This is a genomic window from Mycobacteriales bacterium, from assembly GCA_030697205.1.
GTDB lineage: Bacteria > Actinomycetota > Actinomycetes > Mycobacteriales > SCTD01 > JAUYQP01.
Genome location: JAUYQP010000049.1, coordinates 1 through 57,671, shown reverse-complemented (window position 1 = coordinate 57,671; position 57,671 = coordinate 1). Strand labels below are relative to the sequence as shown.

Sequence of the window (57,671 nt, the reverse complement as noted above, 5' to 3'; positions counted from 1 at the left end):
CCTCAACCGCCGGCTCGCCAAGGACAGCGTCCCCGGCCGGACGGTCTACGGCGGATGACCGATCTGCACCCGGAAGCCCCCGACCCCTACGCGCTCAAGCGCCGGGTCCTGCTCACCGCCGTCGTCACCCTCGCGCTGTTCGTCACCCTCGGCGCGGTCGCCGACGCGACCGGTGGCGGACCGCTCATGGTGATCGGCGGCTTCGTGCTCATCTACGCCTTCGTCATGCGCCCGATGATGAAGCCGGTCCGCGAGGCCCTCGCGCTGCGCCGCGCCCTGGCCTTCCGGGCCTGGCAGGAGCAGCAGGAGCACGAGCTGGGGCGGCCGTGAGCGAGCAGCCGCAGGCGTTCTCCAAGGAGCACCGCCAGGCCGAGCGGGCCCGCATCGCGCGGCTCAACCGGCTACCCGGCCCCTTCCAGACCTACGCCGACCGCGGCCGCCGCGAGGTCGTCGCCGTCAACCTGCTGCAGGCCCTGCTCGTCGTCGTGGTCACCCTCGTCGCCTGCCGCGTCGTGACCGGGGAGTGGTTCCCCCGATACGTCGCGATCGTCGCTCTCGGCGTCTCCGTCACCGTCACCGCCCTGAACCGCCGGGCCAACGCGCGGGCGCTCGCCCATGAGTGACGGCCCGTCGCTGGTCGACCCCGGCACCGGGCTGTCGCGGGTCCTGCGCGAGTGGGCCGGCACCTCGCTGCTGCGCAAGGCCCTCACGCTGCTGCTTCAGTTCGGCCCGGTCCTGCTCGGCGCCGGCTTCCTGCCCGCCGCGCTCGACGGCTCGCTGCTCGCCCGCGTCGTGGTGGGTCTCGCTGTCACCGCCGTGCTCGCCTACAAGACCGTCGACGTGCGGATCACCCGGCGCGACGACCCGTCGAAGGCCGCGCGATGAGCCAGCCCGCCTACCGCTACGGGGAGTGGCACGGCGGGCGCGACCCGCTGGAGCCGCCGTACGACGTCGCGGCTGCTCTCGACGAGATCGGCGACCGGGTGCTCGAGGGCTCCTCGCCGCGGCAGGCGCTGCGCGACCTGCTGCGCCGCGGCACCGACGGCCTGCGTGGCCTCGACGACCTGCGCCGCCAGGTGTCGAAGCGGCAGCGGGAGGCCCGCCAGCGGGGCCGGCTCGACGGCACGCTCGAGCAGGTCCGCGAGCTGCTCGACAAGGCCGTCGAGCTCGAGAAGCAGGCGCTGTTCCCCGACCCGTCCGACGCGGCGCGCCTGGCCGAGATGGAGCTCGACGCGCTGCCGTCCGACACCGCCCGCGCGGTCCAGCAGCTGCAGGACCACCCGTGGCGGTCGGCTGAGGCCAAGGCCGCCTACGACGAGATCCAGGACCTGCTGCGCCGCGAGGTGCTCGACAGCCAGTTCCGCGGGATGAAGCAGGCGCTGGAGGGCGCGACGCCCGAGGCGATGCAGGCCGTCAAGGACATGCTCGCCGACCTCAACGCGATGCTCGCCGCCGACGCCCGCGGCGAGCACACCCAGGAGCAGTTCGACGACTTCATGGCCAAGCACGGCCAGCACTTCCCGTCGGAGCCGAAGGACCTCGAGGAGCTCGTCGACGACCTGGCCCGCCGCGCCGCCGCCCAGCAGCGGCTGATGGACTCACTGACCCCGCAGCAGCGCGAGGAGCTGCAGGGCCTGATGTCCGGCGCGATGGACCCCGACCTCGCCTCGCAGATGGCGCAGCTCGGTGACTCTCTGCGCGCGCTGCGCCCCGACCTGCCGTGGGGCGGGCGCGAGCGGATGCGCGGCGAGGACGGCCTTGGGATGGGCGACGCGACCTCCGCCCTCGAGGAGCTCGGCGACCTCGCCGACCTCGAGGCCGCGCTGTCGCAGGACTACCCGGGCGCCTCCCTCGACGACATCGACGAGGACGCCGTGCAGCGCGCGCTCGGCCGCGGTGCCGTCGACGACGTCGCCGCGCTGCGCCGCATCGAGCGCGAGCTCACCGAGCAGGGCTACCTCGCGCGCGACAGCCAGGGCCGGCTGGAGCTCTCACCCCGAGCCGTACGACGACTGGGCGCGACGGCCCTGCGGCGGGTGTTCACCGGGCTGGAGTCCCGGGGCCGCGGCGGCCACGACGTCCGTAACGCCGGCGCGGCCGGCGAGGCGACCGGGTCGAGCCGCGCGTGGGAGTTCGGCGACGAGCAGCCGCTCGACGTCGTACGCACCGTGCGCAACGCCGTGCTGCGCAGCGGCGGCACGTCCACCCGGCTCGCGGTCGAGGACTTCGAGGTCGTCGAGACCGAGCGGCGCACCTCCGCCGCGGTCGCGTTGCTCGTCGACCTGTCGTTCTCGATGGAGCTGCGCGGCACCTGGGGCGTCGCCAAGCAGACAGCCCTAGCGCTGCACTCGCTGGTGTCGACGCAGTTCCCGCAGGACGCGATCGAGGTCATCGGCTTCAGCGACCTCGCGCAGGTGCTGCGCCCGGAGCAGCTCGTGGGGCTCGACGCGCAGCGGGTGCAGGGCACCAACCTGCAGCACGCGCTGATCCTCGCGGGCCACTTCCTCGCCAAGCACCCCGACAGCGAGCCGGTCGTGCTGATCGTCACCGACGGTGAGCCGACCGCCCACCTCGAGCGCGACGGCCGGCCGTTCTTCTTCTGGCCGCCGGTGCCCGAGACCCTCGAGCTGACGATGGCGGAGGTCGAGCGGCTGACCCGGCGCGGCGCCACCATCAACGTCTTCATGCTCGACGACGAGCCTCGGCTGATGCGCTTCGTGAAGCACCTCGCCACCCGCAACGGCGGGCGGGTCTTGCGCCCCGACCCGACTCGGCTCGGCGAGTTCGTCGTGAGCGACTACCTGCGTGCCCGCCGCGGTCGTCGAGGACGCTAGGTCCTGCGGAAGGACAGCGCCGCGAGCACCAGGGTGGTGCGGCCGTCCCGCAGGCCGTCGAGGGATGCGACGGCGTCGCGTACGGCCGGCGACGGCAGGACGGGCCGCGCCCGGTCCCGTCCTGGAAGGGCGCTACCCGCGTCCGGGCTCGAGCGCCCTGAGTGCTGCGCGCGGCGGTCACGACGAGGGCGTTGGAGGGAGCCAACCAGGCGAACGAGCCCCACGCGACGGCGGCCGGCAGCGCCGCTCCGATCCCCGCGCGCCATCGCATGCCGTGACAGATGGTGCGACACCGCTGCAACCGGCGCAAGGGGGGCAGCAGGAATGTCGCTGTGGTCGGCGAACACTGCTGTCACCTACTGTCACAGCACCAGCGCAGAGTGGAAGGCCTCGACATGCAGCAGCCCGAGTTCGGCAAGTTCGGCGGCAAAGTGGGCATCGCGCTCGCCGCCGTCGGTCTCATCGCCATCCTCATCGGCTACAACGGCGCAGCCGGCCAGCTCACGATCCTGGGCCAGCTCCCCTACGTCATCTCCGGCGGCGTGCTCGGCATCGCCTTCGTCATCCTCGGCGCGGCGATGCTCGTGGTGCAGTCGCACCGCGAGGACCGCGCCCGCCTCGAGGCCAAGCTCGACGAGCTCGTCGAGGCCATCGGCGGCAGCGCCGCAGCCGGTCCCGCCCGACACGTCGCGTCGCCCAGCGACCTGTCCGGCCTCGTCGTCGCCGGCACCGCGAGCTACCACACAGCCGGCTGCCGTCTGGTGGACGGTCGCGAGGAGACCAGCTACCTCACTCCCGCCGAGGCGCAGGAGCGCGAGCTGAAGGCCTGCCGGGTCTGCCAGCCCGACCTGGCGCAGACCAACGTCACGGTCCGCTAGACCCACGAGACGACACGAGGCCGGCCCCCGAGGGGGCCGGCCTTCGTCGTACCCGGGCCCGCTCATCGCGCTGATCTACCGCAGAGGGGGCGCGACACACCGCCCGGCGGCGCACCGACCGGAAGATCACCGCCCAGGTGGGGCCGCGCGGGTCAGCTGGCGGCGTCCTCGGTGTCACCGAGGTAGGTCTTGCGGAGCTCGCCGGACTCCTCGAGCTCCTTGCCGCGGCCGTCGAAGGTCAGCGTGCCCTTCTCCATGATCAGGGCCTGGTCGGCGTAGGGCAGCACGCCGACGTTCTGCTCGACGATGATGACCGTCACGCCGTCGTCGTTGATCTGCGACACAACCTGGAACACCGTCTGCGCGAGCTTGGGCGACAGCCCGAGCGACGCCTCGTCGATCATCAGCATCCGCGGCTTGCTCATGATGGCGCGCCCGATCGCGAGCATCTGCTGCTCGCCGCCGGACAGCGTGCCGGCCATCTGGTCCTTGCGCTCGTCGAGGCGCGGGAAGTAGCCGAAGACCTGCTGCACGGTCTCGTCGATCTTGTTGCGGTCCTTGCGCGACCAGGCGCCGAGCTCGAGGTTCTTCATGACCGACAACCCGGGCCACACCCGCCGCCCCTCGGGGCTCAGCGAGATGCCGGACTTCACGACGAACGGCGCGTCCTTGCCGGAGATCTTCTTGCCATCGAAGCGCACCTCGCCGCCCCACGCGGGCAGCAGCCCGGCGAGGCAGTTGATGGTGGTGGTCTTGCCGGCGCCGTTGAGGCCGAAGATGACCGCGGTCTCGCCCTCCTCCACGGAGAACGAGATGCCCTGCAGGACGGGCAGCGAGCCGTAGCCGGTGCGCAGGTCCTCGACCTCGAGCAGGCTCACGCGTCGCCCCCCGACTTCTTCGTACGACGCCGAGCGGGCGCCTCGGGGGCTGCCCCGGCGGTGGTCGCGGTCTTCTTCGGCGCGGCCCGCTTGCGGGCCGGCTTGGGAGCCGGGGGCGCAGGAGCGACGACCTCCTCCGGGTGCTCGAGCCGGTGCTCGAGCTGCGCGTCGAGGGCGGCGTCTTCCTCGGTCTCCTGGGTCTGTTCCAGGGCCTCGGGCGCCTCCCCACCTAGGTAGGCCGCGACGACCTCCGGGTGGGTCTGGATGAAGCTCGGCTTGCCCTCGGCCAGCAGCCGGCCGAAGTTGAGGACGTAGACGTGGTCGCAGACCCGCAGCACCAGGGGAACGTGGTGCTCGATGACGAGCATCGTCAGGGCGAACTCGCGGCGCAGCACCAGCAGCCGCTCACCGAGCTCGTTGGACTCCTCCGGGCCCATGCCCGAGGTCGGCTCGTCGAGCAGCAGGATGTCGGGGTCGGTCGCCAGCGCGCAGCCGAGCTCGAGGAGCTTCAGCGTGCCGTAGGACTGACCGCCGACCCGCTTGTCGCGGATGTCCGACAGCCCCAGCAGGTCGAGGATCGCCTCGGCCTTAGCGGTCAGCTCGCGCTCGGCCTTGAGCGAGTTGGACGCCCCGATGAGGCCGCTGGCGACGTCGTATCCCGCCTTGGCGTGCTGCGCGGTCTTGAGGTTCTCCAGCGCGGTGGCGCTCTTGACCATGCCGACGTTCTGGAAGGTGCGGCCGAAGCCCATCCGCGCCTTGACGTGCGGGGGCGCCTTGGTGACGTCCTTGCCGCGGTAACGCACGGTCCCGGTGTTGGGCTTGTAGAAGCCGGTGATGCAGTTGAAGGCGGTGGTCTTGCCCGCACCGTTGGGCCCGATCAGGCCGACGATCTCATACTCGTTGACGGTGAGCGTGAGGTCCTGCAGCGCCTGCAGACCACCGAAGCGGATAGACAGGTCGTTGATCTCAAGCACGGACATTGGAGCCCTCCACCGTGCCGGGACCAGACTCCTTGTCGCCGTGCAGGAGCGCGTGGACGTCGAAGCGCTTGCCGGCCAGCCAGTCGGTGTAGGGCTTGATCTGCTGCCCGATGCCACCGGGGTACTGCACGATCGTCAGCAGCAGGCCGAGCGCGCCGAGGAAGCCGACCGCGAACTGCTCGAGGTTGGCCTCCGTGCCGCTGCCCTCACTTGACACCAGCCCGACGAGGAACTGCTGCACCCCGTGCAGCCAGGTCTCCTCCAGCAGATACGACAGCGAGGCGAACAGCGAGGCGCCGAGGATGACGCCGAGCCGCGAGCCGAGACCACCGACGACCGTCATGAGCACGAAGGTCAGCGCCAGGTTGAATCCGAAGCCGGACGCGGTGACGATGCCGATGCGGTACGCCAGCAGCGCGCCTGCGACTCCGGCGAGCGTCCCGGACAGGACGAACGCAAGCAGCTTGAAGGCCGTGACGTTGATGCCGAAGGCCTCTGCGACCCGCTCGTTCTCCTTCAGCGCGAGCAGCGCGCGGCCGGTCTTGGTCTTCAGCAGCCGCCAGTCGATGTAGCAGGCGACGACGAGGAACGCTAGGCAGAAGAAGAAGAAGTTGCGGTCCGAGAACAACCACTCGGGGCGGTTGGCCGGCTGGCCGCCGCCGCCGTTGGTGAGCCACTCGACCTCGAACAGCGACTCACCCAGGGTCAGGCCGAACACCAGCGTGATGAGCGCCAGGTAGAGGCCGGTGATGCGCAGCGCCGCGAGCCCCATCAGCAGCGCGAAGGCGGCGCCTACGAGCCCGGCGACCAGGAAGGTCAGTCCGAAGGGGACGCCTCTGACGGTCAGCGCGTAGGCCGCACTGAACGCCCCGATGCCGTAGAAGCCGCTGTGACCCAGAGAGAGCTGCCCGGTGTAGCCGATGAGGATGTTGAGGGACAGCCCCACGATGGCGTAGATGCAGGCGTCCGCGGCCACCGGTGAGAACGCCTCGTCGTTGGGGATGCGCCACAAGAAGACGTAGAGCAGCGGCAGCAGCACAAGCAGTCGAGGGATCCACCGGGTCATGCCGAAGTCCCGGCCCGTGCTGGCCGTGACGGTCTCCCCCTCGGCAGCGGCCGCCGCACTCGAGACGGCGAGCGTCATCAGGTCTCCTTGCCGAGCAGACCGGCGGGCCGAACAAGCAGCACGACGACGAGGGCGACGAACAGGATCACGCTGCCCGAGCCTGGCAGGACGTCTCGCGACACGTTGGTCTCCACCAGCGACTGCAGGATCCCGATGACGACCCCGCCGAGAAAGGCACCGGGAAGGGCAGTGATCCCGCCGAACACCGCCGCCGTGAACGCCGGCACGAGCGCCACCCCGGTGAGGATGCCAGGGGCGAGCTGGCCGAGGCTGCCGGCCAGCAGGATCCCCGCGACCGCCCCGAGCACACCGGCGATCCCCCACGTCAGGGCCGAGGTGCGCTCGACGCTGATGCCAACGAGCCGGGTGGCCGTGGGCTCCTGCGAGACCGCGATGATCGCCGTCCCGGTGCGGGTCCGGCTGAAGAACAGCGCGGACACCACCGCGAGGACCGCCAGCACCAGGATGATCAGGCCACTGAGGTTGGTGACCCGCAACGAGTCCGTGAGCAGCAGGTCGCCGCCGATGACGCTGACGGCACCGCGCGGTGTGGGTCCGGCGAGGAAGCCTTCCACAGCGATGAGCAGCAGCGTCACCCCGGCGGTCGCGACGACCACGGTCACCTTCGGAGCGGAGAACAGCGGCCGGACGACGAGCCGCTCGACCGCCAGCCCGAGCAGCAGGCCGGTGAGGAGCCCGACGACGATCGCCGCCCACACCGGCATCTTCGGGAACGGCCCCGCCCCCTCACTGGCGAACGCCGTCATGAAGGCCGCGAACGTGCCGAACTCCGCCTGGGCGAAGTTGAAGATCCGGCCGCTCTTGTACAGCAGGACGATGCCCAGGCCCAGTAGGCCGTAGATCGAGCCTTGTACGACGCCGGAGACCACAGGATTGAGGACAGCGAGGGCCGTCACCTCCACGCGGACTCCTCCTTGGTCGCTGGGTGCGTCACTTGCTGAATGTGTCGATGGTCTGCACGACACCGGTGGTGCCGTTGCACGTGATCTTGTTGAGCGGGGCCGCTGTGCCGCCGAAGCGTGGGCCACCGTTGTACACCGCTGCGGGGCTGACACCGCCCTGGACACTCCCGGCGGCCAGCGCCTTGATGAAGCTTTCCCGGGTCAGGGGCCCCTTGACCAGGTTGAAGGCCTGCTCGAGGCCCTGCATGCCACCCCAGATTCCACCCTCGATGTCGTCGGTGAACGCCGGGGCGCCGGTGGCCCGCTTCTGCGCCGTCACCTTGTCCGGAGCCGGGTGGAAGTAGAAGCCGCGGTAAGCACCTGCCGCGCCGCGGCAGGCCAGGTCGGCCACCGACTGGATACCGAACGAGGGCCCGGGGCCGGTGTAGACAGGATCGGGGTAGGACTTCACGCACAGGCCGAAGAACAGCGGCTGGCCGAGGAAGTAGACGCTCTCGTAGCCACCGGCCCGCAGCTGACCCGCCAGCGTCTCGCAGTTCACCGGGGCCTTCTCGGTGAGGTAGACGTCGTTGTCGGGGTTGAAGTCGCCGAGCCGCCCGGTCACGCCGTCGGCGTTCTTGAGCAGCTCGACGATGGACTCGCGAGCGTCCTTGAAGTTCGGCGTGCCGGTGATGACCACGGCCCACTTCTTCTTGAGATAGCCGTACTTTTCTGCAGCCTTGATCACGAGCGGCGCCTGCTGGCGGTAGGTCAGCGACGTTGCGAAGTAGTTCGGCCGCCCGTCCAGGCCAGCTTCCGTTACACCTGAGGACAGGTAGGGGACGTTGCCGCGCGCGAGCACCTGGCTCTGTCCGCAGGCCTGGATCTGGTCGGTGCCGGCGCCTCCCATGATCAAAAACGAGGTCTTCGCCGCGGCGTTGCACGCGCGCAGCGCATCCTGGGCGTTGTACTTGTCATCCACCGCTTCGGCTTTGACCCTGAAGCCACCGAGGATGAGCCGCGGACCGCCGTTGGGGCCGCTCTTCTCCCAGTACTTGGGTCCACCCGACCGGAAACTCTCCTGCGGCACGCCCGCTCCGGTGAGCGGTCCGTGCAGGGTGATCGTGATCGTCTTGTTCTTGAAGTCGATGCCGGTGGTGTTGCCGACACCGGGCTGGGGGGCCTGGCCGCCGGCGGTCGTGGTCGTGCCCGAGCCGCCGGTGCCGGACCCGCTGGCGCCGGACCCACTGGTCCCGGACCCACTGGTCCCGGTCGTGAGCGTCCCCGAGGTCGAGCCCGAGGTGCCGGTCGTGAGCCCCCCGGTGGTGCCCGTCGTGGTGGTGCCGTCGGTCGTGCCGGTCGTCATCCCCGCGTCGCCGCCGCTGCCGACGTCGCCGATGCCTCCCGCGCCGCCACCGCCCGTGGCGAGCTGGTCCTTGACGTCCTGCTTGAGACCGCAGGCGGAGGTGACGAGGGCGCTGGCCAGCACGGCCACCGCCAGGCTGCGCCGGTGGTCACGGGCGTGAGTCATGAGTGCTCCGGGGATTAGACGGGCGGCTGGGTTGCCGGGGGGCGAGGCGATGGTGCTCAGCAGGTCAGACAGGCAGGGCGCGGCCGAGAGCGGGGTGCGCCGAGGTCCCGGGGCGTTGGCGGTCGGCCAGGGCGCGGGACAGGCGGGACTTCCCGACAGTGGCGGTGGGGACCCGGCCGTCGCCCATGATCAGCGACAGCATCGCGAGCAGCGCCGCGAGTCCGAGGGCGGCCAGCCACAGCGAGGTGTCTGGGCGCAACGACTCGAGAGCGACCGGCGTCGTGGCGACGATCTGCGGCGCGGGCTGCGGGACGACGCCCGCAACGGGAGCCGGGACATTGGGGACGGTCGGCGGCGGCACCGAGCCGGTGTCGAGCGGGGGCGGCGGCGCGACGCTGCCACCGAAGCCGCCGAGGTCGACGGGCGGTGCGGTGTCGGTCGGGAACTCCACCGGCGGGCTCGTCACGGGCAGCTCTTCGAGCGGAGCCTCCGGTGCCGTGTACTCCACGGTGAGCTTGGCCTCGCTGGCCTTCGCGAAGACCACCTGGAACGGCGTGGTGCGCGCGCCGGCGGCAGGCAGCAGCGCGATGCCGTCGTTGATGTCGATCCACATGGCGGCAGTCTTGGTGATGTCGAACTCGTAGGCCTTCCCGTCGGCGCTCGCCTTGCCGGGGGCGGAGGCGACGTCGCACATGGCCGACGGTGCGTCCTCGATGGCCGCCCCGTCCTCGCCGAAGAAGCCCTCGGGGCCCGCCGGGCAGGCGACGACCTTCGCGGGTTCAGCGCCGAAGGTGGCGTCGGCCTCGGTGCTCGGGACCAGCGGTAGGCGCAGGACGGCTTTCGTGACAGTGCTGCCGCGCTCGACCGAGAGCAGGTCGAACAGGATGAACGACATCTTGTCGATGATGTCCGCCCGAGCGGCGACGGGCAGGTTGCCGGCGCTCACCGTGTCGACACCCAGGTTGTTCGGCTGGGCCGTCTCAGGGATGCTCGCCGGCAGAGCGTCGGGCTTGCGGATGCCGGTGGACGAGAAGTAGCCGCTCGTCACCCCCGCGAGGGTGGTGGACTCGGCGTAAGCCGGGGAGACGCCCATCAACGGCACCGTCCCGCACGCGAGCGCGATGGCCCCCATCATCCGTACGGCCCTGCTCACAACTGCCTCCTCGACGGGGTGACACGGGTCACCCGAACAGCCTACTTTTCGTCACGGATTGCCGGATTCCTGCTGGTCAGAGCCACGAATCTGCAACGCGACTCACACAGTGTGATTGCCGTCACCGCGTGCTGTCCAGGCGGGTACCCGATCAAGGACCGGTGACACCCTCAGGCAGGCGGGTTGGCCAGCGTCCAGCCGCGGATCGGGTCGCCGGCGGTCTGCGGGGTCTGGCGACCGTGGGGGCGCTGGCGCAGCGTGATCGACTGCGCGTAGTAGGTCGAGTAGCGCAGGGCCTCGCCGACGGTGACGACCTTGTTGCCGTTGGCGTCGGCGTTGCCCTGGCGCATCGACAGGTCGAACAGCAGCCCGGTCCACACCGACATGCCCCACGGTGGGTACTCGTAGGACTTCTGCACCGCGTTGGAGCTCGCCGAGAGCAGCCTGTCGTTCGACGGCAGGCCGGGCAGGAACGACCCCGCCTCGCAGCCGGCGATGTCGAACCACGCCTTGCCCTTGACCTGCCCGAGCAGCTGGGTGACCTGGCTGTCCATGACCCAGTCGCGGTCGATCGGCCACAGCGCCTCGCGCTGCCCGCCGAACTGCTTCACGTGGCCGCTGTAGTGGAAGAACGTGAAGGTCTTGCCGGCCTGCGACTTCGAGGCGAGCCAGCGCATCCCGTCGCGCAGCGCCTTGCCCGTGACCTGGTTGTCGGTGAGCAGCCGGATGTTCTCCCGCGGCCAGCCCTGCGACTGGAGGTACGTCGAGATGTAGCGGACGTCGTTGACCGACCCGATGGTGTCCTTGGTCGGCGACCGGTAGTTGGTGACGCCCGCCAGGAGGGCGTAGCGGTCCTCGGGTGCGGCGAAGCGGGTCGGCGCGGGGTCGAACTGCGGGCCCGGGGGCGGGCCGAGGGCGGGCGCCGGCACGGACGCGGCGCGCTTCTTCGGCGGCGCGACCTTGACCGCGGGCTTCTTCTTCACGACCACCGGGGTGGGCGTCGGGGTCGGGGCCGCGACGACCGGCGCGGGCGCCGGGGCGGCCGCGGCGACGGGCGGCTCGACGACGTCGAGCGCCACCACGGCCACACCGGCGGCGAGAACGGCCGCGGCAGCCCACGCGGTGGCCTCGACGAGCCAGCGCGGGGCGCGGCGCGGGTGGCGCGACTGGGACGTGGTCACCTGTAGAGAGTCGGCACCGCGACGCCCCGGGTCAAGCCCGGACGAACCCGACTTCCCGGACGGCCCCCGGTCAGACCCCGGCGAGGGCTTGGCGAAGGTCCTCGAGCAGGTCCTCGACGGTCTCGATGCCGACCGACAGCCGCACCAGGTCGGCGGGGACCTCGAGCTGCGACCCGGCCACCGACGCGTGCGTCATCTTCCCAGGGTGCTCGATGAGCGACTCGACGCCGCCGAGCGACTCGCCCAGGGTGAAGACCTTGGTACGCCGGCAGACCTCCAGCGCCGCGCCCTCACCGTCGGCCAGCGTGAAGGACACCATCCCGCCGTACGCCCTCATCTGCTTGGCCGCGACGTCGTGGCCCGGGTGCTCCGGCAGGCCGGGGTAGAGGACCCGTGCGACCTTGTCGCTCGCCTGCAGCAGCTCGACGACCCGCTCGGCGTTGCTGCAGTGGCGGTCCATCCGCACGCCGAGGGTCTTCGCGCCGCGCATGACCAGCCAGCTGTCGAAGGCGCCCGGGACGCCACCCATGGCGTTCTGGAAGTAGCGCAGCTCCTCGCCGAGGCCCTCGTCGGAGGTGACCAGCGCCCCGCCGACGACGTCGGAGTGGCCGCCGACGTACTTCGTCGTGGAGTGCACGACGACGTCGGCGCCGAGTGCGAGCGGCTGCTGGAGGTAGGGGCTCGCGAAGGTGTTGTCGACGACCAGCCGCGCCCCGCTGTCGTGCGCGATCGACGCCAGGCCGGCGATGTCGGCGATGCCGAGCAGCGGGTTGGTCGGCGTCTCGCACCAGATCGCCACGGTCTCCCGGCGCATCGCGGCGCGGACCGCGTCGAGGTCGGACAGCACCACCGGCGTGAAGGCGACGTCCCACTTGTCGAGGACCCGCGCGAAGATCCGGTAGGTGCCGCCGTAGGCGTCGTCGGGGATGACCAGGTGCGCGCCGGGCTTCGTCAGGACCCGCAGCAGGCAGTCCTCGGCAGCCAGGCCCGAGGCGTAGGCCAGGCCGGTCCGCCCGCCCTCGAGCGCGGCCAGGCAGGTCTCGAGCGCCGTGCGGGTCGGGTTGCCGGACCGGGAGTACTCGTAGCCCTGGTGGACCCCGACCTCGCTCTGGGCATAGGTCGAGGTCTGGTAGATCGGAACGACGACGGCTCCGGTCGTCGGGTCTGGGTCCTGGCCCGCGTGGATGGCGAGCGTCTCGAACCCGTGGGTGTCCTGCGTCCAGTCGGCCATCCCACGACGGTAGCCCCGCCCGCTTGTGGCACGTGTCTTCGCGCTCGATTGGCCCCGGCGACCGATCCTTCCTGCTTCCAGTCCGCGACGCTCGCCCGACGGTCACGCGAGCCCGCAGCCCCCTCACCTGCTCGCGCGTCCGGGTGGAAGCAGAACGGATCGGGGCGTGCGGGGGAGACCGCGGGACTAGCGTGCGGGGGTGATCGCGAGCGCGCCGGTGGAGCTGCTGCGCAGGGAGGCGGGGCTGCTCGTCCAGCGGCTGCGGGTGTGGACCCCGACGCGGTGGGGCGCGGGTGACCGGGAGCGGGTCGCACGGCACCTGGCCCAGGCGCTGGCCGACGCCGCGGCCGACCTCGAGGGGGGACCGCGATGCCTGCTGCCGGACCTCGGGAGTCCGCTCGCCCTGCCCGACCAGCTCGCGGTGACCGCGGACGACGTCGTGCGCGCGGGCCCATCCGACGAGACCGTCCGGATGCTGACGGCCCACCTGCTCCTGCACCGCCACGACCTGCTCGAGGACGACGTCCCGGACACCCTCGCCGTGCAGCTCGGGTTCGCCGACGGTGCTGAGCTGCTCGCCCGCACCAGCCAGACCTGCGGGACTTCGCCGTGCACCTGCCCGTGCGGGTGCGGCCCTCAGGAGCGCTGACGTTCTCCCAGAGCCCGGGACCGGCCGGACGACACGGGAGGGGCACGCCAGCCGGCGTACCCCTCCCGTCGTACCTGCCTGAGGGCTCTAGCTGAGGCGCTCGAACACCATCGCCATGCCCATGCCGCCACCGACGCACATGGACTCCACGCCCCACTGCTTGTCGAGGGACTGCAGGCCGTTGATCAGCGTGCCGGTGATGCGCGCGCCGGTCATGCCGAACGGGTGGCCGACGGCGATGGCGCCACCGTGGACGTTGAGCTTGTCGAGGTCGATGCCGACCTCGCGCTGCGACGACAGGACCTGCGCGGCGAACGCCTCGTTGATCTCGTAGAGGTCGATGTCGTCGACGGTCTTGCCGGCCCGCTTCAGGGCGAGCTTGATGGCGTCGGCCGGGCCGTGGCCCATGACCTCGGGCGACAGGCCCGTGACCGCGGTCGAGACGATGCGGGCGAGCGGGGTGAGGCCGAGCTCCTTGGCCTTGCCGGCGCTCATGACGACGACCGCGGCCGCACCGTCGTTGAGCGGGCAGGCGTTGCCGGCGGTGACGAGGCCGTCGGGGCGGAAGACCGGCTTGAGGCCGGCCATGCCCTCGACCGTGACGCCCGCGCGGGGGCAGTCGTCGGCGGAGACGACGGTGCCGTCCTCGAGGGTGTAGGGCGAGATCTCGCGCTCCCAGAAGCCGTTGGCGATGGCCTTCTCGGCGAGGTTCTGCGACCGCGCGGCGAACTCATCCATGTCCTCGCGGCTGATGTTCTTCCAGCGCGCGACGTTCTCGGCGGTCTGGCCCATCGCGATGTAGACGTCGGGGACGTTGCCGTCGGCGCGCGGGTCGTGCCAGTCCGTGACGCCGCCCTCGGTCGCCTTCGCGGTGCGCGTCTGCGCGTCCTCGAAGAACGGGTTGACCGCGGTGCCGACGTCGGCCATGCCGTTGCCGAAGCGGGAGACGGCCTCCACGCCGGCGCTGATGAAGGCCTCGCCCTCACCGCTGCGGATCGCGTGGAACGCCATGCGGGTGGTCTGCAGCGAGGAGGAGCAGTAGCGGTTGACGGTCGTGCCCGGCAGCGAGTCGTAGCCGAGCTTGACCGCGACGGCGCGGCCGACGTTGAAGCCCGCCTCGCCCGCCGGCTGGCCGCAGCCCATGATCAGGTCGTCGATGTCGGTGACCGCGAGGCCGGGGACCTTGTCGAGCGCGGTCTGCACGGCGAACGCCGCGAGGTCGTCGGGCCGGGCGCTGACGAGCGAGCCCTTGAAGGCGCGGCCGATCGGCGTACGGGCGGTCGAGACGATGACGGCCTCGTTGTCAGAGCTGGCCACGGGGACTCCAGGGGTTCGTGGGACGGGTGCAGGAGGGAGCGTACGACGGAAGCCCGGCTCGACCGAATCCGGTTCTAGTCAGCGGCACCGAGCGGCTCGGGCAGCCCCACCTCGGAGCGCTCGTCGGGCGCGCCGCGGCCGACCAGCGGCAGCCGGCGTACGAGTCGGGTGAGCCGACCCGCCCCGGCGGCCGCCGCACCCTCGGCGCCAGGGACGGTCTCGAGCACCACTCCGGGCTCGCGCGCCAGGACCGCCGCCGCGACCTCGATGTCCTGGACGCTCTCCGAGACCGGCACGTCCACGGGGACGCGCACGCCCGCGCCGTGCAGCAGCGAGGGCAGGACGGCGTCGACGACGCGGCGGTAGCCGGCGGGCGACGGGTGGAAGCGGTCGGGTGACCACAGGTGCTCGAGGTGGTGGAACTCCTCGGCGAGCAGGTCGCCGAGGGAGACCGCGACGCCGTCGTTCTCGACGACCGCGACGGCCTGGGCCGCGGCGAGCTTGCGGCTGACGACCGAGCCGTAGGCGCGGAGTGGCTGCATGATCGGCTTGACGGTGCCGAGGTCCGGGCAGGTGCCGACCACCACGAAGGCGCCCGCTGCGCGCAGGGTCGCAACCGCGCGGCCGAGGTCGGCGACCGCCTTGCCGATCGGCACGCGGTGAGTGACGTCGTTGGTGCCGACCATGACGTAGACGAGGTCGACCCGGCGGCGCAGCGCCTTGGCGACCTGGGCGTCGAGGTCGGCCGAGCGGGCCCCGACGACGGCGACGACGTCGACGGCGACGCGCTGCCGCAGGTCGCGGGCGAGCGCCCCCGCGATGAGCGCACCGGGCGTCTGCGAGGCGTGCGCGCACCCCAGCCCCGCGGCGCCGGAGTCGCCGATCACGGCGAGGTGCACCGGCTTGCCGGGGTAGCGGCCGTAGGTGCCGGTCGGGGTGGGCGGGTCCTCGGTCGGCTCACCGATGGTCTTGCGGGCGAGCTTGGCCTCGGCGACGAGCAGCGCGACGGTCGCGCCGGCGGCCGTCGACAGCACACCGGTGCCGTAAGCCGCCCGGCGAGCCGCCCACTTCGCGCGCCGCCCCGGCCGCGGGACGCGCTGCACGGGAAGTCGCACGGAGCCGAGGCGCGCCGGGCTGATCCGCACCGCGCTCGCACCTCCAGGACGTCACCGGGCCGCTGCCGACCGGTGATCGAACCCTAACGCGGTCGGTCCGCGGCCCCGAGGTGCGCGACGACGGCGCTGTGCGGGACGGTGCGGGCGACAGCCCTCGGCCAGTGCCGGGGACAGCTCGGTCAGCAGGCCCGGGGTCCTCCCCTCGCCACCACGCCGGTCGCCTTCGCGCGCGCCGCGGCCCTCCTGCGCGGGCATAGGCTCCCGCGCAGCGCGCCAACCCGTGGCGCTCAGCGAGCGAGAGGCCCGACGGTGCAGGTCAGCGACTCCCTCATCGACCTGGTGGGCAACACCCCCCTGGTCCGGCTCAACAGGGTCACCGAGGGCATCACGGCCCAGGTCCTCGCCAAGGTCGAGTACTTCAACCCCGGCGGGTCCGTGAAGGACCGCATCGCCCTGCGGATGATCACCGACGCGGAGGCGTCCGGCGCCCTCAAGCCCGGCGGCACGATCGTCGAGCCGACCAGCGGCAACACCGGCGTCGGCCTCGCGATCGTCGCGCAGACCCGCGGCTACTCCTGCGTCTTCGTCTGCCCCGACAAGGTCGCCCGCGACAAGATCGACGTGCTGCGTGCCTACGGCGCCCGCGTCGAGGTCTGCCCCACCGCCGTCGACCCGGAGGACCCCCGCTCCTACTACTCGGTGTCGGACCGACTGGCCCGCGAGATCCCTGGCGCGTGGAAGCCCGACCAGTACTCCAACCCGGCGAACCCGCGGTCGCACTACGAGACCACCGGGCCGGAGCTGTGGGAGCAGACCGACGGCCGCATCACGCACTTCGTCGCCGGCATGGGCACCGGCGGCACGATCGGCGGCACCGGCCGCTACCTCAAGGAGGTCAGCAACGGGGCCGTCCAGGTGATCGGCGCCGACCCGGTCGGCTCGGTCTACTCCGGGGGCTCCGGCCGCCCCTACCTCGTCGAGGGCGTGGGCGAGGACTTCTGGCCCACGACGTACGACGCCTCCGTGCCCGACCAGATCCTCGCCATCTCCGACCGTGACGCCTTCGCGATGACCCGTCGACTCGCGCGCGAGGAAGGGCTGCTCGTCGGCGGCTCCTGCGGGATGGCCACGGTCGCGGCCCTGCAGGTCGCCCGCGAGGCAGGCCCCGACGCGGTCGTCGTCGTCCTGCTCCCCGACTCCGGCAAGGGCTACCTGTCGAAGATCTTCAACGACGACTGGATGGCCGACTACGGCTTCCTGGCCGCCGACGAGGGCCAGCAGACCGTCGGGGACGTGATGGCCCGCAAGGCCGGCGCGCCCGCGGGTTCCGTGCCGGAGTTCGTGCACACCCACCCGACCGAGACCGTGCGCGAGGCCATCGACATCCTGCGCGAGTACGGCGTCTCGCAGATGCCCGTCGTGCGCGCGGAGCCGCCGGTCATGACCGCCGAGATCGTCGGCGCCGTGCACGACCGCGACCTGCTCGACGCGCTGTTCAACGGTCGCGCGGAGCTCGCCGACCCGCTGTCGCAGCACATGGGTCCGCCGCTGCCGATGGTCGGTGCGGGCGAGCCCGTCTCCGCCGCGATGGTCGCGCTCGAGAAGGCCGATGCGGCAGTCGTCATCGACGACGGCCGACCCACTGGCGTCGTCACCCGCCAGGACGTGCTGGCCTTCCTCTCCCACGCCTGAGCGGTCTACCGTCGGGCCATGACGCCTCGCTCGCGCCCTGCCCGGCTCGTCGCGCCGCTGCTGCTCGCGGGGCTGGCCGCCTGCTCGACGGGAGCGCCGACGGCGCAGACCGTCCCGGCGTACGACGTGGCGCCTGCTGGAAACGCACGTCCGTCGAGCGCGGCTGCCGTGCGGGCGCAGGCCACGATGCTGCCCTGCCCGACGACCAACATCGCGCCGGACCCGAAGCGGCCGGTGCTGACGGCGGCGGTGTCGTTCGGGTCGGACGGGATCGTCAGCGGGACGCAGCGAGTGGTGTTCACGCCCGACCTCGCGACCGGGCAGATCTACTTCCGGCTGTGGGCGGCCGGGCCGAAGCCGCGCGCGGCGGGTGGGTCGATCGTGGTGTCGAAGGCGGTCGTCAACGGGCGGGCGCGCACGATGGAGCGGCCGTCGCCGACGGTGCTGCGGATCCCGCTCGTCGGCAAGACCCCGGCGGGCACCGCGGTGACGATCGACCTGACCTGGCGGATGAAGCTGCCGACCGGCATCAACGACCGGTTCGGGCGGCGCGGCGAGACGCAGTGGTTCGGCAGCGGGATGCCGCTGCTCAACTGGGAGCGCCGCAAGGGCTGGGCGCTCGAGCGGGAGACCTCGTCGTTCGCGGAGTCCTCGACGTCGGAGGCGATGCAGCTCGCGTCGCTGTCGGTGACGCGGGCGCAGGGGCTCGGCGTGCTGTCGACCGGTGCGCCGGTGTCGGACAACGGCACGACGGCGGTCTTCAAGGCCCGCTCGGTCCGTGACGTCGCCGTGGCCGTCGGTCGCTTCTCGACGCGGACCGTCATGGTCGACTCGATGCCGGTCGTCGTCGGGGTGGCGCCGGGGGTCAGCGACAGCGCGGCGACGGTCGCGAACGAGCTGGCCCGCTCGATCAAGGTGCACCGGACACGGTTCGGACCGTTCCCGTACGAGCGGCTCGCCGCGGCGGTGGTGCCGGACCTGACCGGTGGCATCGAGTACCCCGGGATGATCCTGCTCGGCAAGGGCCAGGCGCAGGACGCGACCGCGTCGCACGAGGTCGCCCACGAGTGGTTCTACGGCCTGGTCGGCAACAACCAGGGTCGCGACCCCTGGCTCGACGAGTCGTTCGGGACCTACGCCGAGGGGCTCGACCGCGGGACGCTGGGCTCCTACGAGCGGACGACGATCCCGGCCGACGGGCGCAACCGGGTCGGTGCGCCGATGACCTACTGGGAGGGCCGGTCCTCCTACTACCGGTCGGTCTACGTGCAGGGCGCGGCGGCGCTCGCGAAGGCCCGCCGGGCCGTCGGCGCGGCCGCCTTCGACAAGGCGATCGGCTGCCACGTCCGCCGCAACGCCCACCGCATCACGACCCCCGCGGACCTCGCGGCCTCGCTGCGCCACCTGCCCGCCGCCGTCGCCGAACTGAAGAAGGTCGGCGCGCTGCCGTGATGGAGATCTCCGACGCACTCGCGTTCGTCCGGCAGCACCACCACGCGGTCCTCGCGACCCTCAAGGCCGACGGCACCCCGCAGCTGACCCCCGTGACCGCCTCCGTCGACGCCGACGGGCACGTCGTCGTGAGCAGCCGCGAGACGGCGTACAAGACGAAGAACCTGCGCCGCGACCCGCGCGCCTGGCTGACGGTCTTCACCGACGGCTTCTACGGCGAGTGGGTACAGCTCGCGGGCACGGTCGAGGTCGTGTCGCTGCCGGAGGCGATGGAAGGCCTGGTCGACTACTACCGGTCGGTGAGCGGGGAGCACCCGGACTGGGACGAGTACCGCGAGGTGATGGTGAGCGACCAGCGGTGCCTGCTGACGATCAACCTGGAGAAGGCCGGGCCGACCCGTCACGGCTGATCAGGGCGTGACCGTCACCGTGACGCAGGCCGCGGCGGCGCGGGCGCGGGCGCGGGCCTCGTCGACGGTGGAGCCCTGCGCGAGCGCCACCGCGAGTCGGCGACCCGGGTGCGAGGTCGGCTTGCCGAAGACCCGCAGCTGGACCGACTCGCCCGCGAGGGCGGCCTCGAGCCCGTCGTACGCCGGTGTGCCCGTCTCCGTCCCCAGCACGACCGCGGAGGCGGACGGGCGCACGACCGCGACGTCGTCGGGCCGCACCGGCAGGCCGAGGATCGCGCGCACGTGCAGCGCGAACTCCGACGTCGGCTGGCTGACCAGCGTCACCATCCCGGTGTCGTGCGGGCGCGGCGAGACCTCGGAGAACAGCACCTCGTCCGTGGCCGTGACGAACAGCTCGACGCCGAACAGACCGTGCCCGCCGAGCGCGTCGACGACCTTGGTGGCGATCTCGGTGGAGCGGGCCAGCGCGACGTCGCTCATCGGGTGCGGCTGCCACGACTCGCGGTAGTCGCCGTCGACCTGCACGTGGCCGATCGGCGGGCAGACGGTGACCCCGCCGGCATGGCGGACGGTGAGCAGCGTGATCTCGTACGCGAAGTCGACGAAGCCCTCGACGATGACCGGCCGGTCCTTCACGCGGGCGTTCTCCCGGGCGTAGCGCCACGCCACCCGAGGGTCGTCGCCAGGGCGTACGACGGACTGCCCCTTGCCGCTGGAGCTCATGACGGGCTTGACGACGCAGGGCGTGCCGACCGCGGCGATCGCATCGTCGTAGTCGGCCTCGGTCGAGGCGAAGCGGTAGGGCGACGTCGGCAGCCCCAGCTCCTCCGCGGCGAGCCGCCGGATGCCCTCGCGGTCCATCGTGAGCCGGGCCGCCCGCGCGGTCGGGATGACGCGCACCCCCTCCGCCTCGAGCGCGACGAGGGCGTCGGTGGCGAGGGCCTCGATCTCGGGTACGACGAGGTCCGGCTGCTCCGCCTCGATCAGCGCTCGGAGCGCGACCGCGTCGGTCATGTCAAGCACGACGCAGCGGCCGGCGACCTGCATGGCCGGTGCGCCGGCGTAGCGGTCGGCGGCGACGACCTCGACGCCGAGCCGGGCCGCCTCGAGGGCGACCTCACGGCCGAGCTCGCCGGAGCCGAGGAGCAGGAGCTTGAGCGGGATCAGGGGCACGCTGTCGATCCTGCCGTGCCCGGTCCCGGCAACGCCGACGGGGCCGCCTCCCGGAGGGGAGACGGCCCCGTCGTCAGAGCGCGGTGGCGGCTGCTAGTCGTCGCCGCGGAGGATGGCGAGCACGCGCAGGATCTCGATGTAGAGCCAGACCAGCGTGACCATCAGGCCGAAGGCCGCGAACCAGCCGTACTTCTCCGGCAGGCCGTTCTGCGCGCCCTTCTGGATGAAGTCGAAGTCGAGCACGAGGTTGAGCGACGCGAGGCCGATCGCGAAGACGCCGACGGCGAGACCGAGGCCGCCGCCGCGGATGCCCGCTCCGTCGCTGAACAGCGTGAAGACGAAGTTGGCCAGGATCAGCACCAGGAAACCGCCGGTGGCCATGATGACCATCTTCTGGAACTGCGGCGTCACGCGGATCTTGCCGCTCTTGTAGAGGAAGAGCATGGTCAGCGCGGTGCCGACGGTGCCCGAGACGGCCTGGACGACGATCCCCGGGAAGCTCGACTCGAACAGCTTGCTGATGCCGCCGAGGAAGACGCCCTCGACCGCGGCGTAGGTGACGATCACCGCGGGGTTCATCACCTGCTTGAAGGTGATGACGAGGCCGAGGACGAGGCCGACGATCGCGGCAGGGATCGCAAGGCCCTCGAGCCCGAGGTACCAGGTCAGCCCGCCAGCGACCATCGCGGTCACGAGCAGGATCGCCGTGCGGACGATGACGTCCTCGACGGTCATGCGACCGGTCTGCAGCCCTCCGGCGACGGTGCCCTGGAAGGACTGCTCGAGGGGGTCGCCGGTAGCCCAGCCGGGCGCGGACGCCTGGGGGCGCTCGTTGAAGCCGACCGTGCGAGAGCCGGCGAAGGCCTCGCTGCGGTTCAGCGCGGGGTTGCTGCTGGTGCTGCGCACGTCCACTCCTCCGTGAGAGTGCGAGCAGGGTGCCCGCCTCGCTGATCACAACGATAGAGCGAGCAGATCTGTGCCCGCTGCATCCGTGATGTGTCGCTGTGGTGACTGGCGTACCCCCGGTGGGGTTCGAACCCACACTGTCAGCGGTTTAAGCGCCGTGTCTCTGCCGGTTGGACTACGGGGGCCAACCGCTCAAAGGTAGGTCTTGCGCGCGAACAGCGCGTGCGCGCCGGCGACACGGTCGAGGAAGAGCAGTCCGTCGAGGTGGTCGAGCTCGTGCTGGAACGCCCGCGCCTCGAACGCGTCCGCCTCGTAGGTCCGGCGCTCGCCCGTCCCGGGCACCAGGCCGGTCACGGTGATGCTCGTCGCACGGGCCACGTCGCCCGTCAGATCGGGCACCGACAGGCAGCCTTCGCGGCGTACCTCCTTGCCCTCGCTCGCGAGGACCTCGGGCTGGCAGAGCACCACCAGGCCCGCGCAGGTGCGAACCCGCCGCGCGCCGGTGACGTCGAGGACGAAGAGCCGGACCGCGTGGCCGACCTGCGGCGCCGCGATGCCGACGCACCCGGGGCTGGCGCGCATCATCGCGACCATCGCGTCGGCGAGCACGACGAGCGCCGGGTCGGTCGGGTCGGCGTCGGCCATGGTCCCGGACAGGACCGGGTCGGGGGCGACGCGGGTGACGAGCTCCACCTAGAGGACGTCCTCGTCGACCGGCTCGACGTGCAGCGTCACGCCGAGGTCGCGACCGACCTGCTCCAGCGCGGCCGTGACGGGCGCCGCGTCGACGAGGTCGACCTCGACCGTCATCACGTAGAGGTCCCCGACGAGCCGGCAGGTGAGGTCGGTGATGTTGCCGTCGTACGACGCAAGAGCACGTGCCACCGTCGCGACGAGGCCGGGACGGTCGGCGCCGTGCAGGGTGACGCGGTAGGGCGCCCCCGTCGCCGGCGCCGCCGCGTCGTCGGTCACGTCCCAGACGGAGACGTGCAGCCCGGTGCCTGCCTGCTCGAGCGCCTGCTCGACCTCCGCGGCCGTGCGCTCGACGCTCGCCACCATCGTCATCGCGAAGTGGCCGCGCAGCCGGGTCATGCTCGCGTCCTCGAGGTTGGCACCCAGACCGGCGAGGGCCTCGGCCAGCGCCGCCACCTCCCCGGGCGCGTCCGGACCGACAGCGGTGACGGCGTAGGAGCTCATGTGCCGATCGTCGCAGGTCGAGATCCGGACACCAGGACTGTGACCTGCTGTTTCATGCTGCTTTCGGGCACTGGTATCCCTGCGCACATGAGTCACTTCCGCCACACTGGGCAGGTGACCGAGGGGGTGCGGGCTGCGCGCGTGACGTATCGCGAGGTGCTGCGCGTCCGCGAGTTCCGCGCCATCTTCTTCGCCCAGATGCTGAGCACAGTGGGGGATCAGGTCAGTCGCGTGGCCGTCTCGTTGCTCGTCTTCGAGCGCTCGGGTTCTGCCTTCGCCGCCTCCGCCACCTTTGCGTGCTCCTACTTCACCTGGCTGCTCGGCGGACCACTTCTCGCAACGGCCGCGGATCGATACCCGCGCGTCGAAGTCATGGTCGTCAGCGATGTCCTTCGGGCCCTGCTGGTTGCCGGCATCGCGCTTGACGGCGTCCCACTACCAGTTGTCTTCACACTGCTGATTCTCATAGGTGTGCTTGCCCCGCCGTTCGACGCGTCGCGTAGTTCCCTGCTCCCCGAAATTCTCGCTGGCGACAGGTACGTCGTGGGGAACGCACTGATGAACGCTGGCTATCAAGCGGGTCAGGTCTCGGGCTTCCTCGCTGGCGGCGGGCTGGTCGCGTTGGTCGGCTACCAGAGCGCACTGCTCCTTGACGCCTCCTCCTTCCTGTTGTCTGCAGGGCTCCTCCTGATGATGGTGCGCTCGCGTCCGCCGGCACAGGCGAAGAATGACCGGACAGGTGTCCTGCAGGAGACTTGGGTGGGCATCTCAGCGGTGCGGAAGGCACCCGACCTCAGGCGGCTGCTTGCGTTTGGGGTGCTTGCGATGGCCATCGTCATACCGAGCGAGGGCTTGGCCGTGAGTCTCGCAGCCGAGCTAGGCGACGGACCGTCCGCCGTAGGAGCTATGACTGCCGCCGTCCCAGCGGGCTTTCTCCTCGGGAGCGCCCTCGTCGTGCGCCTTCGGGCAGAGGTGCGACTGTCCCTGCTGCCCTACCTGATCGCACTTTCCGCCACACCCCTCCTCGCGGCACCTCTCATGGACAGCTCGAGCGCCCTGACTGCGTTGTTCGTTGTCGCAGGTACTGGCAGCGCAATCCAACTCATCGTTAACGCGGAGTACGTATTGCGGACGCCGCCCGAGTTGCGCGGGCGGGCCTACGGCGTTGCGGGAACCCTGCTGATGGCTACGCAGGGAGTCGTCCTCTTGGCCGCTGGCGCTGCAGCCGAAGTGTGGTCGCCCCGGACTGTCATCGCCACGACTGGCCTGCTCGGCATCGCCGCGCTACCACTGGTCCGTCGGCTTGGCCCTGTCGGTGCCGAACTGGCCACTCAAGGGAACTGATGATCATGCCGAAGCCGCAAGGGATGACTGGGGGCAGTTCGGGCGCGGGGCTCGGCCGCAGGGCGGCCGCGTCCATCTACGTGCTGAGCACGTTGCTCGCTGTCGCCGGGGCTGCCACCACCGCCTGGGCGATGCCGCGAATGTCGTTGAACTCCGCCGTAGAAGTGCCCTGGTTCCTGCTGTTCCCGGCCCTGCTGGCCGCATCGCACCTGAGCATCGACTTCGAGTACCGAGGCCAGGCTCGAAGCGTCGCCTTCTCGCAGCTTCCGTTGGCCCTGGGCGCGGTGTTCAGCTCGCCGCAAACATTGATGATCACGTGGCTCAGCGCCGTGCTCGTCGACTCGGTGGTGTTGCGTCGACAGACCGCCATCAAGACCGCGTTCAACTTCGGGCTCGCCTTCGCGGAGGCGGGAGTGGCCCTGCTCGCTATCGGCTCGCTTCGTCCGGACGGCCCGGACATCCGGTTGTGGCTCGCCCTGCTCCTCGGGTTCCTCGTAGCCGAGGCCATCTCGCAGTTGAGCTTGGCCGCCGTCATGCGGCTGGCCGGGGTGCCGATGAGCCTGGATCGCCTCATGGAACCGGTCACGATCGCTACTGGCTCGACGCTCGTCTTCACCTGTTTGTCCGTCGTCGCGGTCGCAGCGGTATGGACGGAGCCACTGGTGGCCTTCGTGATCGTGGTTTTGGTGATGACCGCGTCCCTGGGGTACCGCGCGCACCGACGGCTGATCGTCCAAGAGAAGTCGACCCACGAGCTGTATGAGTTCGTGAAGGACCTTGGTCCGGTCGATCTGTCGTTGGACGGACTGACAGATGTACTCGAGCGCGTACGCACGCTGCTTCACACCACCACACTCGATCTTGCGCTTGTTACGGAGTCCGGAAGCTGGCGCCACCTGACCGTGGCCGAGGATGCCCACGCGCACCTCGTCGAGCTGGATCGACTCGCCGATCTGACGGCTGAGATCGGCGGCGCGCGGCTACGGGAGCGTGACAGCGGCGTTAGTGATCGCATGTCGACGCCACTGCTTGGCTCGCAGGGTGTCATCGGCATCTTGAGCGCGATCGAGCGTGCCGGCGACGTCCGCGATTTCGATATGGGCGACCTGCGGTTGCTCGAGACAATTGCGAACCAGCTCGCGACCGCCATCGAGCGAGGCAAGCTGCTTACCGATCTCGAGCGGGCGGCGACTACAGACCCGCTCACCTCGCTGCCGAACCTGACCGAGATCTCACGGCGCATCGATGCGCAACTGGCCGCGCACGACGGTGTACTGGTGGCCGCGATGGCTGTGGACAGCTTTCGCGAGGTGAACGACACGCTCGGGCACCAGGTCGGCGACGACCTACTGTCAGAAGTGACGCGTCGTCTTCACGTGGCAGTCCCCGAGGCCCAGATCGGCCGCATCGGCGGCGGACGGTTCGCTGTCAGCGTTCCCGCCTCGCACTACAGCGGCGACCCCGAACTGCTTGGTCTGGCGTTGCGAGCTCAGATCGAGGGCGGTGCCCAGCTCGGGGCCGTGGGTACGCACGTGCGACTGTCCGTAGGTTGCGTGAGCGGGCCCGAGCACGGCACTGAGGCCGAGAGCCTCATCCGACGCGCAGAGACGGCCATGTACAGCGCGCGGCACGCGCATGGGGGACCGGTCCTTTGGGAGCCGGCCTACGAGGTCCAAGGGCAACGACGCCTGGCCGTCGTCATGGCGCTCCGTGAAGCTCTTGCCAGTGGAGCGATCGGCGTGGCGTTCCAGCCGAAGGTGAACACACTTACCGGCGACGTAACCGGTGTCGAGGCCTTGGCCCGCTGGACCCACCCCGCTCTGGGCGCGATCACCCCGGACGAGTTCATTCCCCTGGCAGAGGCCTCAGGGCTGATGGGGCCCCTGACAACAACCATCCTTCGTCAGGCACTCACCGCGGCGAAGGGGTGGCATCGACGAGCGGGCCACGTCGGCGTTGCTGTCAATGTCAGCGCCGAGACAGTGCTCGACCAGTCCTTCGTCACCGAGGTAGCTGCGCTGCTCACCTCCACGTCGACGGCTCCGGGGATGCTCACGCTCGAACTCACCGAGGGGGTCGTCGTCGACGACCCAGCACTCGCAGCCCAACGTATGCAGGAGCTTCGCAACCTCGGGGTCAAGCTGTCGGTCGACGACTTCGGAACCGGCTACTCGTCGCTGACCTACCTCAAGGGCCTACCCGTCGACGAGGTCAAGATCGACAAAGGCTTTGTCCGCAACCTCGTGGACGATCCCGCAGACCGGGCGGTCGTTCGCGCTGTGGTGGACATCGCGCACACGTTGGGCATGAGGGTCGTTGCCGAGGGCGTCGAGCAGGAGGACCAGCAGCACATCCTGCGGGTCCTCGGCGTTGACGAACTGCAGGGCTACTACTTCGCCCGCCCCATGGCAGCCATCGACATGGCCGGCTGGCTGCGCAAGCGCGAGGCGCGCGCCCAGCTGTAGCCCAAAAACGATCCAGGGGTTGGGACCGGGTGTAGCACCACCCAGTCCCAACCCCTGGAGAGGTTGGGTTTGCCTACGATCCGCTTAGAGCCACTTTCCGCCGCGCATTCGATCCACCTCCAACAGGCCCTCACCGGACTGAGCCATCCGGCGTAACGAGGGCAACCGTACGGGGCTACAAACAACTAGGCCAAGTGCCAGTTTCGGGCAAAACGGACAGAAGCACCCAGGTGCACCACAAAATTCACCCTTTCAGCCCTCAAGCGTGGGCCGTTAGATGCCGATGACCGGGTCATCGGGGCGGCGTCTAGCCCGCAGCGGACCCTCCGAACGGCCTAGTGCGGCTCGCTCAGCTCCAGCGCGCGGGTGAAGACGGCGTCCAGCATGGGCTCGGTGAGCCGTCCCGTGAAGGTGTTTTGCTGGCTCACGTGGTAGCAGCCGAGCACGTGCAGGCCGCCCGGTAGCTCCACCTCAGCGCCGTGCCCGAACTTCGGGATCCGCGCCGGCACCTCGACTCCAGCCGCGGCCAGCGACCCGAAGAGCGCGGCCCAGCCGAAGCCGCCTAGCACCACGAAGGCCCGGGTCGTCGGCAGCAGGAAGCCCAACTCACGGACCAGCCACGGCGCGCACGCGTCGCGCTCCTGCGGGGTCGGCTTGTTGGCCGGCGGAGCGCAGCGCACCGGCAGCGTGATCCGCACGCCGTGCAACTCCTGCCCGTCGTCCGCGCTGACGCTCGTCGGCAGCGACGCCAGCCCCGCCCGATGCAGTGCCGCATAGAGCCAGTCGCCGCTGCGGTCGCCCGTGAAGATGCGGCCAGTGCGGTTGCCGCCGTGCGCCGCCGGCGCGAGACCCATCACGACGATCCGCGGCCGGGGATCGCCCCAGCCCGTGACCGGGCGTCCCCAGTAGTCCTGGTCTGCGAACGACGCCCGCTTCGTCACCGCCACGTCCTCGCGCCACGTAACCAGGCGCGAGCAGGCGCGGCACACCGACGATCGCGCATCGACGTGAGACAGCGACGGGGCATTGCCAGCCAGGCGTACGACGTCCTCCGCCGAGTGGGCGACCGGTGTGGTGGGGGTGGCATGGTCGGTCGGCAAGCCGGAACCGGGAGGCATCACCACGCGGGCATCGTCGCACCCGGGCCCGAGCGGCACCGCTCCTGTGTCTAACCGCCCTCGTACTGGCTGCGCGCTTCCCGCACCAGCACCCGCGTCGACACCCCCGTCGTCGTCGCCGTCCCCCGCACCTGCAACACCTGCGGACTGCCCTCGATCACATAACTGCCCTCCCACGTGACCACGACGTACGCCTGCTCCGACCCCGGCCCCGCGTAGTCATGCACCAGATCCGCGGTCTCCGGCCGCGGCGCCACCGACCGCCGCGCCACCTGCCCGTCCCCGAAGTGGAAGACGAACTCCACCGGCCGCGCCGTGATCACCACCCGCCGCCCCAGGATCGACCGCGTGAACTCGTACTCCCGCGCATCCGTCCAGAACCTCGTCGGGAACCCCACCAGCGTCTCCCCCTCGGGGTCGACGACCACGCTCCCCCGGAAGATGTCGTAGCTCGAGAATTCCCGCTGCACGATCCCCGCGATCGCCACCCGCGGATCCACCACCGGATCGGACGGCCCGATGCACCGAAAGCCCGACACCCGCCGCCACGCATTCGGATCAGGAGCCGTCCCGACCTCGATCACCTGGCGCCACACCCAAAACGCGATCTCACCCTCGACCGCGCACAACGTCAGGGCGCCCGTGCACAACGTCCCGCTGTCCGACCAGGTGTTGCCCGCGCACGTCGGCGCCAGCCTCTCTACCGTCACCCGTACCGGCGGGCTGTCGGCCACACCGGGGAGCGCGACCGACGCTCCGTCACCCGCTGCCGGCTCAGACGGCGGGTCCGCCTTCTGCCCGATCCCGTTGAAGACGTCATCAACCGCGTCCACGCAGGCGGCCGACTTCTCTGGGCACGGAGCTGCCTGACTAACCGACATGCCTATGGCGCCGACAATCACGACGACAGCCGCAACGATGGGACGGCACCTCATGTCACCCTCGGCCCGTTCGCCGGAAGCCCAACACGACCCAGCCCTCGCCCGTTCGCCCCAGCAGCACCTGCCCGATCTCTGCAGTGACAGCTGGCTCCGACCGAATGACAGCACCGCGCGAGTCGTACTCCTTGAAGGCAGACACATCCCAGCCGACTTCGACCAACGCCTTCCCATCCTCAGGTGGCGCTGACTCCGCGAAGAGCACCTTGTAGCGAAGGTCAGGAGTCGTCTTAGCCTCGGCCTTTGCCTTGGCGATGACACGAATGAAGTTTTGGCACGTGTCGCAGCCGGTGTCGCTGCTCTGGATCAACGCGGTGGCGTCGTTGGTCTGCAGCGCCGCGGTGAGCAGGCCAAACCAGTGCTTGGTGAAGGCGCTGGCACCGAACGCGTCGGGGGCGTTGATGCCCGTGGGCGTCGGGGCTGGGGTAGGGCTCGGCGTCGGCGAGGACGTGAGCGGCGGGAGGGTCGCCGGGGGCACGGGGTCGGAGGAGCAACCGGCGAGCAGCACCGCGACAGCACCGAGCGCGACGAGCCCCCTCATGGCGAGGAGGGTATCCGGACAGAACGGTCACGTCGCCCGAGGTTGTGGACAGCCCTACCGGCCCCAGGGGTGCACTCGATCGAGATCTTCGGTCCTCGATCGAGCGCAGACCGCTGGCGCGATGTGGCCACCTCCCGACGATGGCGCAGAGCGGCAGCGGCAGGGACCGGTGCGATGGCGCCCGCGATCCCCGCGTGTCGGGCCGTTCTACGGGGCGCTAGTGCCCTGGCGGCCGTAGCGGTCCTCGAGGCGGACCACGTCGTGCAGCTGCGTCGTCGACGCCTCGAGCATCACCGTGTCCACGACGGCCGTCACGCGGTGCCGGACCCCCGGCAGCAGGTGGATCGACTCACCCGGCTCGAGCTCGAACTCCTCGAGCGCGTCCTCGTGGAGACCGACCTCCACTCGCAGCCGCCCGGACTGCACGGAGATCGTCTCCTCCTTCTCCACGTGGTACTGCAGCGACAGCGAGTGCCCCTGCGTCACGTGGATCGCCTTGCCGCAGAACTTGCCGTCGACGAGCGCGAAGACCTCCTCGTGCCCCCACGGCTTGTCCACGCGCCGCACGGCGCTCACCCAGTCAGCCTTGGCCATGTCCGCTCCTCACCGCCGAGAAGGCGATCCCGTCGAGGATGTCCGACTCGGACACCACCAGCTCCGTCAGGCCCAGCTCGGTGACGACGGCGGCGAGCACGAGCGCGCCCGCACCGATGACGTCGACCCGACCGGGATGCATGTAGGGCAGCGCGGCGCGGGCGGCGCGCGGCATCGCGAGCAGCTCGTCGCAGGCGGCCAGGAAGGTCGCGGCATCGAACCGCGCCAGGTGCGTGCGAGAGGCGTCGTACGACGACAAACCCAGCGCGTGAGCCGCCACCGTCGTGGCGCTGCCCGCCAGGAAGACCGAGGTCGCCGCCTTCTCCACGGGCACCGTCTGGCGCGCCAGGTCGAGAGCGACGAGCACGTCGGCGCGGGCGGCCGCGATCTCCGACAGGGTCGGCGGGTCGGTCAGCAGGTGGCGCTCGGTGAGCCGCACGCAGCCGACGTCGACCGAGCGCCCGGCCTCGACCGCGTCACTGCCGACGACGAGCTCGGTCGACCCGCCACCGATGTCGACGACGAGGAAGGGACCGGTCGCCGGGTCGAGGCCGCGGGTCGCGCCGTCGAAGGACAGCGCCGCCTCCTCGTCACCGCTGACGACCTCCGGCTCGACGCCGAGCGCGGCCCGCACGACGGCGACGAAGTCCTCGCGGTTGCGCGCGTCGCGGGTCGCGCTCGTGGCCACCATCCGGGTCCGCTGCACCCCGAGGTCGGCGCAGGTGACGGCGTAGTCGCGCAGCGCGAGGCGGGTGCGCTCGAGGGCCTCCGGCGCGAGCGACCCCGTGCGGTCGACGCCCTGGCCCAGTCGCACGACGCGCATCTCGCGGTGCACGTCGGTCTTGGTGGCGCCCGTGACATCGGCGACGAGCAGCCGCAGCGAGTTGGTGCCGCAGTCGACCGCGGCGACCCTCACTGTGCCTGTCACGGGGTCGTGGGCGGGGCGACGCACGGGCCCGCCGCGGCCCAGTCGCCGAGCAGCTCGAGCGCCTCGTCGCCGAACGGGTTGACCCCCGGCCCGGCGGCGAGCGAGTGCGCGACGAGCACGTGCAGGCACTTCACGCGGGTCGGCATACCGCCCTGCGCGGGCACGTCGCGCAGGACGCCGATCTCGTCGCGGCGCGCGATGTAGTCGTCGCTCGCCGCCTGGTAGCGGGCCTGCAGCTCCGGGTCCTCGGCGAGCCGGGCCGTCATCTCGCGCATCAGCCCGTCGGACTCCAGGCGCCCGATCATCGAGGCGAGCCGCGGGCAGGTCAGGTAGTAGAGCGTCGGGAAGGGCGTGCCGTCCTCGAGCCGGGGCGCGGTCTCGACGACGTCGGGCAGGCCGCAGCCGCAGCGGTGCGCGACGCCGCGCATCGCCCGCGGGGTGCGTCCGAGCTGCGCCTCGACGACCTCACGGTCGCCCGGGTCGACCGTCACCGCTCGTCCGCCGCCTGCACGGTCGCGTAGAGCTGGGAGTACCACGGCGCGGTCTCCGGCGCGACGACCACCGGGGCCGGAGCCGGCGTCGTGGAGCTCGCCGTGGAGGGCGCCGGCTTCGGGACGATGAGCTGGAAGGTCGTCTCGCCCGGCATCACGAAGTGCAGCTTCTCGCGGGCCTGCGCCTTGACGTAGGCCGGGTCGTTGAGCCGCTTCTGGGTCGCCTCGAGCTCCGCGACCCGGGCCCGCGCCTGCGCGTTGGCCTGCTCGGCCGCGGCGACCTCGGCGCGCTGCGCGAGGTACTCGCGCAGCGGCAGCGCCGCGGACACGAGCAAGCCGCAGACGACCAGCCCGAGGAAGGCCGCGCGGGTCGTCAGCGCACGCGGACCGCGCGCGACGGGAGTGACCGGCGTACGACGTGAGGTGGCCGGTGTGCGGGCCGTCGCCCGGGCGCGGGTCGCCGGGCGGCGTCCCGTCCCCGGGCGGCGGGAGGCGGCCATCAGCCGGTGGTGAACCGCGGGAAGGCAGCGGCGCCGGCGTAGCGGGCGGCCTCGTCGAGCTCCTCCTCGATGCGGAGCAGCTGGTTGTACTTCGCGACCCGCTCGGACCGCGCCGGGGCGCCGGTCTTGATCTGGCCGCAGTCGGTCGCGACGGCGAGGTCGGCGATCGTGGTGTCCTCGGTCTCGCCGGAGCGGTGGCTCATCATGCAGCGGTAGCCGCTGCGGTGCGCGAGCTGCACGGCGTCGAGGGTCTCGGTCAGCGTGCCGATCTGGTTGACCTTCACCAGCAGCGCGTTGGCGGTGCCGCGGGCGATGCCGTCGGCGAGCCGCACCGGGTTGGTGACGAACAGGTCGTCGCCGACGAGCTGCACCTTGTCGCCGAGGGCCTGGGTGAGCGAGGCCCAGCCGTCCCAGTCGCTCTCGCCGAGCGGGTCCTCGATGGACACGATCGGGTAGTCGGCGACGAGCGAGGCGTAGTAGGCGGTCATCTCGTCGGCGGTCTTGTCGGCACCCTCGAAGCGGTAGCCGGCCTCGCCGTGGAACTCGGTCGCGGCGACGTCGAGCGCGAGCGCGATGTCGGTGCCGGGGGTGAGGCCGACCTGGGCGATGGCCTCGAGGATGAGGTCGAGGGCGTCGCGGTTGGCGGGGAGGTCGGGGGCGAAGCCGCCCTCGTCGCCGACCGAGGTGGTGAGGCCGCGGGCCTTCAGCACCGCCTTGAGCGCGTGGTAGACCTCCGCGCCCCAGCGCAGCGCCTCGGCGAAGGTCGGGGCGCCGATCGGCGCGATCATGAACTCCTGCACGTCGACGTTGGTGTCGGCGTGGGCGCCACCGTTGAGGATGTTGAGCATCGGGACCGGCAGCACGTGGGCGTTGGGCCCGCCGAGGTAGCGGAACAGCGGCAGGCCGGTCGACTCCGCGGCCGCGCGGGCGACGGCGAGCGAGACGCCGAGGGTCGCGTTGGCACCGAGCTTGGACTTGTCGGGAGTCCCGTCGAGGTCGATGAGCTCCTGGTCGATGATGCGCTGCTCGGTCGCCTCGAGGCCCAGCAGCTCCGGGCCGATCGTCTCGAGCACGGCCTCGACGGCCTTCTGCACGCCCTTGCCGAGGTAGCGGCCCTTGTCGCCGTCACGCAGCTCGACCGCTTCGTAGGCACCGGTGCTGGCGCCGCTCGGGACAGCGGCCCGGGAGATGGTCCCGTCGTCGAGGGCGACCTCGACCTCGACAGTGGGGTTGCCGCGCGAGTCGAGGATCTCGCGCGCGCCGACGGCCTCGATGGAGGGCACGGTGCACCTGCTTGCGCTCGGGGGAAGGACGACCCGAGCCTACCCAGCGGGAGGTCAGGCCCCGAGCAGCACACGCAGATGACGCGGCGGGGGCGAGCCGTGCGCCAGCACCTCGTCGAACTGCGTGCGCCCCGCGAGCAGCGGCACGAGCTCGGCGTAGCCCACGAAGTACGTCGAGAGCTGTGCGCTGGTGAGCAGGGCACGCCGCCACTTCCCGACGGCCTCGCCCTCCTCCTGGAAGCCTGCGCCGGTCATCAGCGCGAGAGCCTCGGCCTCGGTCATGCCGCCGGCGTGGACCCCGTGGTCGAGCAGCGCGTTGATGGTCATCCGCAGCTGCATCTTCAGCTGCTGCAGCCGCACCGGCAGGCCACCGTGGCCGGTCTCGACGAGCAGCCGCTCGGCGTGGACCGCCCATCCCTCGATGAACGACCCGCTGGCCAGCACCCGGCGTACGCGGGTCGAGGACCGGTGGGCCCGGGCGTGGGCGAGCTGCAGCACGTGGCCCGGCATCGCCTCGTGGACCGTGAGGTTGGTGATCATCGCGGTGTTGTACTCGCGGTAGAAGCTCGCGACCCGCTGGGTGTCCCAGTCCTGCGGGGTCGGCGCGATCGCGTAGTAGGTCGTGCCGCCCTCCTCGAGCGCACCGGGTGCGTCGCAGTAGGCGATCGCGACGCCGCGCCGGAACTCCGGCATGACCTGGATCTCGCAGGTGCTGTCGGGGATCGTGACGAAGCCGGCGCGCTGCACGGCCTCGGTGGTCTCGGCCAGGGTGCGGCGGGCGAGCTCGACGATCGAGTCGTCGTCAGGGGCGTCGAGGGCGACGCGGCCCAGCGCCTCGCGGACGCCGTCGGGCCCGGGCGTACCGGTCCAGTCGCGAGCCAGCCGCTCGAGCTCCTCGGTGGTCGCCGCGAGGTGCTCGCGGGCCGCTGCGACGACGTCGTCGGCGGAGAGGTCCGCGTCGAGGACGAGGTGGAGCTTGGCGGCGAAGCGGTCGCGGCCGAGCCGCGGGTCACCCTCGGCCGGCTGGTCGCCGAGCCAGTCGCGGTAGCCCTCGATCGCCGCGACGGCAGCGGCCTGCGCCGGCTCGACGATCGCGCGCAGTCCCGGCTCCTGGTCGAGCAGCCGGCCCACCTCGTCACGCACCAGCGCGGCCGCGCCCGCGGCCTGGCCGACCGCGGTCTCGACGTGGACCCGCGGCATGGCTTCGAGGGTCCGGGTCGCGAGCGCGAGCCGGTCGGGCACCTGCGCGAGCCGGGACGCCAGCGCCCGCAGCCGGTCCGCGGCGGGCGTGGTGTCGCGGGCGACGAGGGAGTAGATGGCCTCGCCCGGCAGCCAGACGAGGGGGTTCCAGGTGTGCTCGCGCAGCTCGTCGAGGCCGAAGAGCCGCCGGTCGAGGGCGTGGCGCAGCAGGTCGGCGTCGACCGCGTCGTCGACGTCGAGCACGTCGAGGTCGAGGCTGTCGAGCTCGTCGCGGCGGGCGGTGAGGACCTTCCGCTCCTGCGCGAGGCCGGCGGGCGACCAGTCGTCGAGGCGGTCGTCGTGGCGGTGGTCGCCGAGGCCGGTCGCCGACTCGGGGCGCAGCCGCAACAGGTCGTCGACGGTGGCCTCGGCCAGCTCGTGGAAGCTCATCGCCGCACCAGCCGGTCGCCGACGCGGACCACCGCGGTCGTGCGCGGCGTGACGTAGAAGCCGCGCGTCCCGTCATCGAGCACCACGAGGGCCTCCTTCACGTCGTCGCCGACCGGCCCCGGCACGATGCCGAGGGCGAAGCGGGAGAACTCCACGCACGGTGCGGCGACCATCGCGTCGCCGAGCTCCACCGCACCGTCGGCGGTCTCGAGCACGAGATCGCCGGCGAGGTCGTCGACGGTCAGGTCGCCGTCGGTGTCGAGCAGCACCGACTCCCCCGCGACACCGACGACGAGGTGCTCGCCGTAGCGGTCGGCCATCCGTGCGTAGTGGCTGCGCGGCAGCAGCGACAGGCCGTTGACGAGCTGCACGTTGCGGCTGTCGGGGTGGTCGGCGTGGTGCACGTCGAGCACCCACTCGCCATCGATGAGCCCGCGGCAGCCACGCGGCCCGACCTCGAGCGCCTCGACCTCGCACAGCGGCGCCGGGTCGTAGACGCGGGTGGTCGCGGGTCCGGGCTTGAGCCGCGACCGCTGGACCTGCAGGCGCCCCACGACACCGATGACCGTCACCCGGCCATCCTGTCAGCGCGCGAGCGCCGCCTGCCACTCCTCGGCGCTGAGCGACGCCGTCGCCCGGCCCTGCGCGACGAGCTCGCGCTCCACCTCGGCGAGCCGGTCGCGGAACGCCCGCGCGACCGCGCGCAGCTCCGCCTCCGGGTCGAGGCCCTCGCCCACCAGCCGCGCGACCTCCTGCCAGAGCGGCCCACCCGCCTCGGCGTACGCCGGGACCGGTGCCCCGAGCTTGCCCGCGCGCCGCTGGAGCTTGGCCGCGAGCGAGAGCGCGGGCTGGCCCAGCGGCACGCCGTCGGTCACCGAGCTGCGCTGCTTCTCGGCCGCCTTGAGGGCGTCCCAGCTGCCCTCGAGGTCGTCGGCGCTGGCGCCCGCGAAGACGTGCGGGTGCCGCCGGACCAGCTTGTCGACGAGGTCGCCGGCGACGTCGTCGACGGACCACGGGGCGTCGTGGTCCTGGGCCAGCCGGGCGTGGAAGACGACCTGCAGCAGCACGTCGCCGAGCTCCTCGCGCAGGTGCTCGCGCGAGCCGGACTCGATGGCCTCGAGCAGCTCGTAGGCCTCCTCGAGCAGGTAGGGCGCCAGCGACTCGTGGGTCTGCCGCTCGTCCCACGGGCAGCCACCGGGGCTGCGCAGGCGGTCCATGACCGCGACGACGTCGAGCAGCCGCGACCCGGGCGCGTCCCACGAGCCGCGGACGACCTCGAGCTCCGGCGGGTCGGGGTGGGTGACGAGGGCCTGCCCGACCCGGCGTACGACGGAAGGGCCCTCGTCGGTGGCGAGCCAGACCACGAGGGCGTCACCGTCGGCGAGCAGCACCGCCGCCGCGTCGTCGGCGTCGGGGTGGGTGGTGACGCGCAGACCGGCCAGCGCGGGCAGCTGCGGGTGACCGTCGAGCGCGTGCACCGACCCTGCGCGCAGCACCTCCCAGGCCGGCCAGGACAGCAGGCCGGCGGGAGTGCGGGAGGAGGTCGCGACGACGACGACCCGGCGGGCGGGCGTCACGGCGTCGGTCACGAGCCGGCCGGGGCCTCGCTCGTGCCGTCGGGAGCGCCGTCAGGCGCGGTGCCCTCGGGCGTTGTGGCGTCGGGGGCCAGCGGGTTGCTGTCGGCCGGGACCGACAGCTCGCTCTCGCGCTCGACGACCTCGCCCGACTCCGAGCTCCAGGTCCCGAAGCGCGGGCTGACGCGGATGCCGAGGTCGGCGGCGGCCTTGCGCAGCACGACGCTCTTGGCCTCGGTGCGCTCGCCCTCGAGCGCCTGGCGGCGCAGCTCGGGGGTCGCCTGCGCGAGGGTGGTCGTCTGGCGCTCGACGATGCTGATGACGTGGAAGCCGAACTGGGTCTTCACGGTCAGCAGGTCGCCGACCTTGCCGGCGAAGACGGCGTCCTCGAACTCCTTCACGAACGACCCGCGACCGACCAGCCCGAGGTCGCCGCCCTTGTCCTTGTTGGACGTGTCGGTGGAGAAGCGCTTGGCCAGCGCGGCGAACTGCGTCGGGTCGGCCTTGACCTGCGCGAGCAGGCTCGCGGCCTGCTGCTGGGTCGGCACGAGGATGTGGGCGCTGCGGACCCGGTCGTAGCCGGGGTTCTGCGCGTAGAGCTCCTGCAGCTGCGCGGGCGGAACGACGACGTCGGCGGTGAGCACGTCGCCGAGCGCCTGGTCGAGCACGACGCTGCGGACGAAGTCGCGCAGGTCCTGCTTGGCGATGCCGTTGGAGACCGCCTGCGACTCCAGGTCGGCGAGGGTGCCGGTCGGCGTCGACGCGACGTAGACCTGCAGCTGCTTGTCGACGTCGCCCTCACTCACCTCGACACCGGCGTCGGCGAGCGCGCGCTCGAGGATCACGCGGTTGATGAGTCGGGTGAGGACCGTGCGCTGGTAGCCGGCGAGGTCCTCCTTGATCTGCGCCGCGGCCGGGTCGGCGGTGCCGCGCTCGACCACCTCCTGCAGCTGCTCCGCGCTGATGCGCTCGTCGCCGACGATCGCGGCGGCACCGGTGCGGACCTGACCGCCGCAGCCCGTCAGGGCGAGGGCGATCGTCAGGCCGGCCGCGCCGAGGGCGAGGCGACGGGGAGTGCGGGTCACTGCGTGGGGTCCTTCCGGGCGGGCTCTCCAGGAGCGGAGATCGGTGCAGATCCTCCCATGCGGGAGGCGGGCGCGGTCAGCCGACGCCGGCCGCGGCCGCGACGGAGTCGCCGAGCACGGCGTCGAGCAGGTCACGGGCCCAGGTCAGCAGCTCGACGTCGCGCAGCGGCTGGCCGCCGATGCGCTGGGTCGTGGGGCGCGGCACGAGCACCGTGTCGACGGTCTGCTTGACCACGGTGCGCGGGTAGAGCCGCTGGATCCGCATCGCCTGCGACTCCCGCAGCTTCATCGGCGCGAAGCGCACCTGGGTGCCCTGCAGGGTCACCTCGGTGATGCCGTAGCGGCGGGCGTGGACCCGGAACGCAGCGACGGCCAGGAGGTTCTCGACCGGCTTGGGCAGCGCGCCGTAGCGGTCGGCGAGCTCCTCCCGCACGGCGTCGAGGCCGGCCTCGTCGGTGACCGACGCGATCCGGCGGTAGGCCTCCAGGCGCAGCCGCTCGCCCGGGACGTAGTCGTGCGGCAGGTGCGCGTCGACGGGCAGGTCGACCTTGGTGTCGGGCAGCGCCTCGTCCTCGTCGGACCCGCCGCGCTTGAAGTCCGAGACGGCCTCGCCGACGAGCCGCATGTAGAGGTCGAAGCCGACGCTCGCGATGTGACCGGACTGCTCGCCCCCGAGCAGGTTGCCGGCGCCGCGGATCTCGAGGTCCTTCATCGCGACCGCCATGCCCGCACCGATGTCGGTGTTCTGGGCGATGGTCGCGAGCCGGTCGTGGGCGAGCTCGGTGAGCGGCTTCTCGACGGGGTACGTGAAGTAGGCGTAGGCGCGCTCTCGGCCACGACCGACCCGGCCGCGGATCTGGTGCAGCTGCGAGAGACCGAAGGCGTCGGCCCGCTCGACGATGAGGGTGTTGGCGTTGGGGATGTCGAGACCGGACTCGACGATCGTCGTGCAGACGAGCACGTCGAAGCTCTTCTCCCAGAAGCCGACCATCACCTGCTCGAGGGCGTCCTCGGTCATCTGGCCGTGGCCGGTCGCGACCCGCGCCTCGGGCACGAGCTCGGACAGCCGCTTGGCGACCCGGTCGATCGACTCGACCCGGTTGTGGAGGTAGAAGACCTGCCCCTCGCGCATCAGCTCACGACGGATCGCCGCGCCCACCTGCTTCTCGTCGTACGGCCCGACGAAGGTGAGGACGGGGTGCCGCTCCTCGGGCGGGGTGAGGATCGTCGACATCTCGCGGATGCCGGTCAGCGACATCTCGAGGGTGCGCGGGATCGGCGTCGCGGACATGGTGAGGACGTCCACGGCGGTGCGCAGCGTCTTGAGGAACTCCTTGTGTTCGACGCCGAAGCGCTGCTCCTCGTCGACGATGACCAGGCCGAGGTCCTTGAACTGCGTCTGCTTCGACAGCAGCCGGTGGGTGCCGATGACGACGTCGACGGTGCCGTCGGTGACGCCGTCCATGACCGCCTTCTGCTCCTTGTCGGAGTTGAAGCGGCTGACTGCGGCGACCTTGACGGGGAACTGCGCGAAGCGGTCGCGGAAGGTGCCGTAGTGCTGCTGCACGAGCAGTGTCGTCGGGACGAGGATCGCGACCTGCTTGCCGTCCTGCACGGCTTTGAAGGCGGCGCGCACGGCGATCTCGGTCTTGCCGTAGCCGACGTCACCGGCGATGACGCGGTCCATCGGGACCGGCTTCTCCATGTCGGCCTTGACCTCGCCGATCGCCTCGAGCTGGTCGGGCGTCTCGACGTAGGGGAAGGCGTCCTCGAGCTCGCGTTGCCAGGGCGTGTCGGGGGCGTAGGCGTGACCGGGGCTGGCCATGCGGGCGCTGTAGAGCTGGATGAGACCGGCCGCGATCTCCTTGACGGCCTTCTTGGCGCGGCCCTTGCGCTTGGCCCAGTCACCGCCGCCGAGGCGGTCCAGCGACGGGCCCTCACCCCCGACGTAGCGGGTCACCTGCTCGAGCTGGTCGGTGGGGACGAACAGCTTGTCGCCCTTGGCGTACTCGAGGATGAGGTACTCGCGGGTCGCGCCCTGCACGGTGCGCTGGACCATCTCGACGTAGCGCCCGACGCCGTGCTGGTCGTGGACGACGAGGTCGCCGGCCTTGAGCTGCAAGGGGTCGACCGCATGGCGGCGCCGTGACGGCATCCGCTTGCTCGGGTCCTTCGAGCCCATCCCGCGCGCGCCGGTGAGGTCGGTCTCGGTGAGCACGACGGTCTTGAGCAGCTCGCTGGTGAAGCCGGTGTCGAGACAGCCGGTCGAGACGTGGACGACGCCTGGCTCGAGGGTGGGCTCATCGGAGAGGCGCGCGGGGACGTCGGCGCCGCGCAGCACCTCGACGAGCCGCTCCGCGGGGCCGTGGCCCTCGGTGGTGAGCACGACCCGCCAGCCGTCGCGGGCCCAGGCGCGCACGTCCTCGACGGCCCGCTCGGTCTCGCCGCGGTAGGCCGGCGGCTGCTTGGCGGCGAGCACGACCGCGTCGTCCTCGAGCTCCTCGTCGGAGGTGAAGGGGCTGATGGTCCACCACGGGACGCCGAGGCCGCGGGTGTGGTCGCGGACGTCGACGAGGCTGCGGTAGGCCGCGGCGCCGAGGTCGACGGGAGCCGCACCGCCGACGGCCGCGGTCGCCCAGGACGCCTCGAGGAACTCCTGGCTGGTGCGGACGAGGTCGTGCGCGCGGGTGCGGACCCGCTCCGGGTCGCAGACCACGACGCTGGTGCCGGCGGGCAGCTCGTCGACGAGCAGCTGCAGGTCGTCGACCAGCACCGGAGCGAGCGCCTCCATGCCCTCGGTCGGGGTGCCGTCCGCGATCCGCTCGGTGATCTCGAGCAGCTCGGGGTGGGTCTCGCCGAGCAGCCGGGCCCGCTCGCGGACCTGCGGGGTGAGCAGCAGCTCGCGGCACGGCGGTGCCCACAGCCCGTGGCCCGCCGGGTCGAGCGAGCGCTGGTCGGCGACCTTGAAGTAGCGGACCTCCTCGACCGTGTCGCCCCACAGCTCCACGCGGACGGGGTGCTCCTCGGTCGGCGGGAAGACGTCGAGGATGCCGCCGCGGACAGCGAACTCACCGCGCTTCTCGACCAGCTCGACGCGGGCGTAGGAGATGTCGACGAGGCGCTGCACGACCTCCTGGAGGTCGGTGTCCTGCCCGGCGACGAGCTGCACCGGCTCGAGGTCACCGAGGCCCGGGACCTGCGGCTGCAGGATGCTGCGGACCGGCGCGACGACGACCTCGACGGGACCGGTCGCGGGGTCGTTGGCGCTGGGGTGCTTGAGGCGGCGCAGGACCGCGAGCCGCCGTCCGACGGTGTCCGCGCGCGGGCTCAGTCGCTCGTGCGGCAGCGTCTCCCAGCTCGGGTAGAGCGCGACCCGGTCGGCGTCCATGAGGCTGCCGAGCGCCGTGACGAGGTCCTCCGCCTCCCTGCCGGTCGCGGTGACCGCGAGGACGGTGCGGCCGGTGCGGGCCAGCGCCGCCACGACGAAGGGCCGCATCCCGCTCGGTGCCGTGAGGTCGAGGCTCGCCACCTCGGGGCTGGCCAGCGCGGTCCGCAGGGCGGGGTCGGTGACGACGACGTCGAGCAGTCCTGCGAGGGACACGGCGGGCCTTCCGGTGCAGCACGAGCGACCCCGCTCGGCCGAGACCGGGGGGTAGGAGTGGGACCGGCCCAGCCTACGTCCGTCCACCGCGACGATCTTCGCCGCGTTGCGGCCGGTCACGCTCAGCCGACCGCAAGAGGGCGAAGATCACCGCAGGAAAAGGGGTCGGCCAGCGAGCCCGGGTCAGGCGCGGTCGGCGTAGGGGGTGAGCAGCTGGTCGACCGGGGCGTCGTCGTCGGCGAGCACCCGCGCGCGTCCGGCGAAGGCCTCGGTCTCGTGGACCCCGTCGCCGACGGCACGCGCGTCGGCGAGCTGCTGCAGCCGGGCGCGGTCGATCGGGGCGTCGGAGGCGAGCAGGACGACGTTGCCCCCGGCCTCCCCGTCGGCGAGCTCCTGCGTGCCGAGCAGCACGACCTCGGCGAAGACCGCGCGCAGCGTCGCCGCCTCGGCCCGGGCGAAGCGCAGCGGCGGCCGGTCGATGACGTTGAGGACGTAGAGGCCGTCGTCGTCGAGCACCCGGCGTACGTCCTCGACCAGCTCGCGGGTCGTCAGGTGCCACGGCACGGCCAGCCCACCGAAGGCATCACCCACGACCACGTCGTACGACGCAGAGGTCTCCGCGCGCAGGGAGGTCCGGGCGTCGCCGACGACCACCTCGAGGTCGGGTCCGGTGACGAGGCCGAGGCGCTCGCGCCCGACCTCGACGACACCGGGGTCGACCTCGAGGACCCGGCTCTGCGACCCCGGGCGGACGGCGGCGAGGTGGCGCGGCACGGTGAAGCCGCCGCCTCCGATGTGCAGGGCGCGCAGCGGTCCGGTCGGGCGGGAGGCGAGCACGTCACCGATGCGGCGGGTGTAGGAGAACTCGAGGTAGGACGGGTTGTCGAGGTCGACGTAGGAGTGGCGCAGGCCGTCGAGCACCAGGGTCCGCCCGCCCGGCCGCAGCGGGTCGGCGTCGACGCGGGCGCAGTAGTAGCGGGTCTCGACGTCGCACGGGCCCTGCACGACGATGAGCAGCGAGGCGGCGACGGTCGCGACCCCGAGCAGCGGCAGCGACGCCTTCGAGCCGACCGACAGGACGAGCCCGACGACGACGAGGACCGTGCCGGTGACGAGCAGCACCCGCGAGACCGGCAGCGACGACAGCAGCACGAAGCCGGTGAGGAAGGTCCCGGCGAGCGCGCCGAGGGTGCCGAGCGCGGAGAGCCGACCGACGGTCTGGCCGGTCTCCTCGAGCCGCCGCAGCCGCAGCCGCACGACCCCCGGGGTGACCGAGCCGAGGACGAGCACGGCCGGGGCCACCGCGAGGGCGACCAGCAGCACGGTGGAGAACGGTCCCGGCCCGACCTCCGGGCCGACCAGCACCACGATCGGGCGGGCGAGCAGCAGCAGGCCGCCGCCGAGCGCGGTCGCAGGGCCGAGCCAGACCCGGGGGCTGACGACGTCGGCCAGCCGGCCACCGAGGGCGGCCCCGGCGGCGATGGCCCCGAGCGCCACGCCGATCGAGGCGGTGTAGGTCTCGAGGGTCAGCCCGACGTACGGCGCCACCAGCCGGTTGGCGATGACCTCGAGGACGAGGATCGCGGCCGAGGTGAGGACCACCAGCGCCGCGCCGACGCGGTCGCCCACCGTCGTGCTCACGACGCGTCGGCGTGGAAGGTGTTCTGCGCGGACTCGAGCGTCCCGGCGAGCAGCGCCTCGACCGCGTCGGCCGTGCGGTCGATGTGGAAGGGGAGCTCCTTGCGCTCCGCGGCGGAGAAGTCCTTGAGCACGAAGTCGGCCGGGTCTTGCCGGCCGGGCGGGCGGCCGACGCCGAAGCGCACCCGCAGGTAGTCGCGGGTGCCGATCGACTTCGTGATGGACCGCAGCCCGTTGTGGCCGTTGTCGCCACCGCCCAGCTTGAGGCGCACCGTGCCGTAGGGGATGTCGAGCTCGTCGTGGACCACGACGATCCGTTCGGCGGGGACCTTGAAGAAGTCGCGCAGCGACGCGACCGGCCCACCGGACTCGTTCATGTAGCACTTGGGCTTGGCCAGCACGACGCGCGCACCGACGAGCCGCCCCTCGACGAGGTCGGCCCGGCCCTTGTGGGCCTTGAAGCGTCCGCCGGCCCGCTCGGCGAGCAGGTCGAGCACCATGAAGCCGGCGTTGTGCCGGTTGCCGGCGTAGGCCGGGCCGGGGTTGCCCAGCCCGACGACGAGGTAGCTGTCGTCGGGCACGTCCGTGGTCCTCCGGCGGAAGAGCAGCTGCTAGGCCTCGGTCGAGTCCTCGGCGGCGTCGCCGGCAGCGTCGTCGGCAGCGTCGCCGTCGGTCGCCTCGGCACCGGTGTCGGTCGCGCCCGCACCGGTCTCGGCGTCGGAAGCGGCCAGGTCGGCCTCGAGGGCCTCGGCGGTCGGGGCGGCGAGGCCCTGCACGACGACGGCGTCGGCGTCACCGATGAGCTCGGCGCCCTGGGGCAGGGCGACGTCGCCGGCGGTGATGGTGAAGCCGGCGTCCTTGCCCTCGACGTCGACGTCGATGTGGGTCGGGAGGTGGGTGGCCTCGGCCGACAGCGTCAGGGTCTGCAGCTGCTGGTCGACGATGACGTCGCGGACGGCCTCACCGACGAGGTGCACCGGGATCTCGACGGTGACCTTCTCGCCCTTGCGGACGGCGACGAGGTCGACGTGCTCGAGCGAGCCCTTGATGGGGTCGCGGACGACGACCTTCGGCAGCGCGAGCTGCTCGCCGTCGGCGGTCTGCAGCGCGAGGAGCGCGTTGGGGTCGTGCTTGAGCGCGAGCATGAGCTCGTGGCCCGGCAGGGAGTAGTGGCGCGGCTTGTCACCGTGGCCGTAGAGCACGGCGGGGACCTTGTCGGCCCGGCGCACGCGGCGCGCTGCGCCCTTGCCGAACTCGGTGCGGGGCTCGGCGGCGATGCGGACCTCGGACACGGTGGAACTCCTCGATGGTGGTGCGGGGTGCTGACGTCAGCGCTGGCGTGAGTGGGCGCGCGAAGGCGCAGCCGCAGAGTCTAGCCGTCCGCCGCGCGGGCCCTCCCCGCGGTCGGGAGGGCTACGCCGGGGCCGGTCGGTCAGGCGGCGCCGTCGAACAGCGAGGTGACCGAGCCGTCCTCGAAGACCTCGGTGATCGCGCGACCGATGAGCGGCGCGATCGACAGGAGCGTGAGCTTGTCGAAGCGGCGGTCCTCCTCGATCGGCAGCGTGTTGGTGAGCACGACCTCGGAGATGCGGCTGTTCTTCAGGCGGTCCACGGCCGGACCGGACAGCACGCCGTGGGTGGCGGTGACGATGACGTCGGCTGCGCCGTTCTCGAAGAGCAGGTCGGCGGCCTTGGTGATCGTGCCGCCGGTGTCGATCATGTCGTCGACGAGGATCGCGGTCTTGCCGGCGACGTCACCGACGACCTCGCCGACCTTGACCTCGTTGGGGACGTTGGGGTCGCGGCGCTTGTGGATGATCGCGAGACCGCAGCCCAGCCGGTCGGTCCAGCGCTCGGCGACGCGCACCCGGCCGGCGTCGGGCGAGACGACGACGAGGTCGTTGCCGGAGCCCCACTTGCGCTGGACGTGGTCGGCGAGGATCGGCAAGGCGAACAGGTGGTCCACCGGGCCGTCGAAGAAGCCCTGGATCTGGCTGGTGTGCAGGTCGACGGCCATCAGGCGGTCAGCCCCGGCGGTCTTGAACAGGTCGGCGATCAAGCGGGCGCTGATCGGCTCGCGACCGCGGTGCTTCTTGTCCTGACGGGCATAGGGGTAGAAGGGCATGACGACGGTGATGCGCTTGGCTGAGGCGCGCTTGAGCGCGTCGACCATGAGCAGCTGCTCCATGACCCAGGTGTTGATGGGCGAGGTGTGGCTCTGCAGCACGAAGGCGTCGCAGCCGCGCACCGACTCCTCGAAGCGCACGAAGATCTCGCCGTTGGCGAACTCGTAGGCGCTCGTCGGCACGGGGGCGACGCCGATCTCGGCGCCGACCTCCGCCGCGAGCTCGGGGTAGGCCCGGCCCGTGAAGAGCATGAGGTTCTTGCGGGACTCGATCTCGAGGCCGGTCACTGCGTGGGCTCCCCCGTGTCGGTGTTGCGCGTCCTGCCGGTCCGTGTGGTCCAGCCCTCGACGTTGCGCTGCTGCGCGCGCCCCACCCCGAGCGCGCCGGGCGGCACGTCCTTGGTGAGGGTGCTGCCCGCGGCCGTGTAGGCCCCGTCGCCGATCTCGATCGGCGCCACGAGGCTGTTGTTGCCACCCACCCGGGCGTCGTCACCGATGGTCGTGCGGTGCTTGCTGACGCCGTCGTAGTTGAACGTGATCGTCCCCGCGCCGATGTTGCTGCGCTCGCCGATCGTCGCGTCGCCGACGTAGGACAGGTGGGGCACCTTGCTGCCCGCGCCGATCGTGCTGGCCTTCACCTCGACGTAGGCCCCGACCTTCGCGCCCTCGCCGAGGACGGCACCGGGTCGCAGGTAGGAGAAGGGCCCGACGCTCGCGCCGGCCCCGATCTCAGCGCGGTCGCAGTGACTGCGTACGACGCAAGCGCCCTCGCCGACGGTCGTGCTGCGCAGGGTCGTGTCCGGCCCGACGGTGGCGCCGGCGCGCACGACGGTCGCGCCGTGCAGCTGGGTGCCGGGTAGGACCGTGGCATCGGGCTCGAGCTCGACGGTCGCGTCGATCCAGGTCGTGGCCGGGTCGACGATGGCGACCCCGGCGCGCAGGTGGCGCTCGTTGATGCGGTCCCGCAGGTGGCGCGCGGCCTCGGCGAGCTGCACCCGGTCGTTGACGCCCATCGTCTCCGGGGCGTGCGCCGCGACGTGGGCCTCGACCCCGAGGCCCTTGGCCTGGTGGATCCCGACGACGTCCGTCAGGTACTCCTCGCCCTGGGCGTTGTCGGTCGTGAGGCTCGACAGCGCCGCCGCGAGGTGGGCCGCGTCGAAGGCGTAGACGCTGGTCGCGACCTCGCGGACCGCGCGGGTCGCCTCGTCGGCGTCCTTGTGCTCGACCACCGCGGTGACGGCACCTGCGGCGTCGCGTACGACCCGGCCGTAGCCGGTGGCGTCGTCGAGGACGGCGGTCAGCAGGGTGGTCGCCGCTCCCGCGCCGACGTGCTGGTCGACCAGGGCGCCGAGCGTGGCGGCGGTCAGCAGGGGGGCGTCGCCGGGGACCACGACGACGGTGCCGGACAGCTCGGGCAGCGCCTCGAGCGCGACCCGCACCGCGTGGCCGGTGCCGTTCTGCTGCTCCTGCACGACCGGGCGGGCCTCGGGGTCCAGAGCAGCGAGGACCTCGCTGACCTGCTCGCGGGCGTGGCCGACGACGACGACCAGGTGCTGCGGTGCGAGCGCCTGGGCCGCGGCGACGACATGGCCGAGCATGCTGCGGCCGCCGAGCTCGTGGAGCACCTTCGGCGTCGCGCTGCGCATCCGGGTGCCCTCACCGGCGGCCAGCACGACGACGGCCGCGACGGCGGCGCGCGCGTCGGTCACAGCGGCGGGCTCCTAGCGGGGCGGTGCGGGGAAGCACCGGGATGCCCGGCGCGACCCCGATCCTACCGGCCAGCCCCTCGGCCTCCGACGGGCCACGTCGAGGCATGTGAACCGGGATCTTCGTGCTCCGCCGCCAGGATTCGAACCCGGACCTGACTGACCCAAAATCAGCAGTGCTGCCGTTACACCACAGCGGACGACCCCGAGGGGACCTTATGGTCATGGTGCCACCGCGGCCACGATCCCTGTCCAGGTGCCCGCGATGCGCTGGTAGAGCACTCGAGCCTGCAACGCGCTGACGACCAGGCAGCCGCGGTAGTCGACCCCTGTGTTGTGCCGAACGGTCTTGGGGTTGTGACGCTTGAGCGTGGGCCGGCTGAACCGGTCCTCCGGCACGCCGACGACCGACGCCCACCACGCCGTCGCAGCCGTGACATCAGCCGACGTGTGGATAGCGACCCGGTAGCGACGCTGCTCCTGCGGCCACTCGAGGTCGTCGAGGAACGCGAGCCAGAGCCGGATCATCCCTTCGTCGCTGTTGATGAAGATGACTCGTTCGTGCCTTCGCCACGGCTTGTCCTTGCAACCTTCTGCCCAGTAGGCCGTGACAGCCGCGAGATGGAGCTCGCGGCGCGACAGCGGCCCGACACCGGCAGCCGCAGCGGCCTTCTCGGCCTGTCGCTCGACGTCGCGCTCGGCGAGCAACCTGTCCCACCGGGCCCGACGCATCATCGCCATGTGCTCGTCGGTGCCGCCGTGCCTGGCTCGCGCAGGGACCGGCAGGTCGGCGACGTAGCGGTGCACAGGGCGCACGGAGATCCCGAGCAGCTCGGCGATCTCGCGCAGCAGCCAGCCGTCGAGGCGCAGCTCGCGGGCGAGCTCCCGCCGGTCCGCGGTCCTCGTGGGCACGTCGCCGGCCCAGTCGGGCCGCTCGGCTCCGAGCGCACCCGGTGGGCGGTCGCGGACCGGGTCGGGGTGGGGGTGGTCGCGCAGCCACAGCGACAGCGACCCCTTGGAGACGCCCAGCTCCGCGGCGATCTCGTCGTACGTCCTGCCCTCGGCCCGCAGCTGGGCGGCCAGGGCCTGCTCCTCGTCCTTGCGCCTCATGGCCGAGCACGCTGACGCAGGACACCGACAAACCCGAGGTGTTCACCCACAGGCAACGGGGCACAACCTACGGTGCCGTAGGTTACGGAGTCGTAGCCCAACCCCTGACCCGCACACCGAGACCCGGAACGAGCCCGTGACGCAGACAGTCGAGACCGGCCCGCTGACCGCGCCTGATGGCGCCCCGATCAGCACGATCACCTACGACGAGGACGTCGCGCGGCCGCTGCAGGCCATCCCGAAGACGAAGGCGCGCGCCCGCGCGGAGCAGATCGCGCTCGGTGTCTTCATCGCGGTGCCGCTGCTCGCGGTGGTCGCGGCCGGCTTCGTGCTGTGGGGCAACGGCCTGTCCTACCGCGACGTCGTCATCAGCGCGGTGATGTACGCGATCACCGGCCACGGCATCACCGTCGGCTACCACCGCTACTTCACCCATGGGTCCTTCAAGGCCGGACGGCGCACCCGCATCGGCCTGGCGATCGCCGGCTCGATGGCGATCGAGGGCCCGGTCAACCGCTGGGTCGCCGACCACCGCCGCCACCACGCCTACAGCGACCGCGAGGGCGACCCGCACTCGCCGTGGCGCTACGGCGAGAGCATCCCGGCGCTGCTCAAGGGCCTGTGGCACGCCCACATCGGGTGGTTGTTCGACGTCGAGCAGACCGACCAGAAGCGCTTCATCCCCGACCTGCTCAAGGACGACGACATCGCGCGCGTCAACCGGCTCTTCCCGCTGTGGGTGGCGATCAGCCTGCTGCTGCCGCCGCTCGTCGGTGGGCTGTGGGCGGGCTCCTGGGAGGGCGCGCTGACGGCCTTCTTCTGGGGCAGCATCATCCGGGTCGGCGTGCTTCACCACGCGACCTGGGCCATCAACTCGATCTGCCACGCCGTCGGCAACCGGCCCTTCCAGACGCCGGACCGGGCGACCAACTACTGGCCGCTGGCCTTCATCTCGATGGGCGAGAACTGGCACAACCTGCACCACGCGGACCCGACCGCGGCGCGTCACGGCGTCGACCGCTTCCAGTGGGACTCCAGCGCTGAGATGATCCGGGGCATGGAGAAGCTCGGGCTCGTCCACGACGTGCGCTGGCCCAAGCCCGAGCGCCTCGCCGCCCGACGCGCACCTCGGCGCGCGGCCTGACCGCGGCCCCCGTCGTCCGGCAGCGGATGACGGGACCCCAGCGCCACGACCAGCTGCTCGACGTCGGCCGGTCGCTGTTCGCCGAGCGCGGCTTCGACGGCTCCTCCGTCGAGGAGATCGCGAGCCGCGCCGGGGTGAGCAAGCCGGTCGTCTACGAGCACTTCGGCGGCAAGGACGGGCTCTACGCCGAGGTCGTGGACCGAGAGGTGCGCATGCTGCTGCGCGACTTCGAGGCCGCGCTGTCGGGCGACTCGCCGCGGGTGCTGCTCGAGCAGGCGACCCTGGCGCTGCTCCGCTACGTCGAGGACTCCAGCGAGGGCTTCTCCATCCTCGTGCGCGAGTCACCGGTGCCGAGCAGCACCGGCGGCTTCGCGACGATCATCAGCGACGTGGCGCAGCGGGTCGAGCACATCCTCGACCGCCAGTTCGCCGCCCGCGGATTCCGGACCGCGCTTGCCGGCCTCTACTCGCAGGCGCTGGTCGGTCAGGTCGCCCTCGTCGGCCAGTGGTGGGCCGAGCACCGCGACGTGAGCCGTGACGAGGTCGCGGCCCACCTGGTCAACCTCGCCTGGCACGGGTTGTCCCGCCTCGAGACCGACCCGCGCCTCACCACCTGACGCCGCCGGAGTCGGTACGGTCGCGCCCCGACGCCTGGAGGAGCCCCATGACCGAGTACGCCGCCACCACCTCCACCCTCCCCGCCGGGAAGGTCCGCGGCACGGGTGTCGGCATCCTGCTGTTCGTCGTCACCTTCGGCATCTACGGCCTCTACTGGTACTACGTGACCCACGACGAGATGAAGCGCCAGACCGGCAACGGCATCGGCGGCGGCATCGCCCTGCTGATCGCCTTCTTCGTCGGCTTCGCCTCGCCGTTCCTCTCGAGCGCCGAGGTGGGTGCCCTCTACGAGCGCGGCGGCCGTCCGAAGCCGGTCAGTGCTCTCACCGGGCTCTGGGTGGTCCCGGGCGCCCTGCTGCTGGTCCTGCCGATCGTGTGGTTCGTGAAGACCAACGGAGCCCTCAACGAGTACTGGAAGGCCCACGGCGCGGTCTAGGAGAGCGCGTCCGACAGCTCCAGCCAGGCGTCCTCGGTGGTCGCCTTCTCCTCTCGCACGGCGCGCAGCTCGGTGTCGAGCGCGGCCACGGCCTCGTAGTCGGCGGCCTTGTCGGCGAGCTCGGCGAGCAGCTTCTGCTCGCGGCCGTCGAGCTTGACCAGCGCCCGCTCGAGGCGCTGCAGCTCCTTCTTCGCGACCCGCTCGTCCGCAGCCGACGACGGACCCTTCGTCGGGCCCCCCGACGGGGTGGCTGCCGCGTGCTTGACCCGCTTGGCGAGGTACTCGTCGACGCCGCCGGGCAGCGCCTTCACGGACCCGTCGCCCATGAGCGAGATGGTCGTGGTGGTGACCCGCTCGAGGAAGTAGCGGTCGTGGGAGACCACCAGCAGCGTGCCCGGCCAGCCGTCGAGGACGTCCTCGAGGGCGTTGAGGGTGTCGATGTCGAGGTCGTTGGTGGGCTCATCGAGCAGCAGCACGTTGGGCTCGCTCATGAGCAGCCGCAGCAGCTGCAGCCGGCGACGCTCGCCACCGGACAGGTCGCCGACCCGCGTCCACTGGGCGTTGCCGGTGAAGCCGAAGCGGTCGCACAGCGACGAGGCCCCGACCGGCTTGCCGCCGAGGTCGACCGACCCGGCGACGGCCTCGACGGCCTCGAGCACCCGCAGCATCGGGTCGAGCTCCGCGACCTCCTGGGAGAGGTACGCCGGCTTCACCGTCTGACCGACCTTGACCGCGCCGGCGTCCGGTGACTGCTGCCCCACGAGCAGCTTGAGCAGGGTGGACTTGCCCGCGCCGTTGACGCCCACGACGCCGATGCGGTCGCCGGGACCGGCGTGCCAGGTGACGTCGCGCAGCAGCACCCGGTCACCGAAGGCCAGCGAGACCGACTCCACGTCGTAGACGCTCTTGCCGAGCCGGGCCGTGGCGAAGCGCTGCAGCGCGACGTCGTCGCGGACCGGCGGGACGTCGGCGATGAGCGCGTTGGCCGCGTCGATGCGGAACTGCGGCTTGCTGGTGCGGGCGGGCGGGCCGCGACGCAGCCAGGCCAGCTCCTTGCGGACGAGGTTGACGCGCTTCTGCTCGGTGACGCTCGCCATCCGGTCGCGCTCGGCGCGGGCGAGGACGTAGGCGGAGTAGCCGCCGACGTAGGAGTCGACGACGCCGTCGTGGACCTCCCACGTGGCGTTGTTGACCTCGTCGAGGAACCACCGGTCGTGGGTGACGACGAGGTGGGCCTGCGACGGCGACCGGCCCTTGAGGTGGGCGGCGAGCCAGGCGACGCCCTCGACGTCGAGGTGGTTGGTGGGCTCGTCGAGGACAAGCAGGTCCCACTCCTGGATGAGCAGCGCCGCCAGGGCCACCCGGCGGCGCTCGCCACCGGACATGGTGCCGATGACGGCGTCCATGCCGAGGTCGTGCAGGCCCAGGCCGTCGAGGACCTCGCGCACCCGGGCATCGCCGGCCCAGGTGTGCTCGGCGGCGTCGCCGACGACGGCGGCCTTCACGGTGGCCGTCGCGTCGACCCGGACGTCCTGGGTGAGGACGCCGACCCGCAGGCTGCCGGAGTGGGTGACCCGGCCGGAGTGCGGCTCCTCGACCTTGAGCAGTGTCTTGAGCAGGGTGGTCTTGCCGCCGCCGTTGCGGCCGACGATGCCGACGCGGTCACCCTCGGAGACACCGAGCGAGACCTCGTCGAGCAGCAGCTTGGTGCCGTGGGCGACGGTGACCTTCTCCAGGCTGACCAGGTTGTTGCGGGGGTTGCCGGCCATCAGACCGCCTCGACGACGCGGGCGCCGTGGACCGGGCCGTCGGCACGGCGGACCGCGCGGGCCATGCCCTGGCCGGACAGCGCGGCGGCGAGGGCGACGGCGTGGCCGTCGTCGCGGGCGAGCATGACGACCGACGGACCGGAGCCGGACACGACCGCGCCGAGGGCGCCGAGGTCGAGCGCGGTGTCGAGCAGCCGCCGCAGTGACGGCATCAGCGAGATCGCCGCCCGCTGCAGGTCGTTGGAGAGCGCGGCCCCGAGCGCCTCGGGGTCACCGGAGCGCAGCGCGGCGAGCACGTCGGCCGGGTCGCCGACGACGGTGACCGGGCCGGTGGCCCGCTGCAGGTCGAGCTCGCGGTAGACCGCGGGCGTCGACAGCCCGCCGTCGACGAGCGCCACGACCCACGACCAGCTGGCGTGACCGAGGACCGGGGTGAGCCGCTCGCCCCTGCCGGTGCCGAGCGCGGTGCCGCCGTGCAGCGCGAAGGGCACGTCGCTGCCGAGCCGGGCCCCGACGGACTCGAGCGCGTCGCGGGACAGGCCCGTGCCCCACAGCGCGTCGCAGCCGACGAGGGCGGCCGCGGCGTCGGCAGAGCCACCGGCCATGCCACCGGCGACCGGGATGCCCTTGTCGATGCGGACCGAGACGCCCGGGTCGTTGCCGGTCTCCTTGGCGAGCAGCTCCACGGCCCGCAGCGCGAGGTTGCTGCTGTCGAGCGGGACGCTGCCGGCGCCCTCACCAGTGACGGTCACGGATGGGGACTCGGCGCGGGTCAGCACGACCTCGTCGTAGAGCCCGACGGCGTGGAAGACCGTGGTGAGGTCGTGGTAGCCGTCGGAGCGCAGCCGGCCCACGGACAGGTGCAGGTTGACCTTCGCGGGAGCACGCACCGTCACGCGGTCGACGGGCTGGCGGATGGTGCGCTCCTTCGGTGGGGTGACGGCTCCAGTCTAGGAGGCAACTACGTCGAGGCGAGTCGGGCGAAGTCCTCGACGGACAGCACCTCGCCTCGGGCCTGCGGGTCGATGCCGGCGGCCCGCAGCCGGGCCTCCGCGGCCTCCGCGCCGCCCGCCCAGCCGGCGAGCGCGGCCCGCAGCGTCTTGCGCCGCTGGGCGAACGCGGCGTCGACGACGGCGAAGGTCGCGAGCCGGTCGCCGGGGGGTGGCTCGCGCCGGGTGAAGGCGACCAGCCCGGAGTCGACGTGGGGGGCCGGCCAGAACACCGACCTGCCGATGCTGCCTGCCCGGCTGACCTCGGCGTACCACGCCGCCTTGACCGAAGGAACGCCGTAGGTCTTGGAGCCGGGCGGCGCGACGAGCCGGTCGGCGACCTCGGCCTGCACCATGACGAGACCGGTCCGCAGCGTCGGCAGCTTCTCGAGCAGCCGCAGCAGGACGGGGACGGCGACGTTGTAGGGGAGGTTCGCGACGAAGGCCGTCGGCGGTGGGCCGGGGACGCTCTCGAGCCGCAGCGCGTCCATCGTCACGACCTCGAAGCGCTCGAGCAGCTCGGGTGCGCGCGCCGCCACGGTGAGCGGCAGCTCGGCCGCGAGCACCTGGTCGATCTCCACCGCGACGACCCGGGCGGCCTCGGCGAGCAGCCCGAGGGTCAGCGACCCGAGCCCGGGTCCGACCTCGACGACGACGTCGTCGGGACGGACCCCGGCAGTGCGCACGATGCGGCGCACGGTGTTGGGGTCGATGACGAAGTTCTGCCCGAGCGACTTGGTCGGGCGGACCCCGAGCCGGGTGGCGAGCGCCCGGATCTCAGGAGCGGTGAGCAGCACCTACAGGTAGCGGCCGCAGTGCGGCCACGGGCTGCGGCCGGACCGCTTGTAGAGCAGCTTCGCGCGGTAGGTCTGTTCCGCGGAGCTCGCATCGATCGGGTCGCCGCTGCCTCCGACGCCGCGCCAGGTGCTCATCGAGAACTGGTAGAGGCCGCGGTAGGTGCCGCCGGAGGACACGGCGCGCGGGTTGCCGCCGGACTCGCAGCGGGCCAGGGCCGGCCAGTTGAGGTCGTCGGCGCCGGAGACGGAGCGGCTGCCGTACGACGGCCGCGGCTTGGTGCCCACCGCGATGATGCGCTCGACCGGCTCGGAGACCCGGACCTCGCGGCTCATGAGCTTGCTCACGCGCTTGCCGTCGACGAGACCGACGGTGTAGGTCCGGCGCAGGACGCCGTGGCGGCCGCGCTGCAGGACCTTCGTCTCGCCCTTGAAGAGCGAGGAGTAGTCCTTGCGAACCGTCTTGAATGCGATCGGGAAGTCTTCGGTGACGCGCTTGCCGTCGACCCGGGCGACCGTGATCGCGAGGCCGTCGACGACGGGCACCGCGCGGGCCGGAGTGAGGCGGTCCTTCGGGCGCAGCACCACACCGGCCTCGATCAGGGCGTCGCGGACGGTCAGCGCGGTCGTGCTGATCTCCTTGACCTTGCCGTCGACGAGGATGTCGACGTCCTTGGGCAGCCGGACCTCGAGCGACAGGCCCTCGAGGCCGATGCTGCGCGACCGGCTCGCCGACAGGAAGGCGCGGCGGTCGCCTAGGCCGATCTGGTCCAGCGCCTCGGCGACCGACGCCGCGGTCACCCACACGCTGCGCTCGACGCCGTCCACCACGAGCCGCAGCTCGCGGCCGCGGCGCAGGGCCACGGTCGCGCCCTCAGTCACCGCGGTGTCGACGGAGGGGGCGAGCAGGTCGTGCTCCCCGACCTCGAGCCCGGCCTCGTCGAGAACGTCGGAGACGGTGTCGCCGTGCAGGCTCACCTCGCGGACCTGGCCGTCGACGGAGAGCTGCACCGTCTTCTCGGTCAGACCCCAGCCGACGGTGCCGCCGACGAGGGCGAGCAGGGTGGCCGCCTGGAGGACGAGGACGGCAGGGCGCTTGACGCGTGCCCGGAGTGCCTGGACAGACACGGCGGGCAGGGCGGGGCTGACGGGCACGGATCTCCGATGATCGCGCGGTCCGGCCACGGGGACGGCGGCAGCCCCAGTCGGGCCCGGACGGGGGTCCGCGCTCGTGCGACCGCCACTGGAGCTTCCCCGACTCCGGCGACTACTGGAGGCGACCGTAACGGGGTCCAGGCCTCCCGCCAAGCCCGGATTGCCCGGTTATGGACGTCCCGACCGTCGCTCGGGAGGTGAAACCGCAGGTCGGAGCCTTCATCAGACCAGCCTGTGAGTCCGATCACCCGGTGTCCTGGTCCGTGCCTTTGTGTCCGTTTCAGGGGTCAGTAGTCAAAGGCCCGGGCCCCGTTGGAAGCGATCGCCGCACACAACTCGTCGACGTCGGCGCCGAGCGTCGCAGCGAGCGAGCGGACGGTGAGCGGCACCAGGTAGGGCGCATTGGGCCGGCCGCGGTAGGGCATCGGGGTGAGGAAAGGCGCGTCGGTCTCGACCAGCAGCCGGTCGACCGGGCAGACGGTCGCGGCCTCCCGGAGGTCGTCGTTGGCCTTGAAGGTCACCGGCCCGGCGAAGGACAGGTAGTAGCCGGCGTCGGCGCAGACCCGGGCCATCGCGGCGTCGCCGGAGTAGCAGTGGAAGACGACCGTGTCGGGGGCGCCCTCGTCGGCGAGGACGCGCAGCACGTCGTCGTGAGCGTCGCGGTCGTGGATGACCAGCGCCTTGCCCGCGGCCTTGGCGATCGCGATGTGGGCGCGGAAGGACTCCTCCTGCAGCCGGTGGCCGTCAACCGACTCGGTGCGGAAGAAGTCGAGCCCGGTCTCCCCCACCGCCTTCACCTGCGGCAGCGCGGCCAGCGCCTCGATGACGCGCAGTGCCTCGTCGGTCGCCGCACCCCGGCCGGCCTCGTTGGGGTGCAGCGCGACCGCGGCGTGGACCTGGTCGTAGCGGGCGGCGAGGTCGACCGACAGCCTCGAGCTCTCCACGTCGACGCCGACCTGCACGACCACGTCGATGCCGACCGAGCGCGCGACCGCGAGCGCCTCGTCGACGTCGGTCCCCATGATGTCGAGGTGGCAGTGGCTGTCCCCGACGGCGACCGCCAGCGGCTCGGGGACCGGCGGTGCCTCCTCGGCGCTGCGCGATCCCCGGCTCACTGCGCGGCCGCCTCGAGCCGCTCGAGCTCCTCGGCCACCACCGACGGGTCGAGCTTCGCGAACAGCGGTACCGGCTCGCCGATGACGACCCCGGGCGAGATGGGGCGCGACTCCCAGCGCGCCTGCGCCGCGTCGTAGTCACCCATGAGGACGGGGTACGACGGACCGCCGTCGAGGTCGTCGACCTCGCGCAGCTCGGGGAAGCCCGCCCAGTCGCCCTGCCCGCCGAGCATCGCGAAGACCTTCTGCGACGAGTGCGGGAGGAACGGCGTGAGCAGCGTCTTGGCGTCGTCGATGAGCTGCAGCGCGACGTGCAGCACCGTCGCCCGGCGCTCCGGCTCGTCCTTGAGCTTCCACGGCGCCTGGTCGGAGAGGTACTTGTTGGCCTCGCCGACGACCCGCATCGCCTCGTTGACCGCGGCCTTGAGCTGGTTGGCGTCGAGCAGCCCACCGACCGCGTCGAAGGCCGCGCGGGAGGCGTCGAGCACCGCGCGGTCGTCGTCGGTGAGGTCTCCGGCCGCGGGGATCGAGCCGATGTTCTTGTGCACCAGCGACATCGTGCGGTTGACGAGGTTGCCCCAGCCCGCGACGAGCTCGGTGTTGTTGCGCGTGACGAACTGCTCCCAGGTGAAGTCGGTGTCACTCGACTCCGGGCCGTTGACGCACAGGTAGTAGCGGATCGCGTCGGGGCCGTAGCGCTCCAGCACGTCGCGGACGTAGATGACCACCGACCGCGACGAGGAGAACTTCTTGCCCTCCATCGTGAGGTACTCGCTGGAGACGACCTCCGACGGCAGGTCCAGCTCGCCGTAGGTCCCAGGGGCCCCGGCGGGCTTGCCGGACGCGCCGAGCAGGATGGCCGGCCAGATGACGGAGTGGAAGACGACGTTGTCCTTGCCCATGAAGTAGAAGCCCTCGGCACCGCCCGCGTGCCAGAAGTCCTCCCACGACCCGCCCGTGCGGCGCGCCCACTCGATCGACGCGGACAGGTAGCCGATGACCGCGTCGAACCAGACGTAGAGCCGCTTGTCGGTGCGGTCCTCCCACCCGGGCAGCGGGATCGGGACGCCCCAGTCGAGGTCGCGCGAGATCGCGCGCGGCCGCAGGTCCTCGAGCAGGTTGCGGCTGAACTTCAGCACGTTGGGACGCCAGCCCCGGCGCTCGTCGAGCCACGCCCCGAGGGTCTCGGCGAAGGCCGGCAGCTCGAGGAAGAACTGCGCCGACTCGACGAACGTCGGCGTCGCACCGTCGATCTTGGAGCGCGGGTCGATGAGGTCTTGCGGGTCGAGCTGGTTGCCACAGTTGTCGCACTGGTCGCCGCGCGCCCCGGGGTCGCCGCAGATCGGGCAGGTGCCCTCGACGTAGCGGTCGGGGAGCCCGCGTCCGGTCTTCGGGTCGATCGCCGACAGCTGCGAGCGCTCGACGACGTAGCCGTTGGCGTGCAGCGCCCGGAAGACCTGCTGCACGACCTCGTAGTGGTTGCGCGTCGTCGTGCGGGTGAACAGGTCGTAGGTCAGCCCGAGGCCCTGCAGGTCCTCGGCGATGACGCGGTTGTAGCGATCGGCGAGCTCGCGCGCGGTCACGCCCTCCCGGTCGGCCTGCACCTGGATCGGGGTGCCGTGCTCGTCGGTGCCGCTGACCATGAGGACCCGGTTGCCCACCATCCGCTGGTAGCGGCTGAACACGTCGGACGGCACGCCGAAGCCGGCGACGTGGCCGATGTGGCGCGGCCCGTTCGCGTACGGCCAGGCAACGGCGGAGAGGACTCGGGTCATGCCCGAATCCTAGTGGCGCTCAGCTGAAGTCCAGACCGCCGGTCCGGGACCGCTTGAGCTCGAAGAATTGCGGGTACGCCGCGAGCGCGACGGCACCGTCCCAGAGCCTGCCGGCCTCCTCGCCGCGAGGGATGGCGCCGAGCACGGGACCGAAGAACGCGACGCCGTTGATCGCGATGGTCGGCGTACCGACGTCGTCCCCGACCTGGTCCATGCCTTCGTGGTGTGACTTCGCGACCGCCTCGTCGAGCGAGGAGTCGTCCATCGCGTCGGCCAGCTCCGGCTCGAGGCCGACCTCGGCCAGCACTGCTTCGACCATCGCCCGGTCGATCGGCTGCTGGTCGTGGTGGATCCGGGTCCCGAAGGCGTTGTAGAGCGGGAACAGCACCTCGTCGCCGTGCTTGACGGACGCGGCGATCAGCACCCGGACGGGTCCCCAGGCCGGAGCAAGCAGCTCGCGGTACTCCTCCGGGATGTCCTTGTCCTTGTTCAGGTACGCCAGGCTCATCACGTGCCACTTCACCTCGATGTCGCGAACCTGCTCGACCTCGAGGATCCAGCGCGACGTGATCCACGCGAACGGGCAGAGCGGGTCGAACCA

The 57,671-nt window shown here is 71.8% G+C and carries 55 protein-coding genes and 2 tRNA genes (1 of these 57 running past the window's edge); 15 read left to right on the top strand and 42 right to left on the bottom strand.

What is annotated here, in order from left to right; all coding sequences use genetic code 11:
- The 6 genes from Q8R60_16215 to Q8R60_16190 all read left to right on the top strand — a co-directional run.
- Positions 1 to 58, top strand: partial view of a sigma 54-interacting transcriptional regulator gene (locus tag Q8R60_16215; protein MDP3714021.1) — the final stretch only. The gene continues 1,340 nt to the left of window position 1, outside the view; only the last 58 of its 1,398 coding nucleotides appear in the window; the start codon falls outside the window, past its left edge; its stop codon occupies positions 56 to 58.
- A complete protein-coding gene (locus tag Q8R60_16210; GenBank protein ID MDP3714020.1) occupies positions 55 to 330 on the top strand; it encodes a hypothetical protein in 276 nt (91 codons plus the stop codon). Before Q8R60_16215 ends, Q8R60_16210 begins: the two co-directional genes overlap by 4 nt.
- Positions 327 to 623 (top strand): hypothetical protein, encoded by a 297-nt coding sequence (locus Q8R60_16205; protein ID MDP3714019.1) that lies wholly within the window; start codon positions 327 to 329, stop codon positions 621 to 623. The genes Q8R60_16210 and Q8R60_16205 overlap by 4 nt, the downstream gene beginning before the upstream one ends.
- Positions 616 to 885, top strand: a complete 270-nt coding sequence (locus Q8R60_16200; protein MDP3714018.1) for a hypothetical protein — start codon at positions 616 to 618, stop codon at positions 883 to 885. The genes Q8R60_16205 and Q8R60_16200 overlap by 8 nt, the downstream gene beginning before the upstream one ends.
- Complete coding sequence (locus Q8R60_16195; GenBank protein MDP3714017.1) at positions 882 to 2,834, top strand: hypothetical protein; 1,953 nt, start codon at positions 882 to 884, stop codon at positions 2,832 to 2,834. The genes Q8R60_16200 and Q8R60_16195 overlap by 4 nt, the downstream gene beginning before the upstream one ends.
- Before the next feature lie 395 nt (positions 2,835 to 3,229).
- Positions 3,230 to 3,712 carry a hypothetical protein gene (locus Q8R60_16190; GenBank protein MDP3714016.1) on the top strand — a complete coding sequence of 161 codons (483 nt, stop codon included), beginning with the start codon at positions 3,230 to 3,232 and terminating at the stop codon, positions 3,710 to 3,712.
- A 152-nt stretch (positions 3,713 to 3,864) separates the two neighbouring features.
- On the opposite strand, the gene Q8R60_16185 is transcribed toward Q8R60_16190, so the two are convergent.
- From Q8R60_16185 to Q8R60_16150, 8 genes are all read right to left on the bottom strand, one after another.
- Positions 3,865 to 4,590, bottom strand: a complete 726-nt coding sequence (locus tag Q8R60_16185) for an ABC transporter ATP-binding protein (protein ID MDP3714015.1) — start codon at positions 4,588 to 4,590, stop codon at positions 3,865 to 3,867.
- The gene (locus tag Q8R60_16180) at positions 4,587 to 5,570 is read right to left on the bottom strand and encodes an ABC transporter ATP-binding protein (GenBank protein ID MDP3714014.1); all 984 of its coding nucleotides are present in this window, start codon (positions 5,568 to 5,570) and stop codon (positions 4,587 to 4,589) included. The genes Q8R60_16185 and Q8R60_16180 overlap by 4 nt, the downstream gene beginning before the upstream one ends.
- Positions 5,557 to 6,714, bottom strand: a complete 1,158-nt coding sequence (locus Q8R60_16175; protein MDP3714013.1) for a branched-chain amino acid ABC transporter permease — start codon at positions 6,712 to 6,714, stop codon at positions 5,557 to 5,559. Before Q8R60_16175 ends, Q8R60_16180 begins: the two co-directional genes overlap by 14 nt.
- Positions 6,714 to 7,619, bottom strand: coding sequence for a branched-chain amino acid ABC transporter permease (locus Q8R60_16170; protein ID MDP3714012.1), 906 nt, complete (start codon positions 7,617 to 7,619; stop codon positions 6,714 to 6,716). Before Q8R60_16170 ends, Q8R60_16175 begins: the two co-directional genes overlap by 1 nt.
- A gap of 28 nt (positions 7,620 to 7,647) precedes the next feature.
- Positions 7,648 to 9,129, bottom strand: a complete 1,482-nt coding sequence (locus tag Q8R60_16165; GenBank protein ID MDP3714011.1) for a hypothetical protein — start codon at positions 9,127 to 9,129, stop codon at positions 7,648 to 7,650.
- A gap of 64 nt (positions 9,130 to 9,193) precedes the next feature.
- Complete coding sequence (locus Q8R60_16160) at positions 9,194 to 10,282, bottom strand: hypothetical protein (GenBank protein MDP3714010.1); 1,089 nt, start codon at positions 10,280 to 10,282, stop codon at positions 9,194 to 9,196.
- A gap of 170 nt (positions 10,283 to 10,452) precedes the next feature.
- Entirely contained in the window at positions 10,453 to 11,463 is a 1,011-nt protein-coding gene (locus Q8R60_16155; GenBank protein MDP3714009.1) for a caspase family protein, read from the bottom strand.
- 70 nt (positions 11,464 to 11,533) lie between these two features.
- Positions 11,534 to 12,694: a cystathionine gamma-synthase gene (locus Q8R60_16150; GenBank protein MDP3714008.1), complete on the bottom strand. Its 1,161-nt coding sequence runs from the start codon at positions 12,692 to 12,694 to the stop codon at positions 11,534 to 11,536.
- 199 nt (positions 12,695 to 12,893) lie between these two features.
- Between Q8R60_16150 and Q8R60_16145 the strand changes: the two genes are divergently transcribed.
- On the top strand, positions 12,894 to 13,343 hold the full coding sequence (locus Q8R60_16145; protein ID MDP3714007.1) for a hypothetical protein: 450 nt from the start codon (positions 12,894 to 12,896) through the stop codon (positions 13,341 to 13,343).
- 87 nt (positions 13,344 to 13,430) lie between these two features.
- Here the strand turns inward: Q8R60_16145 and Q8R60_16140 are convergent, their stop codons facing one another.
- Positions 13,431 to 14,660, bottom strand: coding sequence for an acetyl-CoA C-acetyltransferase (locus tag Q8R60_16140; GenBank protein MDP3714006.1), 1,230 nt, complete (start codon positions 14,658 to 14,660; stop codon positions 13,431 to 13,433).
- A 74-nt stretch (positions 14,661 to 14,734) separates the two neighbouring features.
- Positions 14,735 to 15,805, bottom strand: a complete 1,071-nt coding sequence (locus Q8R60_16135) for an SGNH/GDSL hydrolase family protein (protein MDP3714005.1) — start codon at positions 15,803 to 15,805, stop codon at positions 14,735 to 14,737.
- 279 nt (positions 15,806 to 16,084) lie between these two features.
- Here Q8R60_16135 and Q8R60_16130 point away from each other — a divergent pair, with 279 nt between their 5' ends.
- Genes Q8R60_16130 through Q8R60_16120 form a run of 3 tightly spaced genes read left to right on the top strand, consistent with a single transcriptional unit; the run spans position 16,085 to position 19,329 of the window.
- The gene (locus Q8R60_16130; protein MDP3714004.1) at positions 16,085 to 17,467 is read left to right on the top strand and encodes a cystathionine beta-synthase; all 1,383 of its coding nucleotides are present in this window, start codon (positions 16,085 to 16,087) and stop codon (positions 17,465 to 17,467) included.
- Positions 17,468 to 17,485: 18 nt separating this feature from the next.
- A complete protein-coding gene (locus tag Q8R60_16125) occupies positions 17,486 to 18,919 on the top strand; it encodes a M1 family aminopeptidase (protein ID MDP3714003.1) in 1,434 nt (477 codons plus the stop codon).
- Complete coding sequence (locus Q8R60_16120) at positions 18,919 to 19,329, top strand: PPOX class F420-dependent oxidoreductase (GenBank protein MDP3714002.1); 411 nt, start codon at positions 18,919 to 18,921, stop codon at positions 19,327 to 19,329. Before Q8R60_16125 ends, Q8R60_16120 begins: the two co-directional genes overlap by 1 nt.
- Here Q8R60_16120 and purT read toward each other — a convergent pair whose 3' ends face one another.
- The 5 genes from purT to Q8R60_16095 all read right to left on the bottom strand — a co-directional run bounded on the left by purT (position 19,330) and on the right by Q8R60_16095 (position 22,605).
- On the bottom strand, positions 19,330 to 20,502 hold the full coding sequence (gene purT / locus Q8R60_16115) for a formate-dependent phosphoribosylglycinamide formyltransferase (GenBank protein ID MDP3714001.1): 1,173 nt from the start codon (positions 20,500 to 20,502) through the stop codon (positions 19,330 to 19,332).
- 93 nt (positions 20,503 to 20,595) lie between these two features.
- Positions 20,596 to 21,408 (bottom strand): Bax inhibitor-1/YccA family protein, encoded by an 813-nt coding sequence (locus tag Q8R60_16110; GenBank protein MDP3714000.1) that lies wholly within the window; start codon positions 21,406 to 21,408, stop codon positions 20,596 to 20,598.
- A gap of 111 nt (positions 21,409 to 21,519) precedes the next feature.
- A tRNA-Leu gene (locus Q8R60_16105) sits at positions 21,520 to 21,593 on the bottom strand.
- 7 nt (positions 21,594 to 21,600) lie between these two features.
- Positions 21,601 to 22,101: a peptide deformylase gene (gene def, locus Q8R60_16100; protein ID MDP3713999.1), complete on the bottom strand. Its 501-nt coding sequence runs from the start codon at positions 22,099 to 22,101 to the stop codon at positions 21,601 to 21,603.
- Entirely contained in the window at positions 22,102 to 22,605 is a 504-nt protein-coding gene (locus Q8R60_16095; protein ID MDP3713998.1) for an ACT domain-containing protein, read from the bottom strand.
- 114 nt (positions 22,606 to 22,719) lie between these two features.
- Here Q8R60_16095 and Q8R60_16090 point away from each other — a divergent pair, with 114 nt between their 5' ends.
- A complete protein-coding gene (locus tag Q8R60_16090; GenBank protein MDP3713997.1) occupies positions 22,720 to 23,949 on the top strand; it encodes an MFS transporter in 1,230 nt (409 codons plus the stop codon).
- Complete coding sequence (locus tag Q8R60_16085; protein ID MDP3713996.1) at positions 23,949 to 26,414, top strand: GGDEF domain-containing protein; 2,466 nt, start codon at positions 23,949 to 23,951, stop codon at positions 26,412 to 26,414. The genes Q8R60_16090 and Q8R60_16085 overlap by 1 nt, the downstream gene beginning before the upstream one ends.
- 335 nt (positions 26,415 to 26,749) lie before the next feature.
- Here the strand turns inward: Q8R60_16085 and Q8R60_16080 are convergent, their stop codons facing one another.
- The 20 genes from Q8R60_16080 to Q8R60_15985 form a co-directional block, all read right to left on the bottom strand.
- Complete coding sequence (locus tag Q8R60_16080; protein ID MDP3713995.1) at positions 26,750 to 27,532, bottom strand: uracil-DNA glycosylase; 783 nt, start codon at positions 27,530 to 27,532, stop codon at positions 26,750 to 26,752.
- Between the two features lie 50 nt (positions 27,533 to 27,582).
- On the bottom strand, positions 27,583 to 28,365 hold the full coding sequence (locus tag Q8R60_16075) for a hypothetical protein (protein MDP3713994.1): 783 nt from the start codon (positions 28,363 to 28,365) through the stop codon (positions 27,583 to 27,585).
- A 103-nt stretch (positions 28,366 to 28,468) separates the two neighbouring features.
- Positions 28,469 to 29,011, bottom strand: a complete 543-nt coding sequence (locus tag Q8R60_16070; protein MDP3713993.1) for a DUF6318 family protein — start codon at positions 29,009 to 29,011, stop codon at positions 28,469 to 28,471.
- A gap of 207 nt (positions 29,012 to 29,218) precedes the next feature.
- Positions 29,219 to 29,605 (bottom strand): cupin domain-containing protein, encoded by a 387-nt coding sequence (locus Q8R60_16065; protein ID MDP3713992.1) that lies wholly within the window; start codon positions 29,603 to 29,605, stop codon positions 29,219 to 29,221.
- Positions 29,592 to 30,533: a Ppx/GppA phosphatase family protein gene (locus Q8R60_16060; protein ID MDP3713991.1), complete on the bottom strand. Its 942-nt coding sequence runs from the start codon at positions 30,531 to 30,533 to the stop codon at positions 29,592 to 29,594. Before Q8R60_16060 ends, Q8R60_16065 begins: the two co-directional genes overlap by 14 nt.
- Complete coding sequence (locus Q8R60_16055; protein ID MDP3713990.1) at positions 30,530 to 30,961, bottom strand: DUF501 domain-containing protein; 432 nt, start codon at positions 30,959 to 30,961, stop codon at positions 30,530 to 30,532. Before Q8R60_16055 ends, Q8R60_16060 begins: the two co-directional genes overlap by 4 nt.
- Before the next feature lie 59 nt (positions 30,962 to 31,020).
- On the bottom strand, positions 31,021 to 31,524 hold the full coding sequence (locus Q8R60_16050; GenBank protein ID MDP3713989.1) for a septum formation initiator family protein: 504 nt from the start codon (positions 31,522 to 31,524) through the stop codon (positions 31,021 to 31,023).
- A complete protein-coding gene (gene eno / locus Q8R60_16045) occupies positions 31,524 to 32,807 on the bottom strand; it encodes a phosphopyruvate hydratase (GenBank protein MDP3713988.1) in 1,284 nt (427 codons plus the stop codon). Before eno ends, Q8R60_16050 begins: the two co-directional genes overlap by 1 nt.
- Before the next feature lie 54 nt (positions 32,808 to 32,861).
- Complete coding sequence (locus Q8R60_16040) at positions 32,862 to 34,436, bottom strand: DUF885 domain-containing protein (protein MDP3713987.1); 1,575 nt, start codon at positions 34,434 to 34,436, stop codon at positions 32,862 to 32,864.
- Positions 34,433 to 35,008 carry a hypothetical protein gene (locus Q8R60_16035; GenBank protein ID MDP3713986.1) on the bottom strand — a complete coding sequence of 192 codons (576 nt, stop codon included), beginning with the start codon at positions 35,006 to 35,008 and terminating at the stop codon, positions 34,433 to 34,435. Before Q8R60_16035 ends, Q8R60_16040 begins: the two co-directional genes overlap by 4 nt.
- 12 nt (positions 35,009 to 35,020) lie before the next feature.
- Positions 35,021 to 36,025: a MazG family protein gene (locus Q8R60_16030; GenBank protein ID MDP3713985.1), complete on the bottom strand. Its 1,005-nt coding sequence runs from the start codon at positions 36,023 to 36,025 to the stop codon at positions 35,021 to 35,023.
- On the bottom strand, positions 36,022 to 37,095 hold the full coding sequence (locus tag Q8R60_16025; protein MDP3713984.1) for a peptidylprolyl isomerase: 1,074 nt from the start codon (positions 37,093 to 37,095) through the stop codon (positions 36,022 to 36,024). Before Q8R60_16025 ends, Q8R60_16030 begins: the two co-directional genes overlap by 4 nt.
- Before the next feature lie 76 nt (positions 37,096 to 37,171).
- Positions 37,172 to 40,639: a transcription-repair coupling factor gene (gene mfd, locus Q8R60_16020; GenBank protein MDP3713983.1), complete on the bottom strand. Its 3,468-nt coding sequence runs from the start codon at positions 40,637 to 40,639 to the stop codon at positions 37,172 to 37,174.
- 240 nt (positions 40,640 to 40,879) lie between these two features.
- Positions 40,880 to 42,337 carry a fused MFS/spermidine synthase gene (locus tag Q8R60_16015; protein MDP3713982.1) on the bottom strand — a complete coding sequence of 486 codons (1,458 nt, stop codon included), beginning with the start codon at positions 42,335 to 42,337 and terminating at the stop codon, positions 40,880 to 40,882.
- Positions 42,334 to 42,915 (bottom strand): aminoacyl-tRNA hydrolase, encoded by a 582-nt coding sequence (gene pth, locus Q8R60_16010; GenBank protein ID MDP3713981.1) that lies wholly within the window; start codon positions 42,913 to 42,915, stop codon positions 42,334 to 42,336. The genes Q8R60_16015 and pth overlap by 4 nt, the downstream gene beginning before the upstream one ends.
- 30 nt (positions 42,916 to 42,945) lie before the next feature.
- Positions 42,946 to 43,626 carry a 50S ribosomal protein L25/general stress protein Ctc gene (locus Q8R60_16005; GenBank protein MDP3713980.1) on the bottom strand — a complete coding sequence of 227 codons (681 nt, stop codon included), beginning with the start codon at positions 43,624 to 43,626 and terminating at the stop codon, positions 42,946 to 42,948.
- A gap of 140 nt (positions 43,627 to 43,766) precedes the next feature.
- Positions 43,767 to 44,747 (bottom strand): ribose-phosphate diphosphokinase, encoded by a 981-nt coding sequence (locus tag Q8R60_16000; protein MDP3713979.1) that lies wholly within the window; start codon positions 44,745 to 44,747, stop codon positions 43,767 to 43,769.
- Entirely contained in the window at positions 44,744 to 46,168 is a 1,425-nt protein-coding gene (gene glmU, locus Q8R60_15995) for a bifunctional UDP-N-acetylglucosamine diphosphorylase/glucosamine-1-phosphate N-acetyltransferase GlmU (GenBank protein ID MDP3713978.1), read from the bottom strand. Before glmU ends, Q8R60_16000 begins: the two co-directional genes overlap by 4 nt.
- Before the next feature lie 125 nt (positions 46,169 to 46,293).
- A tRNA-Gln gene (locus Q8R60_15990) sits at positions 46,294 to 46,365 on the bottom strand.
- 22 nt (positions 46,366 to 46,387) lie between these two features.
- Entirely contained in the window at positions 46,388 to 47,275 is an 888-nt protein-coding gene (locus Q8R60_15985; GenBank protein MDP3713977.1) for a hypothetical protein, read from the bottom strand.
- 136 nt (positions 47,276 to 47,411) lie between these two features.
- On the opposite strand from Q8R60_15985, the gene Q8R60_15980 reads away from it, so the two are divergent.
- The 3 genes from Q8R60_15980 to Q8R60_15970 are packed head-to-tail and all read left to right on the top strand — an operon-like array spanning position 47,412 to position 49,473.
- Complete coding sequence (locus Q8R60_15980) at positions 47,412 to 48,419, top strand: acyl-CoA desaturase (protein ID MDP3713976.1); 1,008 nt, start codon at positions 47,412 to 47,414, stop codon at positions 48,417 to 48,419.
- Between the two features lie 26 nt (positions 48,420 to 48,445).
- A complete protein-coding gene (locus tag Q8R60_15975) occupies positions 48,446 to 49,036 on the top strand; it encodes a TetR/AcrR family transcriptional regulator (protein ID MDP3713975.1) in 591 nt (196 codons plus the stop codon).
- 47 nt (positions 49,037 to 49,083) lie between these two features.
- On the top strand, positions 49,084 to 49,473 hold the full coding sequence (locus Q8R60_15970) for a DUF4234 domain-containing protein (protein MDP3713974.1): 390 nt from the start codon (positions 49,084 to 49,086) through the stop codon (positions 49,471 to 49,473).
- Here the strand turns inward: Q8R60_15970 and Q8R60_15965 are convergent.
- The 7 genes from Q8R60_15965 to Q8R60_15935 all read right to left on the bottom strand — a co-directional run.
- A complete protein-coding gene (locus Q8R60_15965; protein ID MDP3713973.1) occupies positions 49,470 to 51,242 on the bottom strand; it encodes an ABC-F family ATP-binding cassette domain-containing protein in 1,773 nt (590 codons plus the stop codon). The genes Q8R60_15970 and Q8R60_15965 overlap by 4 nt on opposite strands.
- On the bottom strand, positions 51,242 to 52,159 hold the full coding sequence (locus Q8R60_15960) for a 4-(cytidine 5'-diphospho)-2-C-methyl-D-erythritol kinase (protein MDP3713972.1): 918 nt from the start codon (positions 52,157 to 52,159) through the stop codon (positions 51,242 to 51,244). The genes Q8R60_15965 and Q8R60_15960 overlap by 1 nt, the downstream gene beginning before the upstream one ends.
- Before the next feature lie 44 nt (positions 52,160 to 52,203).
- Complete coding sequence (gene rsmA, locus Q8R60_15955; protein MDP3713971.1) at positions 52,204 to 53,028, bottom strand: 16S rRNA (adenine(1518)-N(6)/adenine(1519)-N(6))-dimethyltransferase RsmA; 825 nt, start codon at positions 53,026 to 53,028, stop codon at positions 52,204 to 52,206.
- Positions 53,029 to 54,180 (bottom strand): ubiquitin-like domain-containing protein, encoded by a 1,152-nt coding sequence (locus tag Q8R60_15950; protein MDP3713970.1) that lies wholly within the window; start codon positions 54,178 to 54,180, stop codon positions 53,029 to 53,031.
- 287 nt (positions 54,181 to 54,467) lie between these two features.
- Positions 54,468 to 55,295 (bottom strand): TatD family hydrolase, encoded by an 828-nt coding sequence (locus Q8R60_15945; protein MDP3713969.1) that lies wholly within the window; start codon positions 55,293 to 55,295, stop codon positions 54,468 to 54,470.
- Positions 55,292 to 57,070, bottom strand: coding sequence for a methionine--tRNA ligase (gene metG, locus Q8R60_15940; GenBank protein MDP3713968.1), 1,779 nt, complete (start codon positions 57,068 to 57,070; stop codon positions 55,292 to 55,294). Before metG ends, Q8R60_15945 begins: the two co-directional genes overlap by 4 nt.
- A gap of 19 nt (positions 57,071 to 57,089) precedes the next feature.
- A partial coding sequence (locus Q8R60_15935; GenBank protein MDP3713967.1) for a DsbA family protein occupies positions 57,090 to 57,671 on the bottom strand: 582 nt, incomplete at its 5' end.

Coding starts and splice junctions, on each gene's coding strand:
- Q8R60_16210 (MDP3714020.1), top strand. CDS start 55: ATGACCGATCTGCACCCGGAAGCCCCCGACCCCTACGCGCTCAAGCGC.
- Q8R60_16200 (MDP3714018.1), top strand. CDS start 616: ATGAGTGACGGCCCGTCGCTGGTCGACCCCGGCACCGGGCTGTCGCGG.
- Q8R60_16195 (MDP3714017.1), top strand. CDS start 882: ATGAGCCAGCCCGCCTACCGCTACGGGGAGTGGCACGGCGGGCGCGAC.
- Q8R60_16190 (MDP3714016.1), top strand. CDS start 3,230: ATGCAGCAGCCCGAGTTCGGCAAGTTCGGCGGCAAAGTGGGCATCGCG.
- Q8R60_16180 (MDP3714014.1), bottom strand. CDS start 5,570: ATGTCCGTGCTTGAGATCAACGACCTGTCTATCCGCTTCGGTGGTCTG.
- Q8R60_16175 (MDP3714013.1), bottom strand. CDS start 6,714: ATGACGCTCGCCGTCTCGAGTGCGGCGGCCGCTGCCGAGGGGGAGACC.
- Q8R60_16165 (MDP3714011.1), bottom strand. CDS start 9,129: ATGACTCACGCCCGTGACCACCGGCGCAGCCTGGCGGTGGCCGTGCTG.
- Q8R60_16150 (MDP3714008.1), bottom strand. CDS start 12,694: ATGGCCGACTGGACGCAGGACACCCACGGGTTCGAGACGCTCGCCATC.
- Q8R60_16125 (MDP3714003.1), top strand. CDS start 17,486: ATGACGCCTCGCTCGCGCCCTGCCCGGCTCGTCGCGCCGCTGCTGCTC.
- Q8R60_16120 (MDP3714002.1), top strand. CDS start 18,919: ATGGAGATCTCCGACGCACTCGCGTTCGTCCGGCAGCACCACCACGCG.
- Q8R60_16095 (MDP3713998.1), bottom strand. CDS start 22,605: ATGAGCTCCTACGCCGTCACCGCTGTCGGTCCGGACGCGCCCGGGGAG.
- Q8R60_16085 (MDP3713996.1), top strand. CDS start 23,949: ATGATCATGCCGAAGCCGCAAGGGATGACTGGGGGCAGTTCGGGCGCG.
- Q8R60_16080 (MDP3713995.1), bottom strand. CDS start 27,532: ATGCCTCCCGGTTCCGGCTTGCCGACCGACCATGCCACCCCCACCACA.
- Q8R60_16070 (MDP3713993.1), bottom strand. CDS start 29,011: ATGAGGGGGCTCGTCGCGCTCGGTGCTGTCGCGGTGCTGCTCGCCGGT.
- Q8R60_16065 (MDP3713992.1), bottom strand. CDS start 29,605: ATGGCCAAGGCTGACTGGGTGAGCGCCGTGCGGCGCGTGGACAAGCCG.
- Q8R60_16055 (MDP3713990.1), bottom strand. CDS start 30,961: ATGCGCGGCGTCGCGCACCGCTGCGGCTGCGGCCTGCCCGACGTCGTC.
- Q8R60_16050 (MDP3713989.1), bottom strand. CDS start 31,524: ATGGCCGCCTCCCGCCGCCCGGGGACGGGACGCCGCCCGGCGACCCGC.
- Q8R60_16040 (MDP3713987.1), bottom strand. CDS start 34,436: ATGAGCTTCCACGAGCTGGCCGAGGCCACCGTCGACGACCTGTTGCGG.
- Q8R60_15985 (MDP3713977.1), bottom strand. CDS start 47,275: ATGAGGCGCAAGGACGAGGAGCAGGCCCTGGCCGCCCAGCTGCGGGCC.
- Q8R60_15975 (MDP3713975.1), top strand. CDS start 48,446: ATGACGGGACCCCAGCGCCACGACCAGCTGCTCGACGTCGGCCGGTCG.
- Q8R60_15970 (MDP3713974.1), top strand. CDS start 49,084: ATGACCGAGTACGCCGCCACCACCTCCACCCTCCCCGCCGGGAAGGTC.
- Q8R60_15965 (MDP3713973.1), bottom strand. CDS start 51,242: ATGGCCGGCAACCCCCGCAACAACCTGGTCAGCCTGGAGAAGGTCACC.
- metG (MDP3713968.1), bottom strand. CDS start 57,070: ATGACCCGAGTCCTCTCCGCCGTTGCCTGGCCGTACGCGAACGGGCCG.